We start from the raw sequence: 51,399 nt of genomic DNA on the forward strand, positions 1-51,399 counted from the left end.
GCGTAAGCCGCGAAGCTGGAGAAGCATCCGCTCCCGCGCATCCTGCAATTGCAGATATTTCATCGCCGGAACGGTGGCCTGCTTCGCGGCTTACGCCGCTCCCACAAAAGCTGATGACCAGCAGCAACAAGAAAACCTTTCTTGTTGCACCGCAAGAAAAAACCACAGCTTGTTTCAAGCAACAAAACCTCACGTCTGAAGCTAGCCCCCCCGCCTTCAATGCACCCCTGTCCACGCCTAGGCTGGCTTTGTCGGGGAGTTGCGTCGGGAGGGATGCAGCAGCCAACAGAAGTATCGGAATGCCGCGCGCAGCGGCAGCAGTTCATGCACGTCTTATCTAAAACAATAACGAGATAAACACCATGAAGAAGGTACCGGTAGCGTTGGGGGTTCTGGTCCTGGCCGCTGCGATCAGCAGCAGCGTGCAGGCCCAGCAGATGCAGGCAGCAAACGAAGACGACAGCCGCAGCGCTGACAAGCGCGCGCAGGATAAAAAAGCCACCGAGCTTGACCGGGTCATCGTCACCGGCGTGCGTGCGCCCAAGGCGGTGGACAAGATCCCCGGCGCCATAACCATCATCACCCCGGAAGAGATCAAGCAGTCGCTGATCATCACCGAGGACAACACCGCGGTACTGGCACGTACCATTCCCGGCTACGCCGAATCCTCGCAGGCAATGACCAACTCCGGTGAGTCGCTGCGTGGGCGCATCCCGCTGCGTCTGTTCGACAGCATCCCGCAAGGTTCGCCGCTACGCGAAGGCACCCGCAACGGTACCTTCACCGACATGGGCGTGATCGGCCGCATCGAAGTGATCAACGGCCCATCCGCCGCCGAAGGCATCGGCGCTACCGGTGGCGTGATCAACTACATCTCCAAGGTGCCGGAACAGATCGGCAGCGAGACCACCATCAATGCGCGTTACCAGACCCAGTTCAACGACGACAGCGTCGGCTGGAAACTGGGCCTGAGCCACGCGATCAAGCAGGACAACTACGACTTCCTGGCCAGCGTCTCGCAGCTCGAGCGCGGCATGGCCTATGACGCCAAGAACCGCAGCATCGGCATGAATTCCAGCGGTTCGCTGGCCGATTCGCAGTCGCGCAACCTGTACATGAAGGGCGGCTACAACTTCGGCGAGGACGGCGAACAGCGTCTGCAGGCCACGTACAGCAAATTCAACATCGGCGGCAACGGCGACTACATCCAGTTGGTCGGCTGCAAGGGCCCGAACGATTGGCCGCCCTGCGATACGCCGGTACCGAATACCTCGATCAAGGGCCACATCGACGGCCAGCGCGATGCGCTCAACAAGTTCATCCAGTACAGCCTGCAGTACACCCACAGCGATTTCTACGGCGGCACGCTCGACCTGGTCGGCTACCAGGCCAAGCAGGGCATGCGCTTCCTGCCGGAGAACGGTGCCGACCGCCAGCTGGTGAAGCCGGCACCGGCCGATGATGCCGACCGCATCTTCGACCAGTCCGAGATCCAGTCGCGCAAGAAGGGCCTGCGTACCTCGTGGACGCGCCCGAGCATTTTTGGCGTGGACGGATTGGAGCTGCATACCGGCGTGGACTTCGTGCAGGACGTGGCCGAGCAGCGGCTGGTGATGACCGACCGCGTGTGGGTGCCGCCGATGGATTACAAGAGCGTCGCCCCGTATGCGCAGCTGTCCTGGGATATCGGCCCGGTCACGGTCAGCGGCGGCTTCCGTCGCGAGAATGGTGAGCTCGACATCGACAGCTATACCACCGTCGCCTACCGCAACAATTCCTTCGTCGAAGGCGGCACCCTGGACTACACCGCCAACCTGCCCAACATCGGCGCGATCTGGCGTGTCACCGATGAGTTCTCCCTGTTCAGTGCCTACAGCAAGGGCTTCACCCTGCCTGACATCGGCATCCCACTGCGCAATGTGAATTATCCGGGGCAGACCGTGGCCGGCATCCTCGACCTGCAGGCGATCATCGTCGACAACATCGACATCGGCTTCAACTGGCGCGGTTCCCGCGGTGCGTTGAGCGGCAGCTGGTACCACTCCACCTCCGACTTCGGTGCATCGCTGGAAGTGGACCCGCTGACCAGCGACTTCATCATGACCCGCGCGCCCACCGACATCAAAGGCATCGAGCTCACTGGCGAATTCCGCTTCACCGACACCTTCAAGATCACTGGCCTGTACACGCACCTGCGCGGCTACACCTCGTTCTGGGGCCCGGACCCGCAGGGCCGCTACGACGCAGGCCCGATGAAGAAGCCGCTGGGCATCTTCGATGCGACGCCGGACAAGATCAACGTCGCGCTGGTGTGGAAGGCATTGCCCAACCTCGACGCCACGCTGGGTGCCAGCATGTTGCGCGACCGCCACCTCACCGGCTCGGCAGTGCGCGAATACGACGGCGAAGAGTACGACTACGACGAAAAGATCAACGGCTACACGTTGTGGGATCTTGGCGTGAACTATGATTCGGGGCGCTTCGGTACGTTCTCGCTGGGCGTGGACAACCTGTTCAACAAGTACTACATCCTCAGCGGCTCGCAGGGCGATGGCTGGCAGAACTACTGGGCCGGTCGCGGTCGCGTGGTGTCGCTGAGCTATTCGTATACGTTCCGCTGATGAGCGCAGGAGTGCACGCCATGCATCAATCCATCGCAACACCGCGCAGCCGCTGCTGGCTACGCCATGGCGCCGCACTCCTGTTGTGCCTGGCCGCACCGCTGCTGCACGCTGGAGACCGCTGGCAGCGGCTGGATGGTTTCCTGCAGGCCAGCACCGCAGCGGGCCAGTTCCCGGGCGCGGTGGCGCTGGTCGAGCACGATGGCCGCATCGTGTTCCAGCAGCATTACGGCCACGCCGACAGTGCCGGCAAGCGGCCGCTGCAGGCCGACAGCATCTTCCGCATCTACTCGATGACCAAGCCGGTGACCTCGGTCGCCGTGCTGATTCTGCTGGAGGAAGGCAAGCTATCGTTGGATGACCCGCTGTCGCGCTACCTGCCCGAGTTCGCCGACCGCACCGTGGTGACCGGTGGCGACCTGCAACATCCGCAGACCGAAGATGCACCGCGTGCGATCACCCTGCGCCATCTGCTCACCCATACCAGCGGCTTCGCGGCGGCGTCGGACACGCACCGGGTGGCGACCAAGCTGTTGACCGCGGCCGATGTCGACAGCGCGACCTCACTGCAGGACGTTGCACGCCGCCTGTCCACGCTGCCGCTGGCCGATGCGCCCGGCACCCACTTCCATTACGAAGGCAGCAATACCGAGCTGCTGGCGCGGGTGGTCGAGGTGGTCAGCGGGCAACCGTTCGCGCAGTTCCTGCAACAACGCATCTTCAGCCCGCTGGCGATGCACGACACCGGTTTTGAAGTGCCGCAGGCGCAGCGTGGTCGCGTGGTCGAGCTGCCAACCAGCAACGACGATGGCAGCCTGCGCGTGGCCGACACGCTCAGCGCGCGCAATCCGGGCGTGCGTCTGAAGGGCTACGACAGCGGTGCCGGCGGCCTGTATTCCACCGCTGCCGACTACCTGAAGTTCGCCCACATGCTGCTCGATGATGGCCGCAGCGGGAAGCAGCAGCTGCTCTCGCGCAAGACTGTCGATCTGATGATGAGCGACCAGCTTGGTGGCTTCGAGCCGGCCATCAGCAGCTATGGCGCGGGCGAAGGTTTTGGGCTGGGCGGCTATGTCATCACCAACCCGGCGTATCGCGGCAAGCTGGGCAGCGTTGGCCAGTTCGGCTGGTCGGGCGCCGCATCGACGTACTTCACCATCGACCGCAAGGAGAAGCTGGTCGCCATCCTGCTGATGCAATACCTGCCCAGCGGTGACAAGGCACTTGCTTCACCGTCCACCCGTTTCTACAACCTCGTTTACCAGGCCATTCCATGAGTTCCACCGTTCTTGTCGCCGGCTCGGCCAATCTCGATTTCGTGGTGCGCGCGGCGCATGTGCCGGCACCGGGTGAAACCGTGCTCGGCCGCGAATTCCGTACCTTCCCCGGTGGCAAGGGTGCAAACCAGGCCGTGGCCTGCGCGCGTGCCGGTGGCGCTGCCACGCAGATGCTGCTTGCCCTGGGTGCGGATGATTTCGCCAAACCGATCGAAGCCTCGTTGAACGATGCCGGCGTGCAGCTGCACACCGTGCGTGACGCGCAGCTGCCGACCGGCACCGCCTTCATCTGCCTGTCCGATGATGCCGAGAACGCGATCACAGTCGCCCCCGGCGCCAACATGGTGCTGCTGCCCGAACACCTGCCGTCGCTGAACGGCGTGCAATGGCTGTTGCTGCAGCTGGAGTCGCCGCTGGCCTCGGTGCAGGCCTACGCAAGCGCCGCACGCGCCGCCGGGGTGAAAGTTGCCTTGAATGCCGCGCCTGCGCAGGTATTGCCGGCCGAACTACTCGCACAGCTGGATATGTTGATCGTCAACGAAGGCGAGCTCGATGTGGTTGCCGGCAACCCACCGGACCTCGCCAGCGGGCTGGCACGAATCGACGTGCCCTGCGTGATCGTCACCCTCGGCGCGCGCGGCTGCCTGGCCCGCATCGACGGCGAGATCCTGTTGCAACCAGCGTTCTCGATCTCGCCGGTAGATACCACCGCCGCCGGCGACACCTTCTGCGGCACCTTGATTGCCCTGCTCGCCCGCAATGCGCCGCTGCAGCAGGCCCTGCTCGCCGCCAGCGCTGCTTCAGCACTGGCCTGTACGCGTCTGGGTGCACAATCCAGTATTCCCGAACATGCCGAAGTACAGGCGCTGCTGGCCGACGCCAGCCGCCTGCCCGGCACCGACGCCCATGCCGCGCTTGCGGCATGGTGCGCGCTGTAACCGTTACGCCTCCCCCGCTTTTGTTGGATGACTGCCATGACCTCCCCCTACCCCGCCCCCGATTACGACACCGATTCCCCCGATCACGGGCGTGAGGCGATCCACACCGAGTACAAGTTCTCGCACGTCACCACCGGCCGTTACCTGCCTACCCCGGGCAAGGCACCGGCGTGGCCGTTCGCCGACATCGGCAGCTGGATGATCGATGCCAATGCCAGCGCCGCTGATTGGCTGACCGAGCTGAAGGACTGGCGCCAGGAACACCTGGTGCGCATCGGCTATACCGACGTGAACTACCGCCGCCCGGAACTGCAATGGGCGCAGCGCAACTTCGTGCACGCGCAGATGATGGTCGAGGACCGCTATTTCTTCGACGTGGAAACCGCGCAGTACACCGTCGACAAGTACCTGGACGATCTGATCGAACGCTTCGGCGGCCTGGACTCGGTACTGATCTGGTACATCTACCCGAACATCGGCATCGACGACCGCAACCAGTTCGATCTGGCGCACACGCTGCCGGGCGGCCTTGAAGGTTTGACCGCTGCGGTGAAGGCATTCCAGAAGCGCGGCGTACGCGTGTTCCTGCCCGCCAAGCCGTGGGACCACGGCACCCGTGACCCGGGCGTCACCCATTGGGATGGCCTGGCCGAGATCATCAAGGCCACCGGTGCCGACGGCATCAACGGCGACACCTTCAACGGCGTGCCGCGCGCGTTCTTCGATGCCTGCGACGCCAACGGCAACCCGGTGGTGGTGCAGCCCGAGTCCACCATCAGCTCGGAAGAGCAGCTGATCTGGAATGTGCAGAGCTGGGGCAAGAAGGCACCCGATGGCCCGGTGCCGCCGGTGTCCAAGTGGAAGTGGCTGGAGCCGCGCCACATGGTCAATTACGAGAATCGCTGGGGCCGCAACCGCAACCACGACCTGCAGTACTGCTTCTTCAACGGCATCGGCTACAACGCCTGGGAAAACATCTGGGGCATCTGGAACCAGTTCACCGCGCGTGATGGTGAAACCCTGCGTCGCATCGCCGCCATCTACCGCCAGTTTCCGGCGCTGATCGTGGCCATGGACTGGGAGCCCTATCAGGTCTGCTACCAGGGCGGCATCTTCGCCAGCAAGTTCCCGGTCGCCGGCCAGTGCCTGCACACCTTCATCAACCGCAACGAGTACGCGGTCAACGGTGAGCAGATCGGCCTGCCGCATGTGGACGGCACCCGTTACTACGATGTCTGGCACGGCGTTGAGCTGTCACCGGCCGTGCGTGATGGCGTGGCCATCATCGAGTTGCCGATGGAGGCGCGCGGCTTTGCTGCGGTGCTGAGCGTGCAGCCGGGCAATGTGGTCGAAGGCCTCGACGCGTTCCTGATCGAAGCCGCCAAGCGCGCCGAACAACCGCTCAACAGTTTCTCCGGCGCATGGAAGGCGATTCCGCAGCAGTTGCGCGAGATTCCCGCCACCACCGCGCAGGCTGCCGCGCCGCAGGGCATGGTCACCATCCCGGCTGGCGAATTCGTGTTCGCCGTTGGCGGTGTCGAGATCGAAGGCTTCAACTGGGCCGGCCAGGACGTGCAGTTCCCGTGGGAAGACTGCCCGCGTCGCCATCACCGCAAGCTGATGCAGATGCAGGCGTTCCATATTGATCGCCATCCGGTCACCAATGCGCAGTTCAAGGCTTTCATCGACGCCACCGCATATCACCCGGCCGATGACATCAACTTCCTCGCCCATTGGGTCGATGGCGCACCGCGCGCCGGCTGGGACAACAAGCCGGTGATCTGGGTGTCGCTGGAAGACGCGCGCGCCTACGCTGCGTGGGCCGGCAAGCGTCTGCCGCACGAATGGGAGTGGCAGTACGCCGCGCAGGGCAACGATGGCCGCACCTATCCGTGGGGCAATGACTGGGACCAGAGTCGTGTGCCGCAGGTCAACCGTGGCCGCCGCCTGCTGGCCCCGGCCGATGTCGATGCGCATCCGCAGGGCGCCAGCCCGTTCGGCGTCGAGGATCTGGTCGGCAACGTGTGGCAGTGGACCGATGAGTTCGTTGACGAGCACACCCGTGCGGCGATCCTGCGCGGTGGCTCCAGCTACCAACCGCAGACCTCGCATTGGTATTTCCCGCAGGCCTACCGCCTGGACCAGCACGGCAAGTACCTGCTGATGGCCCCGGCCAAGGACCGCAGCGGCATGCTCGGCTTCCGTTGCGTGGTGGACGCGGCATGACTGCGGCCATCACCAGCGGCCAGCAGCTGATCGCACCGGCGGCGGTGAAGCTCGACGGTATGTTCGGGCAGATGCTCGCGGCCAACCGCAGCGGCCGCCTGAGCCACTTCATCGTCGATGAAGCCAGCCCGTCGATCAGCATCTTCGGCCAGGCACACAAGCAGCAGAACCAGGAAGGCGACTGGTACGGCGAACACGCCGGCAAGTGGCTGTCGGCCACCGCGCGCGCAGTCGCGCAGGGCAGCCAACCCGAGCTGGAAGCCAACCTGCGCCGCGTCGCCGATTGGCTGATCAGCCAGCAGGATGATGACAGCTATCTCGGCAACTATGCCGCCGACCGCCGCTTCACCGTGCCGCAGCCGCCCAAGCCCGAGAGCTGGAACGGTGAGCCGGCACTGCGCACCTGGGACATCTGGACCCACAGCTACCTGATCCTCGGCTTCCTCGAAACCTGGCGTGCGCTGGGCGATGACAGCTACCTGCAGGCCGCACGGCGCATCGCCGACCTGTGCTGGCAGGCGCTGGAATCAGGTATCGACATCACCACGCTGGGCAACCACCACGGCATGTCGGCGACGGTGCTGCTGGACCCGGCCGCCGACCTGTACCTGGTCACCGGTGAGCCGCGCTATCTGGCATTGGCCGAAAAGATCCTGCAGCAGGCCAATGCCAACCCGCGCCTGGCCCTGCTCGACAAGGGCATCGCCAACGAAGACGCCGCCTTCATCGCCACCGGCAAGGCCTACCAGCTGTCGTGGAATCTTGTTGGTCTGGCCAAGCTGTACAAGGCCACCGGCAAGGCCGATTACAAACTGGCCATCGACAATCTGTGGAACAACATCCGCGAGCAGCACCTGACCCTGGGCGGCGGCCCGTGGGGCGGCGTGGCGCATCGCTCGCGCGAGGTGTTCAACGCACCGCGCACGTTCTTCCCGCAGGCCTATGTGGAAACCTGTTCGGTGCTGGCGTGGATGCAGCTCAACCGCGAGCTGCTGGCCATCAGCGGCCACGCCCGCTACGCCGACGAGCTGGAACGCACTGCCTACAACGACCTGCTTGCGGCGATGGCGCCGAACGGCGAGGACTGGTGTTACTACACCTTCCCCAACGGCAAGCGCGTGCATACGACCTACTGGCGCTGCTGCAAGTCCTCCGGCGCGATGGCGGTGGAAGAGCTGCCGCAGGTCGCCTATGGCGTCGCTGCCGATGGCGGGCTGCGGGTAAACCTGTACGGTGCCGGCGAAGCCACGCTCCATCACGCGGAGGCCGGCAAGGTGGTGCTGCAGCAGCAGACCCGCTATCCGTTCAACGGCGAGATCAGCCTGCGGGTGACGCCCGAGCACAGTGCCAGCTTCAGCATCGGCCTGCGCATCCCAACCTGGGCCGAGGACGCCCGCATCCAGGTCAATGGCGTCAACGTACCAGTACAGGTTGGCGCGGATGGTTACGTGCAGCTGCAACGCCAGTGGCAGGCCGGCGATCTGGTCAGCGTGCAGCTGCCGATGCAGCCGCAGCTGCACCGCGCCGCCAACATCAATGTGCAGGAATCGCGTGCACCCGACGGCTCGCCGGTGGCGCAGGAAGTGCTGCGCTGGGAGTACGTCGGCTTGAGTTACGGCCCGCTGGTCTATGCAACCACGCTGATCGATGGCTTCAAGACCGATGAAACCGTGAAGCTGCCGGAAGGTGATCCTTCGCGCTGGCTGCAGGTTGGCCAGGATGAGGGTGAAGGCGCGACGGTGACGATGCAGCTGGAATGCCGCGCGCCGCTGGTTTTCGAGCCCTATTACCGCTGTGGTGGCCGCGAGCACGACGTCTGGCGCCTGAGCTGGCTGTCACTGGCCCCGCAATAAGCCTGTCATCGCTGCCTGTCACCAGAAACTGTGCAGGCAGCGGTGGTTTTGAAGGCGATGACACCGCGATACCTGCTTTTTGTCCTCGCTGAAAATACCCGCACGATATGTTTCTTCCCATCCACCCGGAGGAAACTGCAATCAAGGATTCGAGTGCAGCCAATGTCAGCAAGCAACAACCCCTCTCCGTTCGACATCGCCCAGCGCGATGGTGCCCGTGGCCCGCTCAGCGGCGTGCGCGTGCTGGACCTGAGCGCCTATATCGCCGGACCGTACGGCTGCACCCTGCTGGCCGACCAGGGCGCGGAAGTGATCAAGGTGGAACCGCCGGTTGGTGACAACCTGCGCAAGTACCCGTCCACGCTGGAGGCCGAGAGCCGCGCCTTCCTCGGCGTGAACCGCTCCAAGCGCGGCGTGGTGCTGGACCTGAAGGAAGCCGACCAGCGCGCGGTGCTGATGCGCCTGGTGCGCGAGGCCGACGTGCTGGTGCACAACTTCCGCCCCAGCGTGCCGGCCCGCCTGGGCATCGATTTCGACAGCCTGAACAAGATCAATCCGCGCCTGGTGTATTGCGCGGTCACCGGTTACGGCGAGGACGGTCCGCTCAAGGACAAGGCCGGCTACGACCAGGTGCTGCAGACCATGACCGGCATGTGCGCGATGCAGGGCAAGCCCGGCGGCGCGCCGGAAATCCTGTACGGCTCGGTGGTCGACTACTACGCCGCCGCGCTGGTCGCTGCCGGTGTGTCCTCGGCATTGTTCGAACGCGAACGCAGTGGCGAAGGCCAGTACGTGGGCGTGTCGCTGCTGCGCAGTGCACTGACCATGCAGTCGGCACGGATGATCTGGGCCGAAGGCGAGCCCGAAGGCGTGGGCCGCGACATGCGCTCGGGCGGTGTCACCGGCATCCACCCGACCGCGCAGGGCCATCTCTACATCTCGGCCAATACGCCGCGCTTCTGGCAGGCGTTGTGCGACAAGATCGGCCTGCCGGCAATGGGCAGCGATCCGCGCTACGACACCGTGCGCAAGCGCGCCGAGCATTCCGACGAACTGCTGGCCAAGCTGCATGCAGCACTGGCCGCACGCAGTGCGCTGGAATGGGAGGCGCTGTTCGGCGAAGAAGTGCCGTGCGCGGCCGCGCGCAAGGTCGAGGACATGTTCGAGCACCCGCAGGTGCTGGCCGAAGAGATGATCACCACGCTGCAGCACCCCTTGCTGGGCAGCTACCGCGGCATCACCCGTCCCATCGTGTTTGGTCGCACCCCCGGCCCGCAGCCATTCGCCGCGCCGACCTTCGACCAGGACACCGCCGCTGTCATCGCCGCCGCCGATGATGGCGACACCACCGCCTGATCCGGAGCACCTCATGAGCACTGCATCCAAGCTCGCGCAGCTGCGCGAACTGTCCGTCGTCGTCGCCGATACCGGCGATTACGACGCCATCAAGCGCCTGCGTCCGGTCGACTGCACCACCAACCCGACGCTGGTGAAGAAAGCCCTCGACCTGCCGGTCTATGCCGGCCTGATCGAGCGCGAGCTGCAGTGGGGCCGCGCCCAATCCGGCGACAAGCAGATCATCGCCAATGCCGTGGTCGATCGCCTGACCGTTGGCGTCGGCACCATGCTGGCCGAGCTGGTGCCGGGCCGCGTGTCCACCGAAGTGGATGCCGACCAGGCGCACAACACCGAGGCAACGATTGCCAAGGCGCGCGAGTTCATCGCCATGTACGAAGCAGCCGGCGTGCCGCGCAGCAAGGTGCTGATCAAGATCGCCGCCACCTGGGCCGGCGTGGAAGCCGCGCGCGTGCTGCAGGGCGAAGGCATCGACTGCAACCTGACCCTGATCTTCAACCCGACCCAGGCGCTGGCCTGCTCGGAAGCCGCCTCCTTCCTGATCTCGCCGTTCGTCGGCCGCATCCTGGATTGGTACGTGGCCAACGGCCAGACCCCGGCCAGCATTGATGAAGACCCGGGCGTGGTGTTCGTGCGCGGCGTGTTCGCCGAGTTCAAGCGTCGCGGTTCCAGCACCGTTGTCATGGGTGCCTCGTTCCGTTCGACCGCACAGATCGAAGCGCTGGCTGGCTGTGATCGTTTGACGATCTCGCCGGATCTGCTTGAGAAGCTGGACGCGGATTTTGGCGAGTTGCCGCGCAAGCTGGTGGCCGGTGCTGCTGAATCGGTAAACGTCGCTGCGATCGATGAAGCGAAGTTCGATGCGGATATGGCGGCTGATCCGATGGCGACTGAGAAGTTGGCTACTGGTATTGATGCGTTTGCCAAGGATCTGCAGACGCTGCGGCAGCGAATTGCGGATGAGTTGGGCGGCTGATAGCCAAAGCAGTGCCTGACCACTCCCTTCTCCCACTGGGAGAAGGTGGCCGAAGGCCGGATGAGGGTAAGTGCGAAGCCTAGCGATATCAGGCCACGAGAGGCTTCGCCTCGTACCCTCACCCCAACCCCTCTCCCGGAGGGAGAGGGGCTTTTAATAGCTTTTCGACACCCGGCTCCCTCTCCCTCGTGCCGGGGTCACCGCAGCCGGCCCCCCCTTGCCTGGTTGCGGCTTTTCCAGCTCAGCGCGAAATCATCTCGATGAAACGCGCTACCCGTGTGTACGGCGGCCGCAGCAGATCACTGCCGGCCCGGCGGGTCTGCCACAACACCGGCAAGCGCTTGCTCATCGCATCGAAGCCGGCCTTGCCGTGGTAGGCGCCCATGCCGCTGGCGCCAACACCACCAAACGGCAAACCGTTGATCGCGAAATGCAGCAAGGTGTCGTTGACGGTGACACCGCCAGCAATGGTCTGGCCGACGATCTTCTCCACCGTCGCCTTGTCATGACTGAAGGGGTACAGGGCCAAGGGCCGGTCGCGGCCATTGATGGTGGCGATGGCCTCGTCCAGTGAACGATAGCTGCGGATCGGCAGGATCGGCCCGAAGATTTCGTCCTGCATCACCGTCGCGTCATCGCCCGGTTGCAGGATCAAGGTCGGTGGGAACAAGCGCTCGCGGCGCGAACGTTCGGCATCGATGTCCGCCAGCGGCAACACCTGCAGGCCACGCGCACGCGCGTCATCCACATAGCCCTGCAGGCGCTGATACTGACCTTCGTTGATGATGCGGCTGTAATCGGCAGCATCACTGAAGTCGCCGTAACGCAGCTGCACCTGCGCACGCAGCGCAGCCACCAGTGCATCCATCCGTGCTTCGTCGATCAACACATAATCCGGCGCGATGCAGGTCTGGCCGGCGTTGAACCACTTGCCGGTGGCCAAGCGTGCTGCTGCACCTTCCACTGGATAATCCGCTGCCACCAGCGCCGGTGATTTACCGCCCAGCTCAAGCGTCAACGGCGTCAGATGCTGCGCGGCAGCCGCCATCACCTTGCGACCAATCGCGGTGGAGCCGGTGAACACCAGATGGTCGAACGGCAAACCCGAGAACGCCGAAGCCACACTGGCGTCGCCCTGCAGCACCGCTACCCGATCGGCGGGGAACACCTCGGCCAACAAGGACTGCAGGAAGGCCGAACTGTTTGGCGTGTGCTCCGATGGTTTGAGCATCACGTGGTTGCCAGCCGCGATTGCCGTTGCCAGTGGCACCAGCGCCAGATTGACCGGATAGTTCCACGGCGAGATCACCCCAACCACACCCACCGGCACCGGCCTCACCTGCGCCCGCGCGGGCCAGAAGCGCCAACCCACGCCGATCCGCTCCGGCTTCATCCAGCCGCGCAGGTGCGAGAGCAGGTGATCGATCTCGCCAGTGACGGTCATGCCGTCGGCGATCACCGATTCGTGTTTTGAGCGATGGCCGAAGTCGGCAGCAATCGCCTCGGTCATCTCTGGAATGCGCGCTTTGAATGCCGCACGCAGGCGGCGCAGGTCGTCGCGGCGCTGCGTGTAGTCCGGCTTGTGCTGCTGCCAGGCATCACGCAGTTGCGCCAGGCGCTGCTGCAGCGTACTTGAACCATCGGTCTGTGGATCCATGGTGCCTCCCCAAGATCAGCGGCCACTGTAAACCCAGCTGCGAGCCGACGTGAAGAAGAGTTGGCGTGATGTGCTGCGCAAAGTCGGGAGCGAAGGCGGTGGAGCTACCCCTCCCCAGCCCTCCCCTGCGCGTTGCGCAAGGGAGGGAGCGAAGCACGTGACCTGTCAGCCCCCGCGCACGCCGCTTTTGCCCCCTCCCTTTCGCGCAGGGAAGGGGGTGAAGAAGGCCTGCTTGCGCGCCACTGGCGCGCGGCCTGATAAACGACCGAAGGCTGTGCCTTCGGGCCGGGCGGGCTGGGGAGGGGTGTTCTACGCGGGTAGTTGATCAGCGTGCATCATCCGGAGCCACCCCTGCGCTTGCCTGCCCCGCGCAGTGGGTGCTAGAAGAGTTCATGCAGGTTCGGCCGGTTACCGCGCCGCAGATGAGCGCTGCGATCCACCACGAGGGCATGCCGCACCATGCTGGGACGCGAACACGACATCGCAGTAAACCCCGACGCCTGCCCCGTGCAGGCCAAGCGTGGCCTGCTGCAGGCACTGGACCTGCATTCGCTGTGGCGTGCCTGCGTGGATATCGTCAACCAGAACCTGCCCTGCCATTCGTGCACCTTGATGTACGACATCAACGGCAGCTATCAACCACAGCGCAGCCTGCATTTCCTTGGTGCCAGCGCTGCCGGTGGCGCACGCCCGCTGCGCAGCCTCGATGTCGCCGCTCCCTATCTGCAGCGCAATCCACGCATCGACTGGTACACGCTGTCGCAGATCGCCTCGACCGATGCACAGGCGCGGCAACGGCTGCGCGCGCAGAATCCCGCGCCCGGCTGGAACGAGTTCATCCACATGGCGTTCTGGCGCGGGGAAGGGCTGGACGCGGTGCTGAGCATCCGCATGCAGGCGGGCCAGGAACAGATCACCGACGCCCACCAGCAGTTCCTCGGCGAACTGCATCAGCTGATGACCGCTGGCCTGCAACGCGTGCGTTCGATGCGGCGTGAACGTCGCAGCATCTACCAGGCCCTGCTCGACCGACAAAGCCAGGCCGACGTCATCCTCGACCATGAGCTGCACCTGATCAGCCTGTCGCCTGCGGCGCAGCAGTTGTGCGCGGGTTGGCTGGACGAAACCGGCAAGCGCCTGCGCTTCCCCGACAGCGTGGCTTCGGCATTGCACAGCTGGCTGCGCCAGGCGAATCAGGTCAGCGATGCTGAGCTTCCACGGGAGGCGCTGGACCTGCCGGCTGCGCAGCTACGGATCGGCCTGCAGGGTCGCTTGCAGGCAGACGGTCTCCATCCGATGTATCTGCTGCGACTGACGCCATTGCAATCGGTGGCGGTGGCAACCCCCGTGGTCACCCGGCCGATGTGGTCCAGGCTCTCGCCCACCGAAACCCGCGTCGCCGAGCTCGTGCTGGATGGCATGCGCAATGACGAGATCGCCAATCACCTGCGGCGCTCGCGCAAGACCATCGAAAGCCAGATCAGCGCGATCTACCGCAAGCTCGACGTTGGCCATCGCGCGCAGCTGGTGCACCTGCTCAGCGTCATCGGCTGAGCAGGCGCAACACTCAAGGTACGAACAGGAAGTAGTCATGCGCGGCACGCGCCAGCTGCGCAATGGCCGCGTCGCGGTCCTCGCTGCTGGCGCGTGATTGCACGAATACGGTGAGGATGGCATGGCCGCGCCCATCCGGCAGCGTGATCACGCCAACATCGTTGATCACATCGCCCACCGTGCCGGTCTTGTGCGCGACCGGGGTGTCCTTTGGCAGCATGCCGCGCAGGCGGGCGCTGCCGGTGCGGGTGTCAAGCATGATGTCCTGCAGCAACTTGGTCGAACCTGGCTGCAACACCTCGCCACGCCAGACCTTCTGCAACAGGGTCGCCATCGCGCGGGCGCTGCTGGTGTCGCGCGGATCATTATTCCAGGCAGTGGTGTGACTGCGCCGCTGCTCCTCGCTGCGTTCAGTGCGCGACAGTTCGGCATAGGCCGCCGGCCCCATTGGTTTGGCCTGCGAGGCGTCATTGCCGCGGTAGTTGGCCAGCAGTTCCCAGATGTAGCGGTCTACCCGCATCCCGTTGATACCCAGCGCCTGCATGCGTGCATTCACTGCGCTGGTGCCGCCGCCAAGCCGGATCAGGATGTCGGTGGCGTTGTTGTCGCTGACCGTGATCATCATATGCAGCAGATCACGCACGTTGATGGCCGACCCGGCGCTCAGGTGCAGGTCCATCGGACCGCCCATTTCCGGATAGACATCATCCGCATCCAGCGTCACCTGCTGCTGCAGCGTGAGCTTGCCCTCGTCCACCAGCTTGAGGATGTGCACGGCCACCGGCACTTTCATCGTGCTGGCCATGGGGAAGGCGCGGTCCGCATCGAGGTAGACGCTGCGGCCGCTTTCCAGATGGACGATGGCCGCACCCAGTTGGCCAGGCAGTTGTGCGGCAAGCCGTTGTGCCTCGACCTGCAGGTCCTGGCTGGACGCAGGTCTGGTGGCGGCCATTGCCGGCAGCAGCATGCATGCCAGCAGCGGTGCCACGAACAGCGCGCGCAGGCGTGGACGCGATGGGGAGCGACGGAGGTGGTGCTGGTACATATGGAGTCCTCTGCAAACGGAACACTGCCGCCCATCACTGAGCGGCAGTCATCATCCCTAGAAACGCATGCGCGCGCCAAGCGTGAAGTAACGGCCGACCACATCGTAGTAAGGCGAACCAACCGCGCCCAGTGGGGACTTCTTGTCGAACAGGTTGCTGATGTCGGCGTAGACCTCGACCTCGTTGTCGCCCGCCAGCGCGAAGCGCGCCTTGCCACCCACATCCCAGTACACATAGGACGGGATGTTGCCGTTGGTCAGCACCAGCTGGTTGTTGTAGACGCCACTGGAAATGTAGCGTGCGCGCGCCTGCGCACCGTAGCGGTCACCGCGCCAGCCGAAGGTCGCGTTCGCACGCCAGCGTGGCACACCGGAGCCGCCGGTCAGGCCCTGTGAGGTCACGTACTCGAAGGTGTTCTTGCCGTCGTAGGTGGTGAGGTTGTCGGTCCAGGTCGCCAGCACGCGGGTATGGAAATTGCCCGACATCGCAGGGAACAACCTTGCCGCCGGCAGGTTGTAAAGCAGGTCCAGGTCGACACCATTGGTGCGGTACTCGGCCAGGTTGACGTAGTTGGAGTTGATACGCTCGATCTCGCCGTTGCCATCGCGCTGGATGCGTCCACACATGGCCTGGTTGCCGGCGATACAACGCAGCACCGTTTCCTGTGCCGACACCTGGGTGATGACGTCCTTGATCTCGATGTCGAAGTAATCCACCGACATGATCAGTCCCGGCACGCTGGCTGGCGCCCAGGTGAAGCCGGCGGTCAAGGTGTCGGCCTTCTCCGGGTCCAGCAGCGGATTGCCGCCGCCGATGACCAATGCACTGATCGAGGTGCCGGTCAGCGGATCGCTGATGGTCGACCAGCCGGTGGTGCTGGTGGTGTACATCTCCGACAGGTTGGCCGAGCGGATATCGCGCGAGCGGGTGAAGCGGCCACGGAAGCCATCGAAGAACTCGTTGGTCATGCCGTACTTCCACGACCAGATCGCACCGGAGCTGTTGTAGTCGCTGAAGCGCGCCGCCGCATTGACCTGCAGGTCACGCAGCACCGGCATGTCGCGCAGCAGCGGTGCGGCCACTTCGGCGAAGGCTTCGCGAACCTGGAAACTGCCGGCCATCGGCGAGGAGCTCCAGGTACTGAACGATTTGGTCAGGTCCTGCGCACCCACCTTCTGGTCGATCTGTTCCTTGCGCGCTTCCAGCCCCATCGCCACCGAGACTTCGCCGGCCGGCAACGAGAACGGCTCGCCACGCAGGTCCAGCCCAGCCGCATCCAGCTTGGTATTGGTCATGCGCTTGGGCGTGCCGGTTACATAGGCCGCCGCTTCTGCCGATGGCGCGCCATGGCCGATCAGGTTGATCGGCACGCAGCCGGAGTTGGGATTGCTCAGGGTCACCCGGCATACCGGCTTGCCGCTGACCGGATCGATCACCGCATCCACCGCATCGCGGTAGTTGCTGGTCAGCAGGAAGCCGGGCGCGGCCAGATCGGACTGGTTGTCGCCGTGGCTGTAGTAGCCGCTCCAGCGCCAGTTGTCGCCGACCACGCCATCCAGCGCCGCGGTGAACTGGGTGGTGCGGCGGTCGTAGTCGATATCGGGAAAGGCAAAATCGCTGTTGAAGCGCCCCAGGCCAAAGCTGGTCTCGCCTGCAGCCACCATTGCATCGCGCACGGAGGTCGGCAGGAAGGCGTTGTCCACGCCGATCTTCAGGCCGGTGCCACGGTTGTGGTCGCCGAACCACGGGAAGCGGTTCCAACTGCGCGAGTGGCGCACGTCCATGGTCAGGCTCGTGTTGTCAGTGAGATTCCACGACAACCTGCCCAGCACGTTGTAACGGCGCTGTGGCGTCATCAGTGAACTGATGTCGTCATTGCTCGGGCTTTCGCCGCCCTGGATAAGCGACGCGCCGGTATAGCCCGGGAACGCACGCAAGCTGCCATCCGGATTGAAGGCCTGCCCGGCCAGCACGCCGGTGGTGATCAATCCACCAATGGCGGCATTGCCATAACCCACGTTGTCTTTCATCGTGAACGTGCCATCGCCATTGGACAGCTGCGCGGTGCGACCCAGCCATGGACGCGATGACTTGGGGATGATGCCGTCGTTGTTCAGCGCCTCACCGCCAATCACGACGTGACCACGGCCCTGTGCGATCTCGAAACCGGTAGCGGCCGAAACGTATTGCTTCTGGTTGTCCGAGCGTGAGGACACGCCGCCCTGCACATCGATCTTTGTGCCGACCAGCTGGCTGTCCAGCTGCACGTTGACCACGCCTGCAACCGCGCCCGAACCCCAGGCGGCGGAGGCACCGCCGGTCACCACGTCCACGCCGCTGATCAGGATCGAAGGAATGCTGGCCAGGTCGTTGTCACTGGAGAAGCGCCGTCCATCCAGCAGCACCAGGGTGCGGCTGACGCCGAGGCCACGCAGGTCGACCGGCGCCCGTGCCGCGTCCACGCCGGTGGTATGGGTCTGCGGCGACACCGTGCCGCGGAACTGCGGCAGGTCGTTGAGCGCGGCGGCGATATTGGTGTGGGTGGAGAGCTGCAGGTCCTCCGGCGTCACCTTCACCGTCGGCGTCGGCGCGTTGAAGCCCGGCCGGTCGATGCGCGAGCCGGATGCGGTGACGTTGACGCTGCCGATATCCACCACCTTGTCGGTGGCTTGCTCAGGTTTGGCATCCACCGATTGGGCATAGGCACTGGGCAGGCTGCCGGCGATGATCAGGGCGATGCCCGTGGACAACGTGGTTCTGGCGATACGGCGCGGCATACGGTTCCTCGCAGAAGGCTGGAAGTGGAACGGCTGACCTGACAATGCGGACCCTCACCCGCATCTTAGGAAGCCACCTTCCCGCCCCGCATCAGGGAAAACCCCGATACCAACCGCTCAAACGACAACGGCCAGCACAAGGCTGGCCGTTGTTTCAAACGTTACCAATGCTTAGTGCGACGAAGCCTTGCTCGCACCAATGCCGGTCTCGGCACGCACTTCCTGCGCCGGGTAAGCAGCACGTTCGGCCTGTGCGTTCTTGCTCTTGTCGGTGATCGAGAAGAGCCAGATGCTGACGAAGGCAATCGTCATCGAGAACAGCGCCGGGCTGGTGTACGGGAACGGCGCACTGCCGGCCGCGTTGCCCAGCGTGTCCACCCATACCGACGGCGACAGCAGGGTCAGGATCAGCGACGAAGCCAGGCCCAACGAGCCGCCAATCACCGCACCGCGGGTGGTGCAGTCCTTCCACAGCAGCGACAGGATCAGCACCGGGAAGTTGGCCGAGGCGGCGATGGCGAAGGCCAGCGACACCATGAAGGCCACGTTCTGCTTCTCGAACACGATACCCAGCAGCACTGCGATCACGCCCAACGCCAGGGTGGTGATGCGCGATACACGCAGCTCCGAGCCCGGGGCCGGGTTGCCTTTCTTGAACACGGTGGCGTACAGGTCATGCGACACCGCCGATGCACCGGACAGTGTCAGGCCAGCAACCACGGCCAGGATGGTGGCGAAGGCCACGGCCGAGATGAAGCCCATGAACATGTTGCCGCCGACGGCCTTGCCGACCAGCACGGCTGCCATGTTCGGGCCGCCCTGGATGGTGCCGGTGACCGGGTCCGCGTACTCCGGGTTGGTCAACACCAGTGCGATCGCACCGAAACCGATGATGAAGATCAGGATGTAGAAGTAGCCGATCCAGGTGGTTGCCCACAGCACCGACTTGCGCGCCTGCTTGGCATCGGGAACGGTGAAGAAGCGCATCAGGATGTGCGGCAGGCCGGCGGTACCGAACATCAGTGCCATGCCGAACGAGATCGCCGAGATCGGGTCCTTGACGAAGCCACCAGGCCCCATGATCGCCAGGCCGGTGCTGGCCGCTTCCTCCGCACTCTTGCCGCCATTGGCCGCGATCTGGGTCTTGACCCGCACCGCCTCGGTGAACAACGCCTCGAAGCTGAAGTTGAAGTGCCACATCACCATCACGGCCATGAAGGTCACGCCCGACAGCAACAGGCAGGCCTTGATGATCTGCACCCAGGTGGTTGCAGTCATGCCGCCGAACAGCACGTAGACCATCATCAGCACGCCGACCAGCGCCACTGCGATCCAGTAGTCCAGGCCGAACAGCAGCTTGATCAACGCACCCGCACCCACCATCTGTGCGATCAGGTAGAACAGCACCACCACCAGCGTGCCCGATGCCGCGAACATGCGGATGGGCTTGGCCTGGAAGCGGTAGCCGGCGACGTCGGCGAAGGTAAAGCGGCCGAGGTTGCGCAGGCGCTCCGCCATCAGGAAGGTCAGGATCGGCCAACCAACGAGGAAGCCCAGCGCGTAGATCAGGCCGTCGTAACCATTGGTCATCACCGCGGCGGTGATGCCGAGGAAGGACGCCGCCGACATGTAGTCACCAGCGATGGCCAGGCCGTTCTGGAAACCGGTGATGCCGCCGCCGGCGGTGTAGAAGTCGGACGCCGACTTGGTGCGGCCAGCGGCCCACTTGGTGATGCCAAGCGTGAACAGCACAAAGGTCGCGAACATGATGATCGCGGTCCAGTTGGTCGGCTGGCGCACGGTCTGGCCGATGTCGCCACCGGCGGCCATGGCCGCACCACTGGCAATCAACAGGCCCAGCAGTGCGCCGGTTCGCAGGAAGGAGTGGGTCATTGTGCTTCCTCCACGATCTCTGCGGTCAACTTGTCGAATTCCTTGTTGGCGCGGCGCACGTAGAAGCCGGTGATGACGATGGTGAACACCATCAAGCCCAAGGCGATCGGAATGCCGACCGTGGTGATCTTGCCGGGGCCGATCGGCGTGGCCAGGAAGGCCTTGTCGAAGGCGATCAGGCCGATATAGCCGTAATACCCCAGCAGCATCAGGATGGTCAGGAACCAACCCAGCTTGTTGCGCGAGCTGCGCAGCCGTTGGTATTTCGGGTTGGAGGCGATCCGCTCTACACGGGGATCGACGGAAGCATTCATCGGAATTCTCCAGGCGTTGGGAATACGAACGCCACGGCATGCGGAGATGCCTTGACGGTCACATGAGTGCTCCCCGTGGGGGTAGGGAGATGGGGCGTACTACGTTTTCAGACGCGGTAGCGGCAGCACTGCGCCGCCGCTACCGGATGGGTCAGAAGCTGTACTTGGTGGTGAACTGCACGCGGCTGATATCGCCCTTCTTGCCGTTCTCGATCTCGCGCACGCCATACATCAACTCGGCACCGACATCGACCTTGGGCATCGGCGTGTAGAAGATGTTGCCGCGGATCGACTGCACGCTCTTGGTCACCAGGTCACCGGTGATGGAGGCGTTGTTGTCGTAATCGCTGCGGGCGTAGATCAGGTTGGTGCGCAGCTTCGGGGTGAAGGCATGGCGCCAGCCGACATAGCCGGCAACCACGCCGGTCGGATCGATCTCGTCTCGGATCGCGTCATAGCCGCCATCGGCAGTGATGCCCAGGCCGATGTAGCGCGAAATACCTTCGCCGCCGGTCAGCTGGTAATGCAGGGTATCGGCATCGCCCATCAGCCACTTGCCACCGAGGGTGACGCCGCCGCCGACCTTGCTGGCATCGGCACCGGTGGTCTGGTTGTCGAGCTTGAGCTGGCGCACCAGACCGGCCACGCCGAAGGTGCCCCAGTCGCCCTTCCAACCGTAGCGCACGGTCAGGTCGGGCATCGAACCACGGTCGGAGTTGGCAACCGCCGGCACGTTCCACTTGTTGGTGACCGGGTTGAAGGTGCCGGTAAGCGTGGTGGTTTCCGGGTTTTCCAGGGCAACACTGAGGCCGCCGTTGGTGTAACGGATCTGCGCCTGGCGCACGAAGATCACGCCATCGGTGGGGCCAACGAAGTCAGCCGCTTCCGGGATTGAGGCCGCGTCCATGAAGTTGGACCAGGTCTGGCCGGCCAACCACTTGTTCCAGTACATGTAGGCGTGGCGCAGGGTGACGCCATAAGTGTTGGTCGCGGTCTGATTGCCCAGCGCGTTGCCGAAGAAATCCATCTCGACCATCGCACCGGCCTTGTCGCCGTTCTCGGCGACATGGTCCACGCCGAGGTTGAAGCGCGAGAACTTGGCATGGGCGTTGTAGTCCACGTCCGAGGCCTTGCCCGAACCACCGGCGCCATGCACTGGCGTCTGGCCCGGCAGATACAGCGCGCGGCCGGTGGCATCGTCAGCCAGCTGGCCATCACCGGTACGCGTGGCAAGGAAATCGGCCTTGATGAAACCACCCACCTTGAAGGTGGTGCCCGCTGCCGCGCCCGGGGTGATGCTGGTCAGCTGAATCGGCTGCTTGCCCGCCGGCACCGCCGGTGCGGCAGCGCGCTCCGCCTGCGCAGTACGGACCTGCACCACTTCGCTCTGGGTCTGGGCGATGGCGCCCTGCTGTTGCTGCTGGGTGGACAGCAGCAGCTGCACCTGCCGCTCAAGATCGGCGACGCGTGCCTCCAGTGCCTTCTCCTTTGCGGTCTCGGCGAAGGCCATGCCCGGCGCAACCAGCGCGACGAACAAGGCAGCGGCAAGTGGCCTGCGGGCCGTTTTCAGGATGTTTCGATTCATCGGAACTGCCTCTCTCCAGGCTGGCGAACGGTCCGCGTCGATTGCACGGTCGCAGCCAGCGTGCGCGGCGATGGCAGCGGCCGGCTATTCGCCATTAGTCGTAAGCAGGCGTCTGTTCGACCATCGTCTAACAAAGGGGGCAGCGCGATAGGGGGCGGATGCGGCACACTTGGGGTGTCCCGGCCCTGTCCCACGACAGGGCTCATTCATTGGTTACAAGTGCAAAGGTGAGGGTTGCCATGACTGATGTATATCCCGTTGATTCCGCGTTCGCCGAGAAGGCACGGATCGACAAGAACACGTACCAGCAGCTGTACCGCGAATCGATCGAAAACCCCGATGCGTTCTGGGCCAAGGCCGCCGAACGCCTGGACTGGTACAAGAAGCCGACCAAGATCAAGAACGTCAGCTACCAGCTCGACGACTTCCGCATCAAGTGGTTCGAGGACGGCGAACTCAACGTCAGCGTCAACTGCCTGGACCGGCAGCTGGCCACGCGCGGCGACAAGACCGCCATCCTGTTCGAGGCCGATGGCCCGGACAGCCCGGCGCAGAAGGTCAGCTACCGCGAACTGCACCAGCGCGTCTGCCGCCTGGGCAATGCGCTGCGCAACCTCGGCATCAAGAAGGGTGACCGCGTCACCATCTACCTGCCGATGATCGTCGACGCCGCGGTGGCGATGCTGGCCTGCGCCCGCGTTGGCGCCATCCATTCGGTAGTGTTTGGTGGCTTTGCCGCCAACTCGATTGCCGACCGTGTCGGCGACTGCGCCAGCAAGCTGATCATCACCGCCGACGAAGGCCTGCGTGGTGGCAAGAAGGTGCCGCTGAAGGCCAACGTCGATGCCGCGCTGAAGCTGCCCGGCACCAATACCGTGGAGACCGTGCTGGTGGTGCGCCACACCGGTGGCGCTGTCGACATGCAGGCGCCGCGTGATCGCTGGTTCCATGATGTGGTGGACACCCAGCCGGCTGAGTGCGAACCCGAGCGCATGAACGCGGAAGATCCGCTGTTCATCCTCTACACCTCCGGCTCCACCGGCAAACCCAAGGGCGTGCTGCACACCACCGGCGGCTACCTGCTGTACGCGGCCTACACCCATGAAGCGGTGTTCGACCTGCGCGAAGACGATATCTACTGGTGCACCGCCGATGTCGGTTGGGTCACCGGCCATAGCTACATCGTCTACGGCCCGCTGGCCAACGGCGCCACCTCGGTGATGTTCGAAGGCGTGCCGAACTACCCGAACACCTCGCGCTTCTGGGACGTGATCGACAAGCACCAGGTCACCATCTTCTACACCGCGCCCACCGCCATCCGTGCGCTGATGCGCGATGGCGAGGAGCCGGTCAAGCGCACCTCGCGCAAGAGCCTGCGCCTGCTCGGCAGCGTCGGCGAGCCGATCAATCCGGAAGCCTGGCGCTGGTATTACGACGTGGTTGGCGATGCACGCTGCCCGATCGTGGACACCTGGTGGCAGACCGAAACCGGCGGCATCCTGATTTCGCCGCTGCCGGGTGCAACCGACCTCAAGCCGGGCTCGGCAACGCTGCCGTTCTTCGGCGTGCAGCCGGCGCTGGTCAGTGCCGATGGTGAACCGCTGGAAGGCGCCACCGAAGGCAACCTGATCATCCGTGATTCCTGGCCGGGCCAGATGCGTACCGTCTACGGTGACCACCAGCGTTTCATCGATACCTATTTCCGCACCTACCCGGGCAGCTACTTCACCGGTGACGGCTGCCGTCGCGATGAAGATGGTTACTACTGGATCACCGGTCGCGTCGATGACGTGATGAACGTGTCCGGTCACCGCATCGGCACGGCCGAGGTGGAAAGTGCGCTGGTCTCGCACCCGAAGGTGGCCGAAGCCGCCGTGGTCGGCTTCCCGCACGACATCAAGGGCCAGGGCATCTATGCCTATGTCACCCTGATCGCCGGCGAAGCACAGACCGACGAGCTGCTCAAGGAACTGGTGGCATGGGTGCGCAAGGAAATCGGCCCGATCGCCGCGCCGGATCACCTGCAATGGGCGCCGGGCCTGCCCAAGACCCGCTCGGGCAAGATCATGCGCCGCATCCTGCGCAAGATCGCCGAGAACGCCCCGGACCAGCTCGGCGACACCTCCACGCTGGCCGATCCGTCCGTGGTGGCGTCGCTGGTGGAAGAGCGCAAGGTTCGCTAAGCGGCACACAAACCCGGGGCACCACGGTGCCCCGGCTGTCGGTCCGTGTGGAGGGCGTGGATCGGCATCTGTACCGGTATCCTGTTTCACCGGAAGGGCGTCACGCCCCTTACTCCAGCATTGGATCGCATATGCCTACCCTCCTCATTGCCGATGACCATCCGCTGTTCCGCGAAGCCCTCAAGGGCGCGGTGCAACGTGTCATTCCCGGCGTGCAGCTGATGGAGGCCGACAGCGTCGAAGCACTGTACGCACTGGCCGAACAACACCCCGATGCCGATCTGGTACTGATGGACCTCAACATGCCCGGCGCGCAAGGCTTCAACGCGCTGGTGCACCTGCGTTCGCTGCACCCGCAATTGCCCATCGTGGTGGTGTCTGCACGCGAGGAAGCGACGGTGATGCGGCGTGCACTGGACCATGGTGCATTCGGCTTCATTCCAAAATCCGCCGATTCGGACACCATCGGCCATGCGCTGGGCACCATCCTCGATGGCGAGCGCTGGGCACCGGCCGAGGCACACAACGTGCCGCCGACCCCGAATGAAGAACGCGAAGTCGGCCAACGCCTGCGCGAACTGACCCCGCAGCAGTTCCGCGTGCTGCAGATGCTGGGCGTAGGCCGCCTGAACAAGCAGATCGCCTATGACCTGGGCGTTTCCGAGGCCACCATCAAGGCCCACGTCACCGCCATCCTGCGCAAGCTCGGCGTCACCAACCGCACCCAGGCGGTGCTGATGGCCGGCAAGCTCGCCATCGACGACGACGCCATCGTGCTGCCGCCGGAAGAAGATTGAGTTGCTGCTGGCGCTTGCCTGCGGCTGAGCGCTGAAAACTACCCTTGCGCCCCTCCCCTTTGGCGTAGCCAAGGGGGAGGTTGGGAGCGGGTGGCTTTGGCTGTTGCTTCTGCGCGTTGTCTGGCTTGCCCGCGAACAGCACCCCTCCCCAGCCCTCTCCTGCGCGTTGCGCAAGGGAGGGAGACTGGTCCCTCCCCTTTGGCGTAGCCAAGGGGGAGGTTGGGAGGGGGTAGCTTTGGCTGTTGCTTCTGCGCGTTGTCGGGCTTGCCTGCGAACAGCCCCCTCCCCAACCTTCCCCTGCGCGTTGCGCAAGGGAGGGATTGCAGCTCATGCCGAACGCTGCAGCACCGGTTCCGCTGCCGCCGTCGCATCCACCACGAACACTTCCGCCGCTGCGGCCAGCTCCTGCGTCTGCTCGCGCATCGCCTGCGCCGCCTGCGATGAGGCGCGAGCGACCTCGCCACTCTGGCGGGTGCCGTCGCCGATACGCCGCAACAGGCGCTCCACATCATCCACCGCGCTGACCTGCCGCGCCGAGCCTGCATCGATCCGCTCCAGCGCGCTGGCCACCTGCGCCACCCGACCGCCGATGTCCTGCATCGCCGCACCGCTGCTGTCAGCCAGCCGCGCGCCTTCCTCCACCTGCCGCAGCGATGCGTCGATCAGGCCGCGGATCTGCTTGGACGCCTCCGCCGAACGCTGCGCCAGCTGGCGCACCTCGTTGGCCACCACCGCGAAACCACGCCCGTGGCTGCCGGCCCGCGCGGCCTCGACCGCGGCGTTCAGTGCCAGCAGATTGGTCTGGAACGACAGGCTGTCGACGGTGGCGACGATCTCGCGGATGTGCCGTGAGGACGCCCGCAGCTGCTCCATGCCAGTGATCGCAGCCGCCGTGGCCTGGCGCCCGCGTTCGGCCGCATCGCTGGCCTGCGCCGACACCAGCGCACTCTCGCGTGCACTGCCGGCATTCTCGCGCGCCTCACCGGCCACCGAGCGCACCCGCTGCAACGCCTCATGCACGTCACCCACCTGCTGTTCCACGCGTCCGGAAAGATCGGCGGTGCCACTGGCCATGTCGCCCACCGCCGCCTGCACGCTGCCCGCCGACTGCTGGATGCGGGCGACGATGCCGCCCACCTGCTGCATGGCCTCCTCCAGCCCTTGCCGCAGGCGTGCGTAGATGCCCTTACCGTCGCTGCGCATGCGCGCACTCAGGTCACCGTGGGCGAAGTGGCCGATCACCCGCGTCGCATCCGCCACCTGCGCCTGCACGCTGTCCAGCAGGGCATTGATGCGCTCACCCAACTGCAGCACGAAGCCCTGCTTGTCGGCCAGCACGATGCGCCCCTGCAGGTCACCGGCGGTCGCGGCCGCGACCACCGCGGCCACTTCGTTGACGATCACCCGCTCAAGCCGTCGGTCCTGCCATTCCATCACCAGGCCAAGTACCCGATCAGCTTCCAGCACCGGGCTGGCCCGCAGCAGGAAGCCACTGTTACCCAGCTCCACCTCCGCATCCATCGCCACGCTCTGCTCGAAGGCTGCCCGCACGAGTGCGGCAACTGCCGGGCCGAGTTCGGCCACCTCGCTGTCCACCTCGGCCGCGCCTTCGATCCCGGCCTGGGCGAAGGCCTGCTGCAATGCCGGATTGGCATAGACCATGCGGCCTGCGGCATCCGTCACCAGCACCGCGGCGCTGGCCACGTCCAACGCCTGGCGTACCCGTTGATTGGCCCCCGCCGCCAGGCGTTCGCCGGCAATGCGCTCGCGCAGGCTGGACTGCATCTGCATCAGCGCCGCCGCCAACCGACCAATCTCGTCATGCGCATTGCGTACCACCAACCGGCCGTCCAGATCATCGTCGGCAATGGCGCGGGCGAAGGCCGCCGCGTCGGCCAGCGGCCGTTCCACCGCACGCAGCAACAACAGCAGCAGGCTGACCAGCAACAAGCCGACCACCAGCACGGTGGCAGCGAAGGCGGCATCCATCCAACGCCGCGCTGCGGCCTGTTCGTCGCGTTGCTTGGCCAGGCTGGCGCGCTGTGCCTGCTGCAAGCGGGTCAGCACCGGCAAGGCCTTGCCGGCCAGATCATCCATCGCCAGGGTCTCGCTGTCGGCCCCGTAGCGCGCCGCTGCATAGGACAGGAATGCCTCCTGGTAGCGCTGCATCGCATCGCGCACCTGCTGCTTGCTGCTGTCCGGCATGCGCGCTGCCTGCAGCAGCAACTCGAAGGGCATCACCTGCGCACTCAGTTCGTCCGCGTATTTCTGCTCACGGCGCAGGATGAAGTCCTTCTCGTAGCGGCGCATCGTCAGCATCGACACCTGCAGCGCTGCATCGGGATGCTCGCCGATCAGGTTCTCCACTTCGTGCACGGCATTGCGCAGCTGGCCCTGCATGCCGCTATCGGCATCGTGGCCAAGCTCGGTGATGCGCTGATCCAGTGCCTGTCCGGATTGAACATACTCGAGCAGAGGCGCGCGCAATGCCTGCTCCCAACCTGCGCCCTTCGCGTCCGTGGCCAGCAAGGCCTGCAGGCGACCATTGGCGGCCACAAATGCCTGCCCGGCGGCGGCCGAGAACGACATGGCATACTCGGCCTGGGCGCGGCGCGCCTCGGCAAACGCGGCCACCAGCGCCTCCAGCTGCGCGGCATCCTGCTGGTAACTCTGCAGCCGCTGGTCGGCACCGCGCATGCCAACACTGAGCCAGGCATAGGCCGAGCCGATGACAAGCAGGCCGACCACCAGCGCCAGCAGGCTCAGGCGTAGTTTCTGGGCGATACCAAGGGGGAACTTCATGCCGCACTCCGGGCGTAGAGATGCCTCGAAATCGGCCGCATATCAGGTTTCTTGAGTGCTGATTTGCAGGAAATTACCGCGTTGCGCCAGCCGTGCGCGCGTATCAGGCCATGCTTCGATGACAGTGATGTTTCAGTCCCGCAGGCCAACCGGCACCCAGGGGCTGCGCCGTTCAGATTGGTGCCATGCTAGAATCCGCGCTCCCTTGGGGAGTAGCCTGCTTCCAGCATTGGAAGCGCCCACATCAACATACTCGGCCAGTGCGCCGTGGTGTGGGCAGCCAGACCCGGTTGGCGAGACCAGCGGCATGCGTGCGCAACTACGGTTGGGCGCGGCGCATGCCGTTTGTGTCCGCCCGACCCGGTAATCCTGATGTCTCCCATTTCCATTGTTCTGATCGGCTTTGCCATGTCCACCGACGCCTTCGCCGCGGCGGTCGGCAAGGGCGCTGCCATGCGCAAACCACGCCTGCTCGACGCACTACGCGCGGGTTTGATCTTCGGCGTGATCGAAGCCATTACCCCCATCATCGGCTGGCTGCTGGGCCGCGCTGCTTCGCAGTATGTGCAGGCCTTCGATCATTGGATCGCATTCGGCCTGCTTGGCGTACTGGGTGCGCACATGATCATCGCCGGCTTGAAGCCTGAAGATGAAACCGAAGGTGACGGTGATGACGACGGAGCCGGCGAGCAGCACAAGAGTTTCTGGACCCTGGCAGTGACCGGCTTTGCAACCAGCATCGATGCGATGGCGATAGGCGTTGGCCTGGCCTTCCTTGATGTGCACATCGGTGTGGTCGCGCTGGTGATCGGCCTGTGCACGATGACCATGGTGACCATCGGCATCATGCTTGGCCGTGCCTTGGGCGCCCTGGTTGGCAAGCGCGCGGAAATCATCGGCGGCGTGATCCTGATCATCATCGGCTGCGCGATTCTGTACGAGCACCTGAGTGCGGCAACCGCTGTCGTGGGAGCGGCATAAGCCGACACCACCTGTGGAGCGCAGCCCTGCTGCGCTGGGGCACTACCGGCAAGGCCTCTGCCGAGCATGGCTCGGCACTACAGAGCTAGCCCCTCTCCCGCATGCGGGGTGAGATTGGCAGCTTGCGAACCAACGGTTCGCTGCCCATCGAACGCCCTTGCGTCAGCGCAAGGGCCGGGGCGCGAAGCGGGGCTTTGGGTGAGGGCGGTTTTTTTGGTAAGGCCCCTGCCGAGCGTGGCTCGGCACTACCGGTCTGCGCTGCTAGCGCCTGCGCGGGTCATGCAATGCGGTGAGGAAGGCGCGCAGCGAGGCCGGCTTCACCGGCTTGGTCAGCACCCTGTATCCACGTTCGCGGGCCATGCGCTTCAATTCATCGCGTCCGTCAGCAGTCAGCAAAGCACCGGGCAAGGGCCGACCCGCGGTTTCGCGCAAGATGACCAGGGTATCCAGTCCATCCAGCCTATCGTGCAGGTGGTAGTCCACCAGCATCACGTCGGGCTGCTCACTCAATTTCTCCAGCGCCATGTCCACTGTGCTGGCGGCGATCACCTCCACCTTCCAGCGGCCCAGCAAGGCGCGCATGCCATCGAGGATTTCCTGGTCGTTGTCCACGCACAGCACGCGCATGCCGGCCAGCGAATCGTCACCACCGAAGGCCGTGGGCAGGCGTGGCGAGGGCAATGGTGCGGCCGGCGTTTCAACCCGCGGCAAACTGATCGAGAACATGCTGCCGTGGCCTGGCTGGCTGCGCGCGTTCAAGCCGTGATCGAGCAGGCGCGAGATGCGTTGGCAGATCGACAGGCCCAAGCCCAAACCCTGCTCGCCCCAGTCGAACGGCTGCTGGTAGCGATGGAACTCGTTGAAGATCTGCTGCATGTGGTGCTCGGGAATGCCCGGCCCCGTGTCCCAGACCTGCAACTCCACCTCATCGCCACGCACACGTAGTGCCAGCACGATGCGACCACTGCGCGTATAGCGCAGCGCGTTGGCCATGAAGTTCTGCAGCACGCGACGCAATAGGCGCCGATCACTGCGCACCCAGGCAGTACGTGCAAACACGTGCAGGCGCAGACCGCGGCCTGCCGCTACCGGCGTGTACTGTGCCGCGAGCTCGCGTACCAGCACACTGGCATCGAATTCACTGATGGTCGGGCGCAGGCCGCCAGCATCCAGTCGCGACACGTCCAGCAGACCATCCAGCAACTCTTCGGCAGCACGCAGGGAAGCATCGACACGCTCGGCCAGATGCCGTTGCTCCTCGGTCTCAGGAAGGCTGTCACGCAGTGCGGAGGCAAACAGACGTGCCGCATTCAAGGGCTGCAACACATCATGGCTGATCGCGGCTAGGAAGCGCGTCTTTGATTGCTGCGCCGCTTCAGCCGCCTGCGAACGCTCGGCTACGCGCTGCTCCAGCGTTTCGTTGGCTTCCAGCAATGCCTGCTCAGCGTTCTTGAAGTCGGTGATGTCGTTGTAGCTGGTGACATAGCCGCCACCGGGCAAGGCCTGGCCACGCAGCTCGATGACCTTGCCATCGGCGCCAGTACGCTCGAACACATGCGGCGAACCAGCACGCATATAGCCGATGCGGCGATTGATCTGTACTTCGATATCGCCCGAACCCAACTCGCCACGCTCGGCGTTGTAGCGGATCAGGTCGGCAACCGGGCGGCCGACGTAGAGCATCCCGTCCGGATAGCCGAACATCTGCTGGTAGCGCCTGTTCCACGCAGTCAGCCGCATTTCCGGATCAACCACGCTGACCCCGGCACTGATGTTTTCCAAGGTGGTGGACAGAATCTCGCGATTGAAGCGCAGCTCCTGTCCCGCTTCGTCCAGCACTGCCACCACTTCGCCCAGGTCCATGCCCGAGCCGCGCAGCAGGCTGGTCAGCAGCAGACGCGCGGATGCAGCACCAATGGATGCGGCGAGCAGACGTTCGGTGAACTGCACCCAGACACGGTCGGCTGCAGCGGCAGGTTGGAATTCACGCTCAAGCAGCTGCGCCTGTTCGCCGAACGAACGCCGCGCGCGGTTGTCGCCGATGACGCGCGTAGCCAGGGCCAACAGATCGCGTACCTTGACGTGCGCCGGCCAGTCACCCGCCACCACCGGGCGCTTGGCATACGGGTCCAGGAACGGTGCCGCGCGCAGACGCTCAGCGACATCAGGCCGCCAGCGCATCGACACCAGCAACATGGTCACGGTATTGATCAGCAGCGACCAGAAGGTGCCATGGGTCAACGGGTCCCAGCCGGTCAGGCCGAACAGCTGCTGCGGTCGTAGCCAGCCGATGCCGAACGGCCCCTGCGTCAGCAGGCTGGCATCCAACCAACCACCATGACTCAGCGCCGGCACCAGCAAGGTGTAAGCCCAGACCACAAAGCCGGCCAGCATGCCGGTCTCGACGCCGCGCCGGCTGGCGCCACGCCAATACAGGCCACCAAGCAGACCCGGCGCGAACTGCGCCACCGCGGCGAACGCCATCAGCCCGTAGGCGGCCAGCATGGTGTCGTCATTGCTGCCGCGGTAATAGCCGTAGGCAACCAAGGCCAACAGCACGATTGCCATGCGCCGTATCCACAGCACGCGCGAGGCCACATTGGCGGCCTCGCGGTGGTCGCCACTGCGGCGCAGCAGCAGCGGCATCACCAGGTCGTTGCTGATCATCGTCGCCAGCGCGATCGAGGACACGATGACCATGCCGGTAGCCGCGGAGAAGCCACCGATGTAAGCAATCAAAGCGAGCGTGGTATTGCCGGCGAACATCGGCAAGGCCAGTACCAAGGTGTCGTCCGAGGCCAGGCCGGTGCCAAACATCGCCGCGCCGGCGGTGGCAATGGGCACGATCATCAGCGAGATCAACACCAGATAGCTGCCGAACATCCAGCGTGCGCTGCGCACATCGGCGGCATTGCCGCATTCAACCACCGCCACGTGGAACTGCCGTGGCAGGCATATCAGGGCAAGAAAGCTGAGCAGCGTCTGCGAGACGAAGCCCACCGGCGGCATGCCTTCAAACAAGGTGCGTGCCGACTGCACCACCGACTCGCCGCGGTCGGTCAGCCACACGTAGGCGAATACGCCGATGGCAACCATGGCCAACAGCTTGATCAATGATTCCACGGCGATGGCCAGCATCATGCCGTAATGGTGCTCGGTGGCATCGACCTGACGGGTGCCGAACAGGATGGCGAACAAGGCCATCAGCAGCGCCACATACAGCGCCGGGTCGGTCAGGAAACCCTTGCCGGCAGCGTCGCCAGTGAGCACCTGCAGGCTCATCGCCACGGCTTTGTACTGCAGCGCCAGATACGGCACCACGCCGATCAGCGCGATCAGCGCGACCAACGCCGCCAAGCGCCGCGAACGGCCGAAGCGCGAGGAAATGAAGTCGGCGATGGAGACCACGTTCTCGCTGCGGGCGATCAGCGCCAGCCGCTCGATGATGCGCCAGCCGAACATCAGCATCAGCAGCGGGCCCAGATAAATAGGCAGATAGCCGATGCCGTAACGCACCGCCGAGCCAACCGCACCGTAGAAGGTCCAGGACGAGCAATAAACCGCCAGCGCCAGGCTGTAGACCACCGGCCGCAGCCAGGGGCGGTCCGGATACAGCGGGCGACGGTCACCCCACCAGGCCACGCCGAACAGCAGCGCGGCATAGCAGAGTGAGACCAGAAGCAGGATCCAGCTGGAGACCAAGGGTAGTTCCCGTGCGACTTAGCCGGGCCAGTGTAGCCATTCCGCAGGATTGGGGCTTTCTGCCCCCTCCCTTGTGCGCAGCACAGGGGGTCATTTGGCGGTGGCAGTCTGATGCGCTTTCCGCTTGGCGTGTCCGTACCGTCTGAAGCACAAAACTTCGAGCTACGCTCGCCTACCCCTCCCCAGCTCTCCCCTGCGCCTATGGCGCAAGGGAGGGGGCAGATCGCCAGCACGCGGAGAATGCGTCGGCTGCTGCTTGGCCCCCTCCCTTGTGCGAAGCACAGGGGAGGGCTAGGGAGGGGTGCTTTTGGCGCAGGCAATCGGATGGGCTTTTCGTTTGTCGCGTTCGTACGTTCTGAAGCTCAGAGCGTCGAGCTGCGCTCGCCTACCCCTCCCCAGCCCTCCCCTGCGCCTGCGGCGCAAGGGAGGGGGCAGATCGCCTGCGCACGGAGATTCCCCGGGAGGAGACTTACTCCCCAAAACGAACAACGCCCCGACATTGCCGGGGCGTTGTTGATCAACTCTTCGCGCTGAACTTACTGCGCCAGCTCAAACCGCACTTCCACACGGCGGTTCGGCAGCAGGCATTCCAGCAAGGCTGCACGCGGCTTTACGCCGTCGCACTGCTGCACCTGCTGGGTGTCGCCGCGGTACTCGTAACGGATCTTGTCCGCCGGCACACCGCGGCCGACCAGCAACTCGCGCACGGTCTTGGCGCGACGCTCGGACAGGGCCTGGTTGTAGTCGAAGCCATTGCCCTGCATGCGATCGGCGTGGCCAACCAGGGTCACCCCGGCCAGTTCACGCTTCTCGTTACCGATGGTGGCCAGGGCGCGGTCCACGCTCTCCAGCGAATAGGTGCGGATGTCCTTGTAGCCGTCACGGTCGAACTCGAACAGCACATTGGCGATCAACGGGCCTGCTGCTACGGGAGCAATCACCGGGCCGGCCGGGTCGACGCCGCACAGTCGCGCTGCGGTTTCGGCGTCGTTGACCAGGTCTTCGGCGATCTGGATGTAGGGCTTGGAGTGGCGCCACTGCTGCTGGTTGAACTCGTTGCCAGCGTGCACCAGCTCCACTTCACCACAGGCCACCTTCTGCGAGGCGCAGGCGAAACCCGGTGTGCCGTGGATGACTTTCAGGCGCTGCCACAGGTCGGCACGCAGGTACTTGGCGCCGTTGACCAGGGCGGTGTCGGTGGGGATCGGCGAAACGCCGTTCTCCATGTCCACGATCAGCTTCTCCGACTCGGTCAGCGCTTCCTGCGGGAAGGCGCTGCGGTCGTTGCGGGTGTATTCGTGGAAGGACACGTCCAACCAGCACTGGGCCTTGGACAGGTGGTAGTCGCGGATCGGGCGACCGCCATCGTTCAATGCCTGGATGCGGCCCTGGGTCGCTTCGTACGACTGCAGGTCGGCATGGATGGCCTCGTCGCTGATGCGCTTGGCCTGCGGGTTGAGCTGGGTCTGCTGGGCGCCGGCGGAGCCGGCGACAGCGAATGCAGCCAGGGCCAACAAGGTGCGCAGCGGACGGTTCTTGGTTTGCATAATGGTCATGGTGTCGTCCTCAGCGGGCCGGGTCGCGGTAGCGGACCGGGTCCCGACGGAAAAGGTCTTCGTCGAACTTGAAGCGCAGGCGCAGGAAGAAGCCCTGCTGCGTGTACTCGTAGCCATTGAGATCACTGTCGCCTGCAAATCCGGTCCAGTTGTAACCGGCCGACAGCCACAGGTTCTGCCGCAACAAACGGCCCACTTCCGCGCCATAGGCGTACTGGTTGGCGCCGTGCTGGCCGCGGAAGGTGGAGCCGAGCACGCCGATATCCCAGTTCTCGGTGATGTCGTACACGACACGGCCCGAGACCAGTACGGCGTTGAAGCTGCTGTTGACGCGGCTGCCATCGCCATAGGCGAACTGGTCACGCTGCCATTTGCCGGCAATACGACCGGTCAGCCACCACGGCCGCGACGGATGCCAGTCGGCGTGGGTGGAGACGATGTGCGCGCGCGTGCGTACGTCCTGGCTGGTACCACTGACCACCTCACCGTTGAGCAGGGTCAGGCCGCTTTCGTCACGCTCGAGCTTGTACTCGTAGCGCATCAGGGCGTTGATCCGGTTGCGGTCGGTGTCACGGTAGGCCAGACCGATCTGGAAGCGGTCCTGCAGTACGTCGCCACGTTCTTCATAGTTGGTGGCCAGCAGGTAGTTGCGGCCCAACAAGGTCCAGTCACGGCTCAGCTTGCGGGCCACCATGAACTGCAGCAGCGAGGTGGTGAACGCCTCGTTGCTGTCGGTGGTGCCCGGCACGTCTTCGGAGATGCGGTGCTCGGCACGGATCGCGCCGCGCCACAGCGGGTTGGCACTGTAGTCCAAGGCCAAGGCCAAGCCGGTGCTGTCACCAGTATCGCCCGCGATCACATTGACACGTTCGATCGAGCTGCTCAGGCGCAGGCCCTTGGCAACGTCCCAGTTGTTGCGGATGCCCGAGGCAGCCTGCACATCACGGCCACTGATCGCATCACGCAGGCGGTATTCGGAGAACGCCTGGGTGTCGCGGATGTAGCTGCTGTCGATACCGAACACCAGCGCATCGGCCTCGCGGTCGGTGGTGGTGATGCCGTAGGCGCTGGTCAGGCCGGTCTGCTTCTCGTAGCGGCCGTACAAACGGCTGCGCTCGAAGACCTGGTAGTCAACGCCGGCAGCAACGCGGTTGCGGTCTTCGCCACTGACGCTCTGCTCATACTCGGCACCGCCGCTGAACTTGTCGTTGAAGCGGTAGCCGATACCGATGCGGGCGCTGTCCGATTCCAGCTTGGTGCCAACCGGCAGGTCGCTGGTCATGGATTCGCCGTTGCTGCCGCTGTTGATCACCATCAGGCCGGTGGCCGGGTCCAGCGCCTGCTGGCCGTAGCCCAGCGCGCCGCCGCCCGAACCGGTGGCGAAGCCGCCGGTAAGGCCGGACAGCTGGCCGTAGCCGGTGCTCGACCACGGCGAGGTGATGCCGATGGTTTCGCGGATGCTGCGCAGGCCGAAGTCCAGCGTCAGGCGTTCGGTGGCAGCCACGCGCACACCGGCACCGCCGGCATCGCGCTTGCCACCATCCGGGTTGCGGTCTTCGCTGCGCAGGGCTTCAACGTACAGCTCCAGGCGCGGGCCAACGGCATAGGACATGCGGCCGCTGTATTCGCCACGGCCGCCGTACAGCGGCGAAGCCTGGTTGTTGAACTCCGGATCGGTGCGCGCACCGAACAGGCGGGCGTCGAACTTGTCACCGTCGTGGGCGAACTCGACGCGCCATGCATCGCCTTCGACCTGACCGCTGACATCCTTCAGGCCCTGCGAGGTCACCTGGTTGAGCGAGTTGGTGTTGACCTCGCTCTGGGTGCGGGCGAACTCGGCCACCAGCATGGTGTTCTGGCCGAAGCGATAGCCCGCGTTGACGCTGCCCATCTTGAACTCGGCATACGGGTTCTGGTCTTCGACCGCCGATGCGCCGACTTCCAGCTTGTCGGTCAGCTTGTACTGGCCGTCGGCACCGACCACCCAGAATTTCTCGGTCTGCTGATCGAGCTCATAGGTAATGCGCAGCGAGACCGGATTCAGATCGCTGTCGAACGAGGGCAGGAACTGGTTGAGCAGGATGCGCCCGGAGAACGGCTCGAAGCTGTAGTCCACCAGTCGCGCCAGCGCTTTCACCGAAACGATGCGCGAGGGCTGGTTGCGATCGCGCACGATCATCTCGACGCGCTCGCTGCCTTCAAGCACCGCATTGTTGCGCAGCGCATACGGGCCACTGCCCTGGCTGCGGAACTCCTCGATGATCTGCCGCAGCGAATCCTCGATGGCGAACACATTGGTACGCACGCGCTCACTTTCAAAGTGCCAGCCCAGGCCGGTCGCGGTGCGGTTGTAGGTGCTCAGGCTGCGCTGCGGGATCGGGCCGCTGCCGCCAACGCCACTGGTCGTGGCCAGGGTGTCGCCGGTCTGGAAGTCTCCGTACAGCAGGTAGCTGCGCTTGTTGTCCACGCGCACGTACAGGCGCTCGGCCGAACGTGCATCGAAGCCACGCAGCGAGGAATCACCGTACACCGGGTAGAACTCTTCCGGCTGGATATCACGCAGCAGGCGGCCACGCACATCCTTGTCCGAGTCATAGGCCGCGGTGAGCAGGTACTCGCCCTTGATCCGGCCCTTGACGAAGAACGCGGTACGCGCCGATGCGCTGGCCTTGCCGTTGTTGAACTGCTTCTCCCAGCGACGGATATCGCGGTCGAAGGCATCGTGGTGTTGCACCGGCGAAATCAGGCTGGCGTTGGACTTGTTGCGGAAGTTCAACACGCCCTCGATCAGGCCGGTGGCAAGCAGCTCACGCATTTCCGGCAGGAAGCCGATCGTGCCTTCGGCGGTTTCGCCACCGGCAGTGATCCGCAGCAACACATCCTGCGGGTCATGCGGGGCGACCAGGTCGAACTCGGCAACGCCGTTCTCGACTTCCAGCTGCACGCCAGGCATCACCTTGTCGGCGTCGCTGGCACCGGGTCCGAATTCATCGGTGCGCGAACCCGGCAGGCGGATGCGGCCACCGCTGTTCTCGATGGTGACGAAGGACTTGCCGGCCAGCGGCTTGCCGTCGGCGCCGAGCAGATGCACGGTGATGTGCACCGGCGTCTGGCCGTCGGCCGGCACGCCATCACGGTCCACTTCAACCGAGACGCGATCAACACCGGCGTTGCGGCTGTAGTCCACTTCACCCGAGCGCGCCGCCACCACTTCCGGCGGCGTATCAAGCGTGGTCAACGAGCGTGGATACAGCGTGCTGCTGTCGCCGATCACCGGGGTGAAACGGGTGCTGCTACCCACGTTCTGGGCCATCAACGGCAGCGATGCCGTTGCCAGGGCGCAGGCCAGCAGGCTCATGCGCGGCATCTTGCGCAGGGCGGTGCGGCTCATGGCTGCACCTCCTGCTGGGCCGCCGCGGACGGCGGGTTGGGTCGCGGTTGCACGATCGGCCTCTGGTTGGACGAGTCCGTGGCCTGCTGCGGCGCACGGACCGGCTTGCTGTCAAAGCGCAGCTGCGACTGCCCGATTTCGGTTTCCGGTGCGCGCACCTCACCCTGGGTACGGCGCGCCTTCACCTGCTCCAACAGCGGGTTGGAGCAACTGCCCTCGACGAAGTCGGCGCGATGCAGCTCACCGTTCTTCAGGTCCAGGAACAGGCTGTCGGCATCGCCCAGGTTGCGGTTGCTGCTGGTGGTCAGACGAGCGCCCACCGGCAAGGTGGACGGGTCCACCTTCAAGGTGTGGCTCTGCGGCGGCAGGCCGCAATAGCTGTACTTGCCCTCGGAATCGGAAATCATCCAGGTGCCGTTGGAGAAGTACATGCGCACGCCCGGGATACCCAGCTCTTCCTCGTCCTGCACATGGTTGTTGTTGCAGTCCACGAAGATCTTGCCCAGCACGCAGGCTTCCTCGGTGAACACGCCACCGGTGACGCGCACGCGGTACTCGGCACGGTTGGACGGCACCGAACCCGGTACCGGCGTCAAGCCGATCGGATCGATACAGCCACCGCTGATCGAGCAACCATGTGCCTGCGCACGGTTGATGCCATCGCCCTGCTGCGCACCAACGCCAACACGCACGCGGTAGGTGAGCACCAACTGCTGGCCAACATTGATCGGGCCAAGGTTGAAGCCCAGACGCGGGCCCGGCTTGCCGATCGGATCCTCCACGGCGCGGCCACCCACACGGCCAGTGCCGTCGATGTAGGTGAAGCCACGCGGCAGCGTATCGACCACGTTCAAGGTAGCCATCGCGCTGCCGGCGGTCTGCCGAACGGTGATGGTGTACTGCACGGTGTCACCGATTTCAGCGGTCTGGCGGTCACCGGTCTTGGTGATCACCAGGCCGGTGGCCTCGGCCGTGTCCAGCGGGATGTGGTTGTGCACCACACCGGCAACGGCGGAGCCTGCGAACAGGTTCAACCAGTACTGGGTCGGCGTGCCCACCGCACCCGTCGGAGCACCGGTCTGCGGCTGCACCAGGTGGCTGCTGCCAGCAGCGCCCAGCGGCGACAACGAACCGCTCTGCGCCGGGATCAGCGACGACACGAACTGGTAACCACCCGGCGGCGTGACCGTCAGCTGGAACTCGCAACGTGCCGGCGCGGCCGGACCAAACATGAACTGGTAATAGCCGTTGTTGCCCACCGTCATCGACACCGCATTGCCTTCCACGCGGTAACCACCGGCGCCGGCATTGAGGATGGCGGTGTTCGGGTCATAGCCGGTGCACACGCCAACCGGCGCGAGAGTGACGATGGAACCCGGCACCGGATCACGAGTGACCGCGTCGTAGACGACACCGGACGGGTCCACCGGCAGGCTCTGCTGCGGCAGATGCTGGCCGGCTTCGAGCACGACCTGCAGCTGGCTGCTGCCGTTCTCGCTGACACGGCAGGCACTGACGCCGTCATTGCCGATGGCACGCGGGCTGTCACAGGCCACGCCCATGCCGCCAGCGGTTTCCTGGTTCACCGGCCACGCCCACAACACGCCCGAGCTCGGATCGCGGAACTGGATGTTCCACTTCACGCCCGGGATCACGTCGGCGAAGCGATAGCTGCCGTCCACCGCGGTGATGGTGGACTGGGAAACCAGACCGGTCACCGAATCCAGCAGTTCCACGATCCACGATTGCAGACGCTCGTCGCCGCCGTCGAGGAAGGTGTCCTCGCTACCGACATCGAACCACACGGTGCCGCCCACCGAGGACGACAGCTGCACCTGGTTGGGCACGCGGCAGACGTTCTGGGTGATGCTGGTATCGCACACCGGCAGGTCGCCGACGTTGCCTTCAAAGGTGCTGCGCTCGGTGGTGGTCGGCGTACGGAACTCGTTCTCACCGCCGCCCTCGATCAGCACCGCATTGTTGACGGTGCCGGCGTTGGCAGCCTCGATGCCGACGTGCACCTTGACGGTGATGTCAGACAGCGAAGTGGTGCCGACGTTGACCACTTCCGAACTACGGCATTCAAAGCGGGCATCGCCCACCGCACCGGAACAGGTCCAGTTGTTGCCTGCCGGCACTTCGGCCAGGGTCAGGCCCACCGGCAGGCGATCCTTGACGATGTACTCGCCGAAGGATGGCTTCTGCCCGCCGTTGCGCACGCGGATGGTGTAGCTGCCCACGTTGTTGACGGTGAACTTGACCGTGTTGGACGCCTTGCTGACCAGCATGTCCGGCGAATCGCCGATCTCGCCGAAGTTGTTGTCCACCGAGTTGTTGCCCGGCTTCAACACGATGCCGTCGATCTGCGAAGGCACGGTCTCCTTGCCGGTGACCTTGGCGCCGGACTTCACACCGTCGATGCTGCCGGCGGTGGTCAGGCCATTGAGGGTCTCGGCAGGCTGGTTCGGCTCGGTCACGATGTAGGTGCCCGGGCGCAGGTTCTGGAACACATAGTGACCCTGCGCATCGGTGACGCCCTGCACATTGACCGGGTTGCCCAGGTCATCGGTACCGGTCAGCACCACGTCGATCATGGCGTAGCCACCTTCGTCGTTCTGCTTGATGCCGTCATCGTTGCTGTCGTTGTAGACGAAGCCGGCAATGCTGCCCACCGGCACTTCACCGAAGTTGTTGTCCTTCGAGGTTTCGTTGACGCCAACCACGATCGTCGAGATCTTCGACGGCGCGGTGCCCGGCGGGGTCGCGGTACCACCGGTGCTGCCCGGCACGGTCTTGCCGTCCAGGGTGCCCGGCGGCTGGTTCGGCTCGGTCACGGTGTAGGTGCCCGGCGGCAGCTCGTCAAAGCTGTAGCTGCCGTCTGCAGCGGTGGTCACGGTGAGCTTGATCGGCGTGCCATCGATCGCGGTGCCTTCCAGCTCCACGGTCACGCCACCGATGCCCTTCTCGCCCGGATCCACCACACCATCATTGTTGGTGTCTTCCCACACCTTGCCGCTGATGGCGCTGCTGCGCGGAATTTCACCGAACAGATTGTCCACCGATGCCGTGCCCGGCACCGACAAATCAATGTCGGTGATCTTGCTCGGCACCGTGGTAACCGGCGTGGCAGTACCGCCCGCGCTACCGGCGGTGGTGATGCCATTGGCGGTACCGGTCGGCTGGGTCGGCTCGGTCAGGCTGTACTTGCCCGGACGCAGGCCTTCGAAGCTGAACTTGCCGTCCTTGTCGGTGGTGGTGCTCAGGTCGACCTTGGCACCGGTATCGTCGAAGCCGCTCAGTTCTATGACCACACCGTCCAGGCCGGTCTCGCCCGCACCCAGCATCGCGCCATCATTGTTGACGTCGAGGAACACCGCACCAGAGATCGACACCTGCAGCACTTCGCCGAAGTTGTTCTTCTCGGACACACCGCCGGCAGCCAGGGTGATGCCGCTGATCGCGCTGGGCACGGTTGTCACCAGCGTCGCCACACCGCCGGTAGTGCCGACGGTGGTGATGCCGTTGATGGTCGGCGCACCGTTGTAGCTCGGCTGCGCCGCCTGCTGGGTCACCGTATAGGTGCCGGCCAGCAGGTCCTGGAACACGTAGTTGCCATCAGCATCGGTCGTCGCGGTCAGTGCGCCCTGGCCCAGCACGTTCTGCACGCTGGCCGGCAGGCTCACTTCGACGTTGGCCAGGCCCGGCTCACCGGCGTCCTGGGTGCCATTGTTGTTGCTGTCCAGATAGACGACACCAGACAACACCGCGGCCTTTTCGCCGAAGTTGTTGCCGCTGGAGCCGGTCAACGGCAGGTTGTTGATGACGACGACGTTCGGCGTACCGGTATTGACGGTGCCGTTCTCCTTGCCATCAGCCAAACCGGTTGGCTGCGTCTCGGTGACACGGTAGTTCTTGCCGGTTACAGCGTCCGGATAGGTGTAGTGGCCGTTGTTGTCGGTGACGATGGCCGGACCCGGCACCTTCACCCAGTTGCCCGGGCCGTCTTCCACCTCCACCGTGAGGCTGATGTTGGGGATGCCCGGCTCACCAGCGTCCTGCTTGCCATCATTGTTGCGATCAATGTAGACCGTGCCGCTGATCGGCGCATTGGCCAGCTCACCGAACAGGTAATCGATGCCCTTCTGCCCAGCAGCGAGCGTGATGCCGCTGATGACATTGGCCACGGCATTGCTGCCCTGTGCACTGCCACCGATGGTGCCCACGGTGTGCTTGCCGTCGATATAGGCCTGCGGCTGGGTCTCGGTGATGACATAGGAGCCAGCGAGCAGGTCACCAAAGCCATAAGCGCCGGTGCTGGTATCGGTGGTGGCGACGCGGTCGACCGGGTCGCCATTGGCATCGGTGCCGGTCAGCCTCAAGGTCACTCCGCCGATGAACTTCTCACCGGAATCGTGGCGGCCATTGTTGTTGTTCGACGCAGTGCCCGAGAAATCCTCGTATACCAGGCCTGCCAGCGAGCCCAACAGTTCGCCGAAGTTCTGACCGGTGACACCCGCCACCGGCAAGGCACCGATGCTGATGCTGTTGCTGCTGTTCTGCTTGCCCTCGGCATAGCCGGTCGGCTGCAGTTCCTTGACCACGTAACCAACGCCGGTCGGCAGGTTGTTGAAGCTGTAATCGCCCTGTGCGTCGGTGCGGACGCGGGTGATCTCGGTCGTGCCGTCAGCTTCATACAACACCACCACAACACCCTCGATACCGCCATTGGCCGCCGAGTTGGTGCTGCCCGCATCGGCGGCGTCGAAGCTGCCATTGTCGTTGCGGTCCACGTAGACCGAACCGCTGATGGCGGCTACCAGTATTTCGCCGAAGTTGTTCAGCACCGAGCTGCCACCCGCGATCAGCGGGATATCACTGATGGCGCTGGGCACCACACTCACCGCGGTCGCCGTGCCACCGGTACTGCCCTCGGTGGTCTTGCCGTTGTGGGTGGTTACGCCACCGTAGACCGGCTGTGCACTCTGCTGTGTCACCGTATAGGTGCCCGCCAACAGGTCCGGGAAGCTGTAGTTGCCGTTCGCGTCGGTGGTGGCGGTCAGGTGGTCCGCGCCCAGCGCGTTCTTGACCGCGACCGGGAGGCTGATCACCACGTTCGGCAAACCCGGCTCGGTGCCATCCTGCGCACCGTTGTTGTTGCTATCCAGGTAGACCACGCCGGACAGCACCGCAGCCTTCTCACCGAAATTGTTGCCGCTTTGACCTGCAACGGGCAATTTGGCAATCGTGATCGAGTTGCCCGGATTGGTAACGCTCTGGCCCAGGCCTGCAGGCTGGACTACCTCTTCAATCAGGTATTCCTTGCCAATAACCGCATCGAGATAGCTGTATGCACCGTTGGCGTCGGTCTTGCCGGTATAGACGGTAACCCAGGCACCGCCGTCCTTGACCTTGATGGCGATATCCACGCCGGCAATGCCGACGTCGTTGCTGCCACCATCAAAGTCGCCCGCTGTCGCCTTCCTGTCAAGGAAGACGACACCGCTGATCGGAGCCTTCAGGTTTTCGCCGAAGTTGAACTCGGTGCCGTTGCCGGCCACCAACTTGATGCCGCTGATGCGGCTTTCATTGGCTGCGGTGCCCGCGCCCGGAATACAAACGGTGGATACGCACAGCACACCGCCGATCTTGCCGGGGTTCACGGCTGCGGGCACATCAACCAGGCCAGCCGGGCTGCTCGGCAGCGGTTCGCCCAGTACATAGGTCTTACCTGCGGACAGACCGGTAAACGTATAGGCACCGGTGTTAGTCGTGGTAACCGGCGGAAGCACACGACCGGTTTCCACCTCAAGCAGGGTCAGTGTCGCGCCCACAATCGGCGCGTCGCCGGCATTGAAGGTCAACGAATTGTCCTGATCGACGTAGACGAAACCACTGAGCTGACGCTCATTCGGCTCGGGGAAATCGAACATCACGCCCGTACCACCCGAGCTCAGCACAACACCACTGATCACACTGGTGGCGTTGTCCGGGTTGGACGCCGTGCCCTTGCTGGTCACACCGACGCTGCTGCCGTTGCGGAGGCTGCGCACCGTGTTGGGCTGGGCTACGCCATTGACCGGGTAGCCGCTCGGCTGCTTCTGGGTGATCGTGTAGCCGCTTGCGTCCGACGGCGGAAGATTCCGGAACAGGTAGTCGCCGCTGCTGTTGGTCAGCGTGGTCAATGCAATGGTATTGCCATTGGCATCTACACCAATGAGCGTGAGCTCAACACCCGCAATGGCCGCATCACCAGGATCCTGGTCGCCGTTGTCGTTGGCATCGGCGAACACGCGACCGCCAATGCTGGCCGCCTGCTTGACCTCTACATCCGACTCAGCGTCGTTGTTGGTGGTATCGGGCTCCTTGAACGCCTCGGCGTCATTCTCATCACGCCCCGGCGACACTTTGACCTTGTTCTTGACGGGCGTTGCATACGGCCCGCTATATACGCCAGGCACCGGACGCGCCCACAGCTTTACCTCGACACCATTGGCAGCGCCGTTGGGGAAATTACCCAGCAGGTCACAGGTGATCTGCTGATGCTGGCTACCGTCTGTGATGGGGTTGGTTGAACTGCCGGAGAGATAGCAGACATTGCCTGTGCCCGCTGTCGGCACACTGCTTCTAATCGCCAGCGCAGACGTGATACTCGCAGCACCCTTGACCGTGGTGAGCGGCGTATGACCGCTGCTGGTCACCCACTCGAAACCGTTGGGCAAGGTATCAACCATGCGCAGACGGGCAACGGTATCCGGACCGTTGTTGGTCAAGGTGATGATGAACGGCACAACGTCGCCCGTATCGATCTTGCTGCCGGGCGGCAGATCGGTGGTCTTGCTGACGGTCAGATCACCGCGCGGCCAGACCGATCCATTGATGCGCGCATTGTTGTTGTTGTCCGGGTGCACCGCCTTCGTGCACCAGCCCTTGCGCTCATAGCCGTTGGGCGTCGTGGCGTCTTCCTGGCTGCCGGACGAGCACACCATCGCAGTATCACCAAAGCTCACACGTGTGGTGGCCGTATTGGTGGTGCCACTTTTATCGACCAGTTTGAAGCGCAGCTCGAAGTCCAGCTGCTCCTTCGGTCCGAGGTAGTCCTTGTCGGTAAACTTGCAGCTCACCTTGTCAGCCGCAGGCTGGCTGCAGCTGACAGCGCGCGCCACCTTGGTGTGACCGCTGAGCAGGGTGCCAGCATTCATGTTTTCGCCGGTGGTGCTGACCAACTGCAGGTCATAGCCTGCCTGCGGATCAAGGAAATCGGTCATCTTCACCGCCTCGGCGCGCGTCAAGCCGCCGTTGCTGATGGTGAAGCGGAACCGGAGCTCCTCATTCAGATAGAAGATCCGATCAGTCCGACCTACCGGGAAAATCGCCTCCTTGGCCTGCACCAGGTCGTAGTCCGGCGTGCTGATCTGGAACTTCAGCGTGCGCGCGTTGTTGCCAAGCGCACTGGCGTCGCCACAGGCGGTACTCACCGGCTGGCTCACGCCGCTTGCGTTGTTGTAGATCTCGGAGTTCCATTCGCAGATGCCAGCCCCCAACTGCACACTGGCGGTGTTGATGGCCTTATCGGTGTCGTAGACCACGCTGTCCAGCGGGTAAGCGCTGGGAGTCAGCGCCGGCCGCATAACCTGGGTATTGATCTTCACCAGGGCCGTGTTATTTGCCGGAATCGTCGTGTTGTTACTGCAACGCACACGCGTGCGATTGGCATCGGGAACACCCGGGAGCAGTTCGCACGTCAGCCTGGCATCGGTCCCACTGATCACGGCAGGCAAGCCGGCACTCAGGTCGTAGGACGGCTGCGCCATGGTTGCCGGACCGGTGTAGATATCATCTACCACCACAAAATCGCCGACGCGGGTGATCGCGAACGGCCCACGATTCTCCGCACTGATCGTGAAGGTCATCGGCTGCCCGATTGCGGGCTTGCCTGGATTGACAATTTTGTTGGTGATGCGCACATCCAGACGCGGCGCGATTTCAGCCGTGGCGTTGTCTTCCACCGTTCCGCTCAGCACTGCGTTGGGCGAGCTGATCCTTGCCTTGTTGTCCAGCACCCAGTTGTTGCTTACGCCCGCCACTGGCACCTTGGCATCGGCACTACCAAGCTCGCGCTTTACATGCAGCGTCAGGGTAATCACCGCTCCACCGGCTACGTCGGTGAATTTGCATTCCAGCCTCTTGCTACCGGCCGGGATCTGCGCTGGGCAATTGTGCGTGTTGAAGCTACCGGGAGCGGAATCGACCGTGACGCTGATCGCTGGCGTACGCGCATGTGCAAGGTTTGAAATACCAGGCAGGTCATCGACCAGGTCAAGCGTCTGGATCGGCAATACGGTTGCACCCGTCGGACGGGTGATCTGGATTTTCCAGTACAGATCCGTGTCAAGCTCGCCCAAGACGACGTTTTCGGACCAGCTGACGTTGTCCTTTGAAACCTGTTTCGCAATATCGATCTTGCCGCTGTCAGGAACTTTACCAACCGGTGTTCCTACCAGATCCTTTCCTGCCTCCGCGCAATCATTGCCGGCATTTGTGTCGGCCGGGTAAGGGCGGGCGCCGGGCAGCGTGCCCAGAATATCCATTGCGGTGGTGGAACCGCAGGCCTTGTCACTAAGCGTGACTGGCGCTGCGTTCGGCGCCATCGGCGCGATCGTGGTGGTGAAGGACATGCTCAACGACGCATTGATCGCAAGCGTCCCCGTAGTGGTGGTTTCGCACTCCACAATTTTTGTGTGTTGCGGGCTGGGACGCTGTGCAAGCTCCGCAGGTGTTGCGGCATCACGGACGCTGCACGTCCAACCACTGGAAATGTCGATGAGCGCATCAGCATCAATTTCTTCCGGGCGCATGAAATCCAGCACCCGCAACGGCGCTGCCGGGCTGTAGCTGAGCACGCCGGTGCTGTTGGCTGCATTCGTGAAGGTCAGCTTGGTGGTGATCTGCGTGCCGGGAGTTTGCGGACCGGAGATCACGCCACCGCCACCAGCCTTGAGCTTTTCTTTCTTCAAACTCAGGTCGGCCAGCGGCGTATCGACCATGTAGTTCACGCTGGTCGTATTGTTGGTCGGGTCACCATCGGCCAAGCTGGGGTCCGGATTGACCTTGACCGCGATGCTCCCGGCGCCAGGCGTAGGCGGCATCTTTACCGGAATGACGAACGGCTTTTCGCTACCTGCGGCCAAGGTTCCGTTGACCTGGCAGGTCAGCGTCTGCCCGGAGGATGGGGCATTGGATGCCAACAGACAGCCCACCGGCAAATTTGCGTTGTCGATGACAAAGCCATCCGGGATCAACGCTTCGATACTGCCATTGGTCGAAGTGACCGGGCCATTGTTCTTGTACTTCAGCGTCAGCGTCGCATTGCTCTCAGGCAGGTGCGGACCGGCGGACAGGCTTGCCAGCGCCTGGATGTCGGTACCTGGATCGGCGCTATAGGCCACCGAATCCTTGTTGTTTGCGTCTACCACCCGATCCAGATAGCCGCTGACCGGAACGATTTCGACATTATTGTCAAAGCTGCCTTCTGCCCTCTGCACGCCCTCTACAACAATGCTCGCATTGGCGAAACTACTGGCCTGCAACGGCCCGCTGTAGGTACAGGTGACCGTATGCAATGGCTTTTCGATCACACAGCTGGCCGCCGGCCCCGCGCTCACTGCTGCGCTGGTCGCTTCAAACTGACCGACGCCACCGGGCAATTTATCAACAACTTTGATCGACGCACCTGCAGGAATGTCTGCATTGACGCCGCCGATGCGCGGCTTCAGCTCAAAGCTCATCTTGCCGCTGGCGACCACATTGCCAACCGGCGAAGTCTTTAGTTTGGTAACCGTCAGATCGCCGCTGGGGGTAACGCTGCCGGTATTGTTACTCGCGCTGGTATTGCCCGGGTCATCACCGGTGGCAATAAAACTCAGCGATTGTGCAGGCTGCACACCCTTGACCTGTACGCGCAGGGTTCCGTCGATGACACCAGGCGGAATGGTGCAGGTGAGCGTTCCCGACACCGGGCCGGTGCAACCTGCCGCCAACGCGTCTGCGGGCTCGACGGTTACCTCGGCCGGCAGCTTCAGCGTGAATGTGCCGCCCGAACTGACTGGCGCGGTATCCCAGCTGACTGCGAGAGCCGCTTTCATCTCGACGCCGAGATTTGTTGGCGGCGTTACTTCCTGGGGAATCACCGCTGCCATCGCCCCAGCGACTGGAAGCATGCCCCCGATGACAAGCAGCAGCGCCACCGCACGATGCTTCCAAACTGCGATTTGCGCCCAACGCCCTGCTCGACGATGAGCGGACTCAGCGCCTGACTTCAAGGATTTGACCACTTCACCTTCGGACTGGATGTACATCGGTAAGCCTCTTGCAAACGCTGCGCGCGCGGGCCGCCAGATCTGGCAGCCCGGGAAAATTCATGTTCGTCAGACGGTTCGCCCCAAAACGAGCCGTCAATTCAGCGCCGTGAGGCGCCTGTATTGGCGCGGATTCTTACGGCGCGTGCGTGCCTATTCAGTTCCGTTTTGTGACGGAAACTCTCACTTGCTCGCGCAACTAACCCTTGGCGTTGCGTGTTAAACCACTATCACGTTGATTTCACACAGAAATTACGCGAATAAAATTCACAAATGTGAATTTGACAGCCCGCATATTTTTGAACAGATGCTTAACGGAAAACTGTGAATCAGGCCGTAAGACGGTACCCAGCACCCCGAACTGCGCGAACCGGGAGGGTACAGCCGGTGGCCGACTGCACGCGGTTGCGCAGACGGTGCACCAGCACTTCAATCCGGTGCGGATCAAAGCTCCAGGGCTGGTCGGTGAGGGCAGCAATCAGGCGCTCGCGGGCGACTGTCTCAGCCGGCGAGGAGAACAACAAACTGAGAAATGCGCGCTCAGCCTCGGTCAGTGCCAATACCTGCGCGTTGGGCCCACGCAGGTCCCAGCCATCGGATTCCAACGCCCAGCCGGCACCAGCCCCAGAAACAGCGGCTTCGATCAGCTGCGCCGCCTCACCGGGCAAGCGCCGGCGCAGGCTGTACAGCTTGGCGGCGAGGAATTCAGGCTCCGGGCGGTGCGGCAGGCAGGCATCGGCGCCGGCCCACAGGCCATCGGCAATCAATTGCGGGGTATTCGGGTCGACCAACAGGACCACACCCAGATCATCACGACGGCGCAGGTGCTCGACCGTCTCGACCATGCCGGCGCGGACCCGGCTGGTGTCGATGACCACGATGTCACAGGGAACGATCACCAGTTCGCGGTACAGCGCTTCAATACTGTCCAACGCTTGGATCTGAGCACCATAGGGCAACAGCGGCTGCAACAGCTCCAGGTTGCCGACAATCCAGATACGCAGTGGCGCCAAGGCCGTGGGATTGGCTGCGCCCATGGGCGCATAGTTCAAATCCGATACCACAAACTCTCCCTGTCGGGCGTCAGTTAGACAGCCCACCTATAACCGGGATTTTAGCCTAGCGTAATGTCAGTTATCGCAGAAACGGGGTACACATCGTTTTGTGAATGGAATGGGCGCCACTTTCGCGGCGCCCATTCAGCAACATTTACTCGGCAGGCACGCCCATTTCCTGCAGCAGCGCCGGTGCCGGGTACACCTTGGCCAACAGCCAGCGCAGGTAGCGCATGTCCACGTGCACGGCACGCTTGTAGCGCGGGTCGAACCACCAGCTGGCGCTGACCGATTCCCAGTTGGAGTCGAAGTTCAGGCCGATCAGCTCGCCCTTGGCGTTGAGCACCGGTGAACCGGAATTGCCGCCCGTGGTGTCCAGGTTGGTCAGGAAGTTGACCGTCTGCGTCTTCAAGACCGGATCGGCGGTGCTGCCAAAGTCCCCCTTGGCGATCGCTGCCAGCAGCGGCTTGGGTGCGTCGAACGGCACCGTATTGGTGTTCTTCTCGACGATGCCGGCCACCGTGGTCACCGGTGCATAGCTGACCGCATCACGCGGATGCAGTGCCTCGACCTGGCCGTAGCTGATACGCAGGGTGCTGTTGGCATCCGGGTATACCGCCCTGCCCTGGCTTGCACGCCATGCAAACAGCGCCTGCATGTAGGACGGACGCAGGCGCAGCTGCTCGCCTTCGCGTTCCTTGCTCTTGCCTTCGGTCGCGATCTGCGCCTGCACCAGTACGGCGGCAGCCTGCACCAGCGGGTCAGCTGCAACCGCCTGGCCCTGCCGCGCGGTCGCAAAACGCGACAGGCGTGCTTCCTCCGTGCCCAGACCGGTACCCTTGTAAAGCGCATCCAGACGCTGCGTCAGTTGTGCCGGTGTACGGCCGAAAACCTCGTCATAGCCGCGCTCGCGCTGGTCGTCGGGCAATTGTTGGTAACGCAGCATCAAGGCACTGATCAGCGCCTTCTCGGTGGCTGGATCGTAGCGGCGCTGTACCTGCTTGAGCACCCCTTCGATCAGCGCCTGGTCACGCTGCTGATAGCCACTTTCGCGCTGTGCGTCGGGCTTGGCCGACTCGATGCGCAGGCGTTCAAGCAGCATCGCCGAACGCAGCAACTGGGTCTGGCTGGACAAGGTAGCGAGCAGGAACTCACCTGCAGCTGCCTGCTGCCCTGCGGCCAGCGACGCAAACAGCGCATCGATATCAGCCTTGTATTTGCCGTCGGCGCTGGCCAGCATCGCCTGCTCATCCTGCGCACGCTGGTTCTTGGCAACGCTGCGCAGCAGGCCTTCCAGTTCGCCGGCGGCACGCTTGCGGTTGTTCTTCAGCGACTGCAGCTGTGAGGCATAGCGCGTGCGTGCATCGGCATTGCCCTTGCCCTGTGCTTCGATCACGTCGATCAGCTGCTGGAACACCTCGACACGGCGCGGCAGCACGGTATCGATCTGGCTGGCGAATTCGTCGGCGGTACGCAGACGGTAGGTGGTGCCCGGGTAACCGGCCAACATCGCGTAATCGCCTTCCTTGGGACCATCCAACGACATCTTCAGGTGTGCCGGCGGCTGGTAAGGCACGTTGTCCTTGCTATACGGCGCCGGCTTGCCGTCCTTGCCGACGTAGGCACGCAGCAGGGTGAAATCGCCGGTGTGGCGCGGCCACATGAAGTTATCGATCTCATCGCCGTAGTTGCCAATCGCACGCGGCGGCGCATAGACCAGACGGATGTCGGTCAGCTCCAACTGGCGGATGCGGTAGAAGTCAGTGCCGTAATACATGTTTGCCACCGAGCAGCGCACGCCGCCTTCGGCTTCGCAGTCGGCGACGATGCGCTTGCGTGCGCTTTCCACCGCGTCGTAGTACGCACGCCCGGTCTTGCCGCGGGCGTCCTTGAGGACGTCATCGGTGACCTTGTCGAAGCCCACCGTCACCAGCACCCGGTAATCCGGATTGGCAGCGCGCTCATCGTCGCGGCCCTGGGCGATGAAACCGTCGTCGATATAGTTGTGCTCCTTGCTGGCGTTGTACTGGATGACGCCATAGGCCACGTGGTGGTTGGTCAGCAGCAGGCCCTCGTCGGAGACGAACGAGCCGGTACCACCGCCGACACGCACCACCGCGCTGAGTGGCGGCGCGGTGACATCGGCCAGCTGCTTCGGGTCACCCTTGAAGCCGGCTTCCTTGAGCGTCCTCGCCAACTCCGGCAGCTGCGTAGGCATCCACATGCCTTCGTTGGCGTGGGCGGCAGCGGCGGCCAGGCTCATGCCCAGCGCCAGCGCGGCGGTAAGCGGTTTACGCGTCATCGGAACTCCAGCGGATTACAGAACAGCCGTGGACAGTAGCGGCCCCCGCCAACACCGGCAACCGCCAGCAGTCACGCAATATCGCCGACGCTTGTGGGAGCGGCGTCAGCCGCGAAGCCACCACCCCATCCGCAGCCAATAGCGCATTTGCCACGCCGAAGATCAGCGTTGTCGCGAAGTCATACTGCACTGGCTTCGCGGC

At 64.1% G+C, this 51,399-nt stretch carries 25 protein-coding genes and 1 riboswitch; of the genes, 11 read left to right on the forward strand and 14 right to left on the reverse strand.

All coding sequences use genetic code 11. From position 1 onward, the window contains the following. The first annotated feature begins 362 nt into the window (after positions 1-362). From ACVOL0_RS07685 to ACVOL0_RS07715, 7 genes are all read left to right on the forward strand, one after another. On the forward strand, positions 363-2,621 hold the full coding sequence (locus tag ACVOL0_RS07685) for a TonB-dependent receptor (protein ID WP_481548573.1): 2,259 nt from the start codon (positions 363-365) through the stop codon (positions 2,619-2,621). A 20-nt stretch (positions 2,622-2,641) separates the two neighbouring features. After that, a complete protein-coding gene (locus ACVOL0_RS07690) occupies positions 2,642-3,898 on the forward strand; it encodes a serine hydrolase domain-containing protein (protein ID WP_481548574.1) in 1,257 nt (418 codons plus the stop codon). Further along, a complete protein-coding gene (locus tag ACVOL0_RS07695; protein WP_481548575.1) occupies positions 3,895-4,836 on the forward strand; it encodes a ribokinase in 942 nt (313 codons plus the stop codon). The genes ACVOL0_RS07690 and ACVOL0_RS07695 overlap by 4 nt, the downstream gene beginning before the upstream one ends. A gap of 36 nt (positions 4,837-4,872) precedes the next feature. Beyond that, on the forward strand, positions 4,873-7,062 hold the full coding sequence (locus ACVOL0_RS07700; protein ID WP_481548576.1) for a formylglycine-generating enzyme family protein: 2,190 nt from the start codon (positions 4,873-4,875) through the stop codon (positions 7,060-7,062). Beyond that, positions 7,059-8,915: a glycoside hydrolase family 127 protein gene (locus ACVOL0_RS07705; RefSeq protein WP_481548577.1), complete on the forward strand. Its 1,857-nt coding sequence runs from the start codon at positions 7,059-7,061 to the stop codon at positions 8,913-8,915. The genes ACVOL0_RS07700 and ACVOL0_RS07705 overlap by 4 nt, the downstream gene beginning before the upstream one ends. A 162-nt stretch (positions 8,916-9,077) precedes the next feature. Then, positions 9,078-10,271, forward strand: a complete 1,194-nt coding sequence (locus tag ACVOL0_RS07710; RefSeq protein ID WP_481548578.1) for a CaiB/BaiF CoA transferase family protein — start codon at positions 9,078-9,080, stop codon at positions 10,269-10,271. Between the two features lie 13 nt (positions 10,272-10,284). Then, positions 10,285-11,247: a transaldolase gene (locus tag ACVOL0_RS07715; RefSeq protein WP_481548579.1), complete on the forward strand. Its 963-nt coding sequence runs from the start codon at positions 10,285-10,287 to the stop codon at positions 11,245-11,247. A 241-nt stretch (positions 11,248-11,488) separates the two neighbouring features. Here ACVOL0_RS07715 and ACVOL0_RS07720 read toward each other — a convergent pair whose 3' ends face one another. Continuing rightward, on the reverse strand, positions 11,489-12,904 hold the full coding sequence (locus ACVOL0_RS07720) for a coniferyl aldehyde dehydrogenase (protein WP_481548580.1): 1,416 nt from the start codon (positions 12,902-12,904) through the stop codon (positions 11,489-11,491). Between the two features lie 459 nt (positions 12,905-13,363). On the opposite strand from ACVOL0_RS07720, the gene ACVOL0_RS07725 reads away from it, so the two are divergent. Continuing rightward, positions 13,364-14,458, forward strand: coding sequence for a helix-turn-helix transcriptional regulator (locus tag ACVOL0_RS07725; protein ID WP_481548581.1), 1,095 nt, complete (start codon positions 13,364-13,366; stop codon positions 14,456-14,458). Positions 14,459-14,471: 13 nt separating this feature from the next. On the opposite strand, the gene bla is transcribed toward ACVOL0_RS07725, so the two are convergent. The 5 genes from bla to ACVOL0_RS07750 all read right to left on the reverse strand — a co-directional run bounded on the left by bla (position 14,472) and on the right by ACVOL0_RS07750 (position 22,073). Then, entirely contained in the window at positions 14,472-15,503 is a 1,032-nt protein-coding gene (bla, locus tag ACVOL0_RS07730) for a class A beta-lactamase (protein WP_481548582.1), read from the reverse strand. A gap of 57 nt (positions 15,504-15,560) precedes the next feature. Further along, positions 15,561-18,281: a TonB-dependent receptor domain-containing protein gene (locus tag ACVOL0_RS07735; protein WP_481548583.1), complete on the reverse strand. Its 2,721-nt coding sequence runs from the start codon at positions 18,279-18,281 to the stop codon at positions 15,561-15,563. Between the two features lie 171 nt (positions 18,282-18,452). Next, entirely contained in the window at positions 18,453-20,174 is a 1,722-nt protein-coding gene (locus tag ACVOL0_RS07740) for a cation acetate symporter (protein ID WP_481548584.1), read from the reverse strand. Next, positions 20,171-20,488 carry a DUF485 domain-containing protein gene (locus ACVOL0_RS07745; protein ID WP_313172749.1) on the reverse strand — a complete coding sequence of 106 codons (318 nt, stop codon included), beginning with the start codon at positions 20,486-20,488 and terminating at the stop codon, positions 20,171-20,173. Before ACVOL0_RS07745 ends, ACVOL0_RS07740 begins: the two co-directional genes overlap by 4 nt. Positions 20,489-20,639: 151 nt before the next feature. Further along, positions 20,640-22,073: a DcaP family trimeric outer membrane transporter gene (locus tag ACVOL0_RS07750; protein WP_481548585.1), complete on the reverse strand. Its 1,434-nt coding sequence runs from the start codon at positions 22,071-22,073 to the stop codon at positions 20,640-20,642. Between the two features lie 239 nt (positions 22,074-22,312). Between ACVOL0_RS07750 and acs the strand changes: the two genes are divergently transcribed. Both acs and ACVOL0_RS07760 read left to right on the forward strand, forming a co-directional pair. Beyond that, on the forward strand, positions 22,313-24,256 hold the full coding sequence (gene acs, locus ACVOL0_RS07755; RefSeq protein WP_481548586.1) for an acetate--CoA ligase: 1,944 nt from the start codon (positions 22,313-22,315) through the stop codon (positions 24,254-24,256). 131 nt (positions 24,257-24,387) lie between these two features. Continuing rightward, a complete protein-coding gene (locus ACVOL0_RS07760) occupies positions 24,388-25,053 on the forward strand; it encodes a response regulator transcription factor (protein WP_057629262.1) in 666 nt (221 codons plus the stop codon). A gap of 327 nt (positions 25,054-25,380) precedes the next feature. On the opposite strand, the gene ACVOL0_RS07765 is transcribed toward ACVOL0_RS07760, so the two are convergent. Then, positions 25,381-27,855 (reverse strand): methyl-accepting chemotaxis protein, encoded by a 2,475-nt coding sequence (locus tag ACVOL0_RS07765; RefSeq protein WP_481548587.1) that lies wholly within the window; start codon positions 27,853-27,855, stop codon positions 25,381-25,383. A gap of 200 nt (positions 27,856-28,055) precedes the next feature. Continuing rightward, a riboswitch (yybP-ykoY riboswitch) is annotated at positions 28,056-28,218 on the forward strand. 9 nt (positions 28,219-28,227) lie between these two features. Between ACVOL0_RS07765 and ACVOL0_RS07770 the strand changes: the two genes are divergently transcribed. Then, positions 28,228-28,836, forward strand: coding sequence for a manganese efflux pump MntP (locus tag ACVOL0_RS07770; protein ID WP_481548588.1), 609 nt, complete (start codon positions 28,228-28,230; stop codon positions 28,834-28,836). Positions 28,837-29,097: 261 nt separating this feature from the next. On the opposite strand, the gene ACVOL0_RS07775 is transcribed toward ACVOL0_RS07770, so the two are convergent. From ACVOL0_RS07775 to ACVOL0_RS07805, 7 genes are all read right to left on the reverse strand, one after another. Further along, complete coding sequence (locus ACVOL0_RS07775) at positions 29,098-32,538, reverse strand: hybrid sensor histidine kinase/response regulator (protein WP_481548589.1); 3,441 nt, start codon at positions 32,536-32,538, stop codon at positions 29,098-29,100. Positions 32,539-33,074: 536 nt separating this feature from the next. Beyond that, positions 33,075-34,094, reverse strand: a complete 1,020-nt coding sequence (locus ACVOL0_RS07780; protein WP_481548590.1) for an OmpA family protein — start codon at positions 34,092-34,094, stop codon at positions 33,075-33,077. A 10-nt stretch (positions 34,095-34,104) separates the two neighbouring features. Then, positions 34,105-37,485, reverse strand: coding sequence for an Ig-like domain-containing protein (locus ACVOL0_RS07785; RefSeq protein WP_481548591.1), 3,381 nt, complete (start codon positions 37,483-37,485; stop codon positions 34,105-34,107). Next, positions 37,482-47,627, reverse strand: coding sequence for an SdrD B-like domain-containing protein (locus tag ACVOL0_RS07790; protein ID WP_481548592.1), 10,146 nt, complete (start codon positions 47,625-47,627; stop codon positions 37,482-37,484). The genes ACVOL0_RS07785 and ACVOL0_RS07790 overlap by 4 nt, the downstream gene beginning before the upstream one ends. Before the next feature lie 542 nt (positions 47,628-48,169). Further along, positions 48,170-48,892, reverse strand: coding sequence for a winged helix-turn-helix domain-containing protein (locus ACVOL0_RS07795; protein WP_481548593.1), 723 nt, complete (start codon positions 48,890-48,892; stop codon positions 48,170-48,172). A gap of 157 nt (positions 48,893-49,049) precedes the next feature. After that, entirely contained in the window at positions 49,050-51,197 is a 2,148-nt protein-coding gene (locus tag ACVOL0_RS07800) for a S46 family peptidase (protein ID WP_481548594.1), read from the reverse strand. Beyond that, the coding region (locus ACVOL0_RS07805; RefSeq protein ID WP_481548595.1) for a hypothetical protein at positions 51,187-51,399 on the reverse strand (213 nt) is incomplete at its 5' end. The genes ACVOL0_RS07800 and ACVOL0_RS07805, both read right to left, overlap by 11 nt.

Source organism: Stenotrophomonas sp. STEN021 (assembly GCF_056760175.1).

Bases quoted from the DNA above. Each gene is read 5' to 3' on its own strand.
- ACVOL0_RS07685 (WP_481548573.1), top strand. From the start codon at position 363: ATGAAGAAGGTACCGGTAGCGTTGGGGGTTCTGGTCCTGGCCGCTGCG.
- acs (WP_481548586.1), top strand. From the start codon at position 22,313: ATGACTGATGTATATCCCGTTGATTCCGCGTTCGCCGAGAAGGCACGG.
- ACVOL0_RS07770 (WP_481548588.1), top strand. From the start codon at position 28,228: ATGTCTCCCATTTCCATTGTTCTGATCGGCTTTGCCATGTCCACCGAC.
- ACVOL0_RS07720 (WP_481548580.1), bottom strand. From the start codon at position 12,904: ATGGATCCACAGACCGATGGTTCAAGTACGCTGCAGCAGCGCCTGGCG.
- ACVOL0_RS07715 (WP_481548579.1), top strand. From the start codon at position 10,285: ATGAGCACTGCATCCAAGCTCGCGCAGCTGCGCGAACTGTCCGTCGTC.
- ACVOL0_RS07745 (WP_313172749.1), bottom strand. From the start codon at position 20,488: ATGAATGCTTCCGTCGATCCCCGTGTAGAGCGGATCGCCTCCAACCCG.
- ACVOL0_RS07785 (WP_481548591.1), bottom strand. From the start codon at position 37,485: ATGAGCCGCACCGCCCTGCGCAAGATGCCGCGCATGAGCCTGCTGGCC.
- ACVOL0_RS07780 (WP_481548590.1), bottom strand. From the start codon at position 34,094: ATGACCATTATGCAAACCAAGAACCGTCCGCTGCGCACCTTGTTGGCC.
- ACVOL0_RS07765 (WP_481548587.1), bottom strand. From the start codon at position 27,855: ATGAAGTTCCCCCTTGGTATCGCCCAGAAACTACGCCTGAGCCTGCTG.
- ACVOL0_RS07800 (WP_481548594.1), bottom strand. From the start codon at position 51,197: ATGACGCGTAAACCGCTTACCGCCGCGCTGGCGCTGGGCATGAGCCTG.
- ACVOL0_RS07760 (WP_057629262.1), top strand. From the start codon at position 24,388: ATGCCTACCCTCCTCATTGCCGATGACCATCCGCTGTTCCGCGAAGCC.
- bla (WP_481548582.1), bottom strand. From the start codon at position 15,503: ATGTACCAGCACCACCTCCGTCGCTCCCCATCGCGTCCACGCCTGCGC.
- ACVOL0_RS07740 (WP_481548584.1), bottom strand. From the start codon at position 20,174: ATGACCCACTCCTTCCTGCGAACCGGCGCACTGCTGGGCCTGTTGATT.
- ACVOL0_RS07690 (WP_481548574.1), top strand. From the start codon at position 2,642: ATGCATCAATCCATCGCAACACCGCGCAGCCGCTGCTGGCTACGCCAT.
- ACVOL0_RS07710 (WP_481548578.1), top strand. From the start codon at position 9,078: ATGTCAGCAAGCAACAACCCCTCTCCGTTCGACATCGCCCAGCGCGAT.
- ACVOL0_RS07725 (WP_481548581.1), top strand. From the start codon at position 13,364: ATGCTGGGACGCGAACACGACATCGCAGTAAACCCCGACGCCTGCCCC.
- ACVOL0_RS07790 (WP_481548592.1), bottom strand. From the start codon at position 47,627: ATGAAAGCGGCTCTCGCAGTCAGCTGGGATACCGCGCCAGTCAGTTCG.
- ACVOL0_RS07700 (WP_481548576.1), top strand. From the start codon at position 4,873: ATGACCTCCCCCTACCCCGCCCCCGATTACGACACCGATTCCCCCGAT.
- ACVOL0_RS07695 (WP_481548575.1), top strand. From the start codon at position 3,895: ATGAGTTCCACCGTTCTTGTCGCCGGCTCGGCCAATCTCGATTTCGTG.
- ACVOL0_RS07735 (WP_481548583.1), bottom strand. From the start codon at position 18,281: ATGCCGCGCCGTATCGCCAGAACCACGTTGTCCACGGGCATCGCCCTG.
- ACVOL0_RS07750 (WP_481548585.1), bottom strand. From the start codon at position 22,073: ATGAATCGAAACATCCTGAAAACGGCCCGCAGGCCACTTGCCGCTGCC.
- ACVOL0_RS07705 (WP_481548577.1), top strand. From the start codon at position 7,059: ATGACTGCGGCCATCACCAGCGGCCAGCAGCTGATCGCACCGGCGGCG.